This is a genomic window from Helicobacter bilis, from assembly GCF_900198365.1.
Classification (GTDB): domain Bacteria; phylum Campylobacterota; class Campylobacteria; order Campylobacterales; family Helicobacteraceae; genus Helicobacter_A; species Helicobacter_A bilis_B.
Genome location: NZ_FZMS01000052.1, coordinates 1 through 49,110 on the forward strand (window position 1 = coordinate 1; position 49,110 = coordinate 49,110).

Below are 49,110 nucleotides of genomic sequence, written 5' to 3' on the forward strand. Positions count from 1 at the left end.
TAGGATTCTTAAAAATGCGTGTAAATGAGCTATTTTCACGCTATTTGATGTTAGTAACAGATGGTAGCGTAGAGTTTGATAGTCTCTTTTGGTGCAAGGTAGATGGGGATATATAGGCGTTAAGTTATAGCTAAATCTCGCAAGATTCTATGTTTGGCAAAGTCTCTCTTTTAGCAAACTTTTAGCAAAATAGGGTGCATTAATCCTTGCATTATTAGAATCACGCCTTGCTCAAATCACTCAAAATATAAGAATCTAGCCTTTCATTTTACTTTCCAAAGTTTTCAAATCTAACCCAAAACTTATAAAAATCTATACAGATTCCTAAAATCTTAGAATCTTAGCCTACAAACACAATACCCCAAAGCCCTAGAACTTCTTCATATTTGCATCTTGTAAAATATCTTGTGCGATGTGTTCTACGCCTAGGCTAATTTCTTGCGTGTTATGTGCGGTTTGCGTGTTATGGTTTGTTATCTCCTCTAGCTCAACTATACTTTCATTAATATGCTCAATGCCCTCCATTTGCACCTTAATTGCCTCACCCATATCATTAATACTTTGCACAAGCAAATTCACACTTGCCCCTATCTCGCCAAGACTCTTTTGTGTGCGTTCAGCCAAGTTTCTCACCTCATCAGCTACGACTGCAAAGCCCCGTCCGTGCTCCCCAGCCCTTGCTGCTTCAATCGCTGCATTCAACGCCAAAAGATTGGTTTGATCAGCAATCTCTGCGATAAATCCTAGAATCTTTTTAATATCATCGCCTTGCTGCACCACTTCTTGCGCCTTACTATCAACACCCTGCATAGATTCTGCAATCTCTCTTACAGCATTTGCTGTTTCTTCTAGCGACTTGCTTTGCTTCTGTGTGCTTTCACTCATCGCCATTACAGAATCTTCTAGCTCTTTTGCCTTAAGATTAAGCGATTTAGCAAAATCAAGGCTAGTAAAAAGCATTTTGCGTATCTCTTCGCCTAAATGCCCCACGCCTTCATTCATCGCTTGAAGTTCGCCTTGCAGATTCTGTGCTGACCCACTCTCTTGCTTTTGGAAGTCATTATCTGCATATCGCTTCAAAATCACAAGCACACGCGAGACATTCTCATCAAGGGAAGTTAGCATTTCATTAAATAGCACGCCAAGTTGGGTTAGCTGCGGATTATTCGCATTTGTTTGTATCTGCAAATGCAAATACCCCTGCTTGATACTCTCAACCGCTTGAAAAAAGTCCTCCAAACTCTTTGTGTCCTTTAAGAGATTATGCTGAATTATCTCTACATTTTCATTAATCGCCTCTGCCATCTCTTGAAACTCATCGCCGCTGCGGAGTTTCAAAGGATTCACACTTTTTTGCTTGTGATTTAAAAAGTCAAAAAACTCTAGCAAACTCTTTTTAATGCGTCTAATAGGCTTTAGCAAATACGCCAAAATCACATAGAGTGCCACCACAAGAATAAGGGCAAAAATGCCTAGCATAATGAAAATAGGCTTGTTGTTTTGACTAAGCTTATCGGCAATGCGAGATTCTGGGATAATGGAGCAAAGCAGCCATTGCGTTTGAGATTCTACCTTGCAAGTTGCGATATTAGAATCTAGTTTAAAAGTCGGCGTGTCCGCATTAAAGCTACTTTTTATCGCCTTAGAAAAATCATCACTTTGCAAAATCTTACTCTCATCATTATGGCTGACATAATTGCCATTTTTATCTATGATGATAATCTCTTGTTCGCTTGCATTCTTATCTTGTGCGTGGATATAGGCATTAAGTGATTTTAGGGCAATATTACTACTTGCCACACCGATGAATTTACCATTTTCAATAAGCGGAGAGGCAAAGCCAAAAACGGGGATTTTATAAGACGCCTGAATCCAAGACTCACTTAGCACTTCATCTTTAAGTGAATTTTTGGGGATTTGATACCAACTTCTTGTGCGGGGGTCATAGCCATCTTGTGGGTATTGATGCTTACCATTGCCACGCAGCATTCTGCCGCTAGATTCTAAGCCGATATAGGCAAGATTAAAATCCCCTGATTCTTGGATAAGGCGAAGATTCTGTGTCATTTGAGATTCATTTAAGCCACTTGCAAGGGCTTCTTTTGCAAGTTTGTTAATAAGGCGTTTTTTCTCATCAATATACACATCTATGAGATTTTCTAATTGCGTTACTTGCCTTTCTTGCGTCTCATACTCAATAAGTGTAATAGTCTTTTGCGCGTTAAAATACACAAACCACGCCAAAATGCTAAAACTCACAAGCACCATTAAAGTCGTGCTAATAGATACCTTTGCGTTGATTCCTAGTTTTGTCATTGAGTAGCCTTTTATATTATGATAAACAAGCAAGCGTAAATATCATACACAAAAAAACAAAAAGTTGTCTTTTTTATAGCATAAAAGCATTGTAAATATGTATTTTGTGTATTTTATGCACTATATATTGTATATTGCAATGTAGGTTTATTATGCTATTTTATTGTTTGATAAGGAAAGTTTGCGTTGATAATCTGACAAAAATAGCAACGCAATCATAAATAAGGATAAATGCCATGACAAACATGGCGAAAAGTGAAGTTAGATAATAAATTAGAATCTATACATATAACGCGCAACAAATGAGAAAGTCTCTTTTGAATAATATTCATTTTTATCACCATCGCTATAAAGATATGTGCCAGTATGTGCTTCTATAAATGGAATCTTACCAAGCACTTCTATCACATGCTCATTTTGAGTCCAACGCACACCAATATTTAATGCCATATCAAATGCTAGTGAGTTTTGATTACTAGAGCTACCCCACCAATACCATGAGTTTAACCAATACACACCACCCACTTGCAAACCAGCTATAACACCTAGATTCCCATCAGCAACATTTGTAATGTTATATATCACATCAGCACCAACGCCAAATTGCATAACATAGAAATTAGCCCCACTAAAGAGTGCATAACCACGCACACCCAAACTATTACTAAAACTAATATTCATAACCGCCAAGCACACCATACGCTGCGTTGTATAGCTATATTTAGAGATATTTCTGTTATATGGATTGTTCCAATGATACTCATTTTTCTGTTGCAAAAGCGAAGTCCCAGCTTGCAAACCAACAAAACCGCCACTTTTTTCCTCTTTTAACCCATCAGCATAAGCCATACTAGAAATAAGTGCCAATGATAAAACACTTGTCTTTATACTCTTTTTAAATCCTATGATTTCTCCTTAAAATTTGTAATGAAGTTGGCATCCTACAAAAAACAAATCAAGGGTAAATGGAATATTGTGTAAAGATATAAAAGTGTTAGGTTTTAATTAAAGAACACAGCTATTGTTTATTTATAAAAGTCTTAGGTTAAACGCAGTTTCTAAAAATTAACATTGATTCTATATATTAAGAACATTTTGAATAAGGACATATACAAATTATGAAAATGTGTATTTTGATTAAAGATTTAAGTTTTGAGGCAATCATTGGAATCTTACCTGAAGAAAGACAAAAACCACAAAAGATAAATATATCAGCAAAGATAAAATATCGTTATAAAGATTCTAAAGATTATCTAGATTATGCGAGGGTAGCAAATACAATAATGGAGTGTGTGCAAACAAAGCAATATGACTTACTTGAAGAGGCACTAAATGATATTGCTGCTACATGTTTTAAGGCATTTAAAAAGATTAAAACGCTTACGCTATACATAGAAAAGCCAGATATTTTACAGCATTGCAAGGTAGGAATGAGGGCGAAATTTCGCCGAAAGAATAATGGATTCACTTTCATGTTTGCGATTTCAAGAGATTAAGTCATATATTAAAATCCATAGTGTATAATGTGTGATTTTAAGGACTTGAGGGAGATATGAAGTATTTAAATCTAATAAAGCAATATCGCATGTTTTGTATTGTATGGCTTGTATTGCCGCCATTTTTAGGCATACTTGCATATAGCATTTTCTTTCATAGCATACCCACAGATTTACCTATTGGCGTTGTTGATAATGATAAAAGCTCACTTAGTCGTGATTTAACATTCTATATAGAATCCGCACCGGCTACACAGATTGCAAAGCAATATAACTCCCTACATGAAGCAAAACTTGATCTCAATCAAGGAAAGATTTATGGAATCGTTGTGATTCCAAATAATTTTCAAGCACACATTAGAAAAGGTGTAGGGGTAAATATTGGCATTTATTATAACGCACAATTTGTGCTTATCGGCAAGGCAATAAATAGTGCGATGCTACAAGCCCTAACGACTTTTAATGCAATAAGCTCTGTTGGTAAGAATCTCGCAAAAGATGCAAATATGAATATCGCAAAGGCGAAGGCTATGCCTATTATCCCAAAGATTGAAGCACTCTTTAATCCACGCAATGATTACGCGCAATTTCTGCTTACGATTATGCTGCCTTGTATGTGGCAGATTCTAGTGGCGGTTGGCATGCTAAATCTTATTAATACTACGCCAAAAAGTATAAAATCTCTGCTATTAAAATTTGCGTTAAACATTGGTGTAGCGCTCTTTTGGGGCATTATTATGCTTGCTGTTTTTGGGGCTTTAGGCTATCCTAGAGAGGGGAATATGTATATCGTCCTGCTTGGATTAGGGGTATTTGCCGGGGCAATATCTAGCATTGTAATATGCTTTCAATCAATCCTTAAACACACTTCCAAGACAATCAGTGTAATAGCCGCTTATACCGCTCCATCTCTTGCATTTGCAGGTATTACCTATCCGCAAAATAGCATGGAAGTCTTTGCGTCATTTTGGAGTCAAATATTGCCTATTTCATATTTTATGAAGCTGTATTTGCAACAAGCAAATTATGGTATTGATAGCGCGTATAGTCTGGATCTTATCGCACAAATGTTGCCATTTTGGCTTTTTTTGATTATAGGTGTTGGTGTGTATTATTTAAGGATTGGTGCGATAGATACGAGTATGGTTAAAAGCTAAATGGGTTAAATGTTAGAATCTAGACAGATTCTAAGTGTTTTTAGATTTAAACCCAAATCAAAAGTCATTTTATTTTTAATGCTATAATTTGACCTTTCATGTAAGCTAAGTCAAATTAGGGGTTTTTGTGCAAAACGCATTTGATTTTATTGTGATTATTATTAGCGTGTTGTTTAGCTTTGTGCTATTTTGCGTGGTTTTATATCAAATAGAGAGTGTAAAAAAAGGGGTTAAATATAGCATTGCAATCATAGCGTTTTGTTGTGCTTGTGGTGTGATTAGCCATGCACAAAAGCAAAGCATTATACAAGCAAAAACTATAGAATTTAAACAAGCTTTTTATAACAACGAAACACTTGTTTGTATGCAGGACAACACAGAAGTGCATGTGCATAAATCAAGCTTTGTGTATTTTGAAGAGTTAGGCACATTTTCTGGCAAAGATTCCACAAAAGACCCAAATGTGAAAGGTTTAAATGTGCCTATTCTCTCATGCACCCAGCATGTAACGACTTATGATTCTGATTTTATCAATGATTAAAAGAAGCAAATATGAGTAAAAAGAAAAAACAAACAGAAATTAAGCCTAAAGCCCTCACAAAAGCCACTATACAGAGTCTCCAAAGCACAACAGATTCTAATACACTAAAACTTCTTAAGCAAACTTTAATAAAGCTTGGCTTACAAGATTTTTTACACACTTTTAGTGCTTATTTCTCAAGGCAGATAAACACAAATACAACCCTTATAAATGAAAACGAGATTCTATTAAAAGATGATAAAACGCTCTCCCATATACTCCATATCCCCTCACATGAAAAGCTAAAGGCATTGATACAAACCCTTGATACTTATAGCAATATAGAATCTTTAAAGTTACCAAAAGTTGGTTTGCTTAATAATGAGATTCTAAGTCTTGCAAAAGGCGGGGTATTGCGACTTTATGATATTTTTCAATGCTTATGTATGGTAAAGTTTTTCTATGATTTTGCAAAAAGAGATGATATAGACAATGAGTATTTAAAAGAGTATGTAAATAAGTTTGTTTTCCCAAGTGAGATTACTTCTTTGTTAGCATTTTTTGTATTTATTTCTAAGCAAAGTAACACATCACCACAAAGCTATTTAAATACAGAAGCAGATAGTGAGCTAAATACCCTTTATAAAGCCCTTGAGAATAAGCATAAAGAAAAGCAAGAAAGGCTATATAGCATTCTACATACAAGCAATTTGCAAGAATATCTTGTTGATAAGCAAATCCACTTTTTTGAAGATAATGCAACACTTTTAGTGCGTACTGGTTATGCAAATGTCTTACATGCACGAGTGATTGGTCGCTCTATGCATGGCTTTTTCTACATTGTGCCTTTAAGTTTAGAATCTATAGAATCTCACATTCACATTTTACAGGACAAGATAGAAGAGCGGCTTTTATATCTAGCAAAGGAATACAGCAAGATTCTAAGCAAACATATACATTTTTTGCGTTTCATTAATACTGAATATGACTTTATGGATAGGGCGTTAGCAAGGCTGCATTTTGCAAAGGATTTTAACTACTCATTTGTATTTGCAGACAATAAAAACACTTCAATCACCCTGCATGAATACGCACACCCAAGCCTAAAAAATCCTATCCCTTTAAATGTAGCTATGCCTACAAATCTTTTAATGATTACAGGTGTGAATGCAGGGGGTAAGACTATGCTTTTAAAAAGCATTTTAAGTGCATTATGGTGTGCAAAGCTTTATATCCCCATGCGTATAAATGCGGCTAAATCACAACTCCCCTTTATGAAAAATATCCACATTATCGCTCAAGACCCACAAGATTCTCATAATGATATTTCTACATTTTCAGGTCGCATACAAGAAATTAGTGCATTATTATCGCAAAAAGATATGATACTAGGCATTGATGAGATTGAGATAGGCACAGATTCGAGTGAGGCAGCTAGTCTTTACAAAGTGATTTTAGAAAAGTTTTTAGCAAATAATGTAAAAGTGATTGTTACAACACACCATAAGCATTTAGCAGCATTAATGGCTGATAACATCCACACAAAATTGCTTGCAGCCCTTTATGATTACAAAAGGGCATGTCCTACTTTTAGTTTTGCAGAGGGCATAGGAAAAAGCTACGCCCTAGAGTGTGCAAAGCAGTATGGAATCCCACAAGAAATAATCGATGAAGCAAAAAAAGTGCATGGCGATGAAGCAAACAAGCTAGAAAGATTAATTGAAGAATCGCATACACAAATCACCAAAAACAAGCAAGATTCACTAAAACTTCAAGCCCTAATAAAAGAGCAAGATACTAAAATACAAGAGCTAGAACACACAAAAAGTAAGCTGAAAGCAAAGTTTGAAGAACAGAGCCTAACATTAAAAAGGCATTATAACGAAGCTATAAAAGAAATAAAAATGTTAGCCAAGCAATCAAGCGGGAATCTAAAAGCATTGCAGAATCTAAAAGAGATTGATACTAACACCTTGCAAGGCACACAAGAGATTGTGAAAAATATCCATAAACTTCTCAATAAAGCACATAAAAATGAAGCAAAAAGTCCAAAAATAAACATAGAATCTACGCAAAAATATAGCCTAAATAATATGGTGCAATATCAAAATAAAATAGCAAAAATCATCGCACAACATAAAGATTCTTATAGCATAGAATTACAAAATGGAGTGCGACTAAAAGGCGTGAGGGGCATAGAGTTAAAGCCACTAAGCCCAAAGCAAATAAAACAAGATTCTAATATTTTATACAATCAGGGCTATAAACTAGAGGCAGACATCAAAGCGACAACAAGGCTTGACTTGCACGGCTATACAAAAGAAGAAGCACAAATGCTACTAGAAGATTTTCTAAATCATGCCATTATGGCAAGATTTAGCGAAGTGCTTGTGGTGCATGGCTTAGGCAATGGAATCTTAAAAAGAATGGTGGAAAACTTTTTAGATTCTTGCGATTACATAAGGGGATATACACAAGCCCCACCAAACATGGGTGGCTTAGGTGCTAAGATTGTATATTTAAATGGATAGATGGGATTATATTAAATATCCGTTATCTTACACCAACATGCCTACACAGATTTGGTGTAAGATAACGACCAAATAGCCTTGAAGCGTTTAATAAAAACAAATAAGGCAAATCTTTCCACAGAGCGACATGATACTAGAATCTAAAACATTTTATACTTATAAAAAGGTTTTATGGGTAGCATAATCTCGCAAAGATATAATGCAATAAAAAATCACGCAATATCATATTGCAACCTAATCCTTTATATTCGCCAACATATTAATCATTTCTCGCACTGCACCTTCACCGCCTTTTGCATGTGTAACAAAAGAGGCACGCATTTTATTAATATCGCTCGCATCAGCTGGGGCAAAGCTATAACGACAGAATGCATACATATTCAAATCATTCACATCATCGCCGATACACGCCACATTATCAGGCAAAATCTTATATTTTTTGCAAATCTCTTTCAAGCACGCAAGTTTATCCTCAACTCCCAAATGCACTTCATGTATGCCAAGCTCCTTTGCCCTATGCTGCGTCAAAATGCACTGCCTACCACTAATAACACTCACAAATCCACCGCCCTTAATCCACTCACTAATACCCATGCCATCTTTCACATTAAAGCTTTTTGTCTCAACAATCACGCCATTTACATGTAATAGCCCAATCTGCCCATTTGTCAAAGTGCCATCGACATCTAAAACTATCATTTTTATCATATCACTCATAAACACCCCTTTGTGCTTGGAATCTGTATGGAAGCATTTTTTGTTATCGCTCGTCTTAGGCTCACCGCAAATGCTTTAAAAGCGGCTTCTATAATGTGGTGCAAATTTTTTCCTCGCTGCAAAACTATATGTGTGCTTATCCCAGCCTGCATGACAAGCGCACGGAAAAATTCTTCTACCAACTCCACATCAAATTCCCCCACTTTACCATAGAATCCATTCTGTGCGGCTTGCATATCAAAGAGTAAAAATGCACGATTGCTAATATCAATATCGCACGACACACAAGCTTCATCCATCACAACAGCAGCATTCCCAAACCGCTCGATATTTTGCACAGGAAATATAGCCTTATGCAATGCCCATCCAAGCACAATGCCACAATCCTCCACACTATGGTGCATATCGACTTCCAAATCGCCTTTGCATGTGAGATTTAAATCAATGAGTGAATGCTTTGAAAACGCCTCAAGCATGTGATTAAAAAAGCCAATGCCTGTTTGTATATCGCTTGTGCCATTCCCATAGAGATTAAGTGTTAAATTAATCTGTGTTTCTTTTGTGTTTCTTTCTAGTGATATTTGCTCTTTTTTTTGTGTGCTTTCACTCATATCGTATCCAAAACTTTAAAAATAGCTGAAAATTGCATTGTAGCATATTTTTATTGAGATGGGATATTTATGGTATAAAAGCGGATATATAAGCATAATTTCTTGTTTTTTTGCAATGTAAATAAAATTTCACTCATGCCAACATAATAAAAAAGATGTTTTTTAGAATCAATAGCTAGATATTTCATTGCAATACAACAACCACTAGAATCTAGATTCCGTAAAATCACCTCTGTGCCAACAGATAACTCTCGCTTTAATGAAGTAAAAATCAACAACAGATTGGTTGCATTTATTAAAACCTAGGTTTCACACACTTTGTAACTCTAACTATAACGCACTTTTGTATATTCTGTTGGGATAAGGTATTTTTCAAGTTTGATTGGATTTTTATAGATTCCGTGATTATAGCCTATTTCATAGAGTCTCTCTAGTGCTTTGGTTTGCTCTGTGCTTAGCGTGTGGGAATTTTCATTTGCATAGAGTTGCAAATATATATCAAGCTCTTTAGCATTAATTCTTACAAGGTTATTTTCAAGCAGCATTTTTGTTAAAATATCTTTGTGTTTTAGCCCTATTTGTATCGCACGGGTTAAAACTTCTTCTAGCATAATCGCACGATTCAGTGGTATCGATCTACGCAGAGCCATGCCACCAAGCGGCAAGGGCAAATCATCTTTGCATAAATCCTGCCATATATCCCAAATGTAGGTTTCTACTTCAAGCTCATTAGAGAAATTAAGGATTGATTCATGGATTAACACCCCGGCATCTACCTCGCCAGATAGCACACTTTGCTCAATTTCTAAAAAGTTTTTATATACAACACGCGCATTTGGATAATAGATTCTAAAAAGCATGGCGTTTGTAGTATGCTCTCCGCTTAGGGCTACTTTAAAATTGCGTTTTAGTTTCGCATTTTTGCGTTTTACCATCTTTGGTCCATAGCCCTCACCAAAGCTCATGCCTGTGCGTAATAGGGCATATTCATTGCAAATATGCGGATAAAGTGAAAATGATATAGCACTAATATCATATAAACCTTGCAAACATGCAACATTGAGAGTTTCAATATCAAGCGCACTATTAATGAGTTTATAGGGCGTATCTACCCAGCCAAAAGCAATCGCATAATACATAAAAATATCATCAGCATCGGGGCTATGTGCGATTGTATAGGCATGGTTTGCTGTATGTGGTAAGGTCTGCATAGTATTCCTTCTAGTTTCATGCGTGTAATTATAGTCTATTTTATGCTGGTTTTAATAATGCTATAAAACTAGATTCCAAAAAAAACATAGGCAAAAATTCTACAGAAATATCTTGCGATGGTTTTCTAAAGAATCTTTGCGTTGTGAGTTATCAAAGTAAAGCCAAAGAAGTTTATTAAATATAAATGACCAAGCCGATGTCGTAAATTCCTGCAAAGTCGTGCAAGAGACAACGCGGCTAAACAAGAATCTAAGAATCTATTACAACACCCTAAACTCTTCAGGGTGATCGAGTGCATAGCGGAATTTCTCCATATCTACGCGTTTATCCCAAATGCTTACAATCATACATGCAACAGCATTACCGCATAGATTCCCAACGCTACGCATTTCGCTTAAAAATTTATCAATGCCAAGTATTGCCGCAACGGTTACTGCTGGGATTAAGTGCGAGCCATCAGAGGTGGTTAGAGCTGATAGTGTCCCTGCAAGTACGATAAAGCCACTGCCTGTAACGCCCACTGCACCTTTAGAAGATACCATTAAAATGATGATTAGCGTAATGGTTTGCTCCAGTGTCAATGGAATATCAAAGGCTTGTCCTAAGAAAATGACTGCAAGGCTTAGATAGATATTTGTCGCATCAAGGTTAAAACTATATCCAGTTGGAATCACTAAGCCTACTGAAGCCTTTTGTATCCCTGCCTTTTCAAGCTTACGCATAAGGGGTGCTAGGGCTGTTTCACTGCTTGAGGTCGCAAAGACAACAAGCACTTCGCGGTAGATAAATCGCATGAATTTAAAGATATTCACACGCGCCATTGCCGCGATAATGCCTAGCACACCAAAGATAAACACAATTACAGCGAGTGCCATAGTTACAAGTAATAATGCCATACCACTAATTGAGCTAAAGCCAAACTTTGCAATCAAAAACGCCATCGCACCAAATGTCGCCAATGGGCTATACCAAATCAAAATTGTAAGCACTTTGAAAAATGTCTCCTGCATACTTTCAAAATACTTTAGGGCTGCTTCTTTGAAATTCTTACTTGTAAAAGATAGAGCGATAGCGATTAAAACCGCCATAACAAGCACTTGCAATGTTTTACCCTCCACAAATGGCGTGATGGGGTCATGGGGTATCGCACTCATTAGGATATTATAGAGTTCTCCACCTGCACTTTGCTGCTCCTTAGCACCCGCCTCTATATAGCCTTGAACACTTGCTGCATCAAGACTTGCAATATCAAGGTGCATGCCATGTCCGGGCTTAATAATCTCACCAAAAAAGACACCGATAATAAGGGCAAATGTGCTGACGACTTCAAAATAAATAACGGTTTTAAAGCCAAGTGAGCCAAGTGTCTTAAGGTCTTCTAGTCGTATAATCCCAGTAATGATTGTAAGGAATATAATAGGACCCATGAGTAATTTTAGCCCCTTTATAAATGGGTCAATGGTGTATTCCTTAGAATGCACTGAAAAATCATAAAAAAATCGAGTGAAAACAGAAGGGGTATCTGGACTATGAAAGCTTCCTATTGTCCCAAAAAGCACACCTAAAAATAAGCCTATAAACACCCAAAATACTAAACTTTTTGCAAGTTTTTTATTTAAAGGTTGTTTCTTTTTGTAGATTTGCGTATTGTTATTTACCATTTAGACCACCCTTTACATGTTTTTTTGCATTATAAAGCTTATAAAACCACAAAATACAGATAAAGTAAATAAAAATTATCAGCTTCTAAGCATAAATGTGTAAATAAGTGTAAGATTGTAACATATTTGATCTGTTGAAATATGCGTGATGTCAATTTATGGAATCTTATTTACTTTTATCATAAAGTCATGATAAAGAGACATAACAAATACACAAAGATTCTATAAAATTTGTCTTTTGTAAAAGTGCTACAATCGGTTAAAATTAAGGGGAAGTTTATGCAAATGGATATTAAACATGATGGGGAAAGCATGGAATCTAACGAAGAGAGAGATTCTAAAGATTCTATAAAATCTAAGAATATGAAATCTAGCAAGGAAGTAAAACAAATAGAAACCAAATCAGCACCAACAAATATCAAAAAAGATTCTATAGATTCTAATATCACAATAAAATCGAGTTTGAAAATAGAATCTAATGAAGCGAGGTTAGAGAAAGATTCTAAAGATTCTGTGAAATCTAATATGAATACAGAATCTTTGGTAAATACAAATACAGAATGCGATACGAAACAAAGCAAAACTACAGAATCTAGCGCAAACAAAACGGGCTTTATAGAATCTTATTTTTTCTATCCAAGTTTTTGGCATAAGATTCTAGCTTTTGCTTTATTGCCATTTTCATGTATATATGCCCTTATTACGCTGTATAAAAAGTGCTTTACAAAGAAAAGAAACTTTAATGTAAAGATTCTAAGTATAGGGAATCTTGTGAGTGGTGGGAGCGGTAAAACGCCTTTTTGCATTGCATTAACAAACTATCTACAAACAAAAGGATACACAGATATTTATGTGGTATTGCGGGGCTATAAGCGAAAATCTAAAGGCTTAATACAAGTAAGCAGTAATGGAGCGATATTAGTCAATGTAGCACAAAGTGGCGATGAAGCCATGCTTATTGCCATGCAAACAAAAGCTAGTGTGATAGTGAGTGAAAGCCGCATAAAAGCACTAGAATACATACAAACAAAAGATTCTAAACATAGCATAGTGATACTAGATGATGCATATAGGTTTAATTTTAATAAGTTTGATATTTTATTAGAACCAAAGCTAAAGCCTTATTTTCCCTTTGTGTTGCCGAGTGGATATTATCGCTTTCCAGAATCTTTTTATACAAAATGCGATCTGCATTTAAAAGAGGATAGAGATTACAAGCGAAGTGTGAGTATATTGTATGTAAAAGATTCTAATAGAGAATCCAAGTATATCCTAGCCACTGCAATAGCAAATCCTAGTCGCCTAAAGCCCTATTTACCAGAAAATATTATATATGAATACTACTTAGCTGATCATGCGGAATTTGATTGCAATACATTAAAAACACTTTTAGAAAAATATCATGCAACACATATTTTAATGACACAAAAAGACTATGTAAAATGTCTAGATTTTAATCTACCTTTTGCCTTACTTATGCTTGATGTAAGGATAGAATCTAGTGCTTTAAAAAGTATAGAATCTTTTCTTAACACAGAATCTTTTTTGCAAAGCAAGGCTAGATTCTAAAATCATATATTTTAGTGTGGAGTTAAAGGGTAATATTATAAAAAATATTATAAAATGGGATTTTTGGTTTGTTGCACCTGATACTTATTATAGATCGATATTTTAAGGGGTTTTTATGAGAATAGTATTATTATCCAGTATCTTTGTGTTTAGTTGCTTATATGCAAAATGCGATTGTCTTTGTGTAAATGGCAATGTAGAAGCAATATGCAGTAATGCCTATGAAGTTCGTCCTGTATGCACACCCAGAGTATGCCCTATCCCTCCACCGAGTCTAGAACCTTTAGAATCTCCACAACTCCCACCTTTAGGCACAACTTCATGCCATCAAGCACAAGTATATAATGAATCTACAAGGCAATATGAGTGGCAGAGAGTTTGTGAATGATTGCTATGATGCTGCTTAATACCTATATTTATGGACGAAACGCATAGTATAGTCAATACATATTTAATATTGGGGTGAGATGGTTGAGAGAGGTTTTTTGAGCATAAATCATAAATACTTCATACTTACAAATTAAGATAGGGATACTTAATTATTATGCATACATGAGGATTAGCTAATGTAAAATAGATTCTAATCCTGCATTTTACCATGAATACATCAATAAGACCTTATGGAATCTATCACATAAAAGTTATCATCAGACAATAATAGCCTTGCAGATTTTACTAGACATAATATTGGTGCATTAAACTACAAAAAAGCATATCCAGTCTTTGGCTCAACAAATATCATCATATTGCCCACAAGAATCCTTTGTAAGCTATTTGGTGTATGTAGTCTCTGTCCGCACAACACTTTGCTAAAATCATCAAAGTAGAAACGAAAAGTATCTCTTTCTTGACAAGTAGTAGGGGATTGCAGTGTTAAAGTTTGTAATCTTGTGCTTTCATGCAGTCTAAAATCAAAAAGTGCATTATCCTTGCAAAATCCTGTGATATTTGTGTTATTATAACCGCTCAAACATTGTGTCGTGCCAATATGCAATGCGACAATATCGCCCGCAAGGGGACGCCTATCAAAGTCAGTCGTATTTGCAAAACGCGGAGTGTCTCTATAGATCGACAGACTATTTTTTGTATAAATCCCACTTGTATGAAATTGCAACTGCCAATAAAAAGGTGCATTATTTTGCAACAATCGTTTAGAATCTACACGAGCAAATGAATAAATATCGCCAAATCCTATGTAGCCTAGTTTTGAGTGATCGATTAAAGATAGCATTCTTGCATGTTTTATCGCATAAAGCGTAGTGAGAGCTGCCCTTGTATTATTTGGCAGAGAAAAAGAATAGGCAAACCAAGCACTTGAAGCAAGTATGCTTACAATAAATAGTGAATATAGAATCTCTATGAGCTTCATAATAATCCACTACTCCATTATTTTGAAATTAAGAACTTTAGAAAAATACAATAATTAATACACGAACCATTCTTTTTTCAATTTATTTAATACATCAATTTCTTTTTTTAGTGCCATAACTTGTTCATCAACTGCTGCAAACAAACTCATATTTAAATGCTCTGGCATATCCAAACTACCGCGTTTAATCATAATGTAATCTTCAAGGCTAATCTTTGCCATATTTAATGCGATCGTAATCTCATCTTGAATATTTTCAATGTTTTTTATGATTTGATTAATGCGTTCAAACATATTTTCCCCTTTAAGAAACTTTGCATTATTGTAACAAGTTTTTGTCAAATAAATATTGCATATAAGCACCATGAAAATATATCATAATTAATATTGTGTTATTCATTCGGCATGATATGGACATGGTAAAAGTTAATTGTTTTTAACTGCCGAGTTAGAGTTATAGTTTCTAAAAAATGGCATTGTTTCAAACTTATACGGAAAGATAGATTTTATGAGATATGAAAGCAGTGGACCAAATTTCTAAAATTATGTTTACATTCTCCTCTAAAGTCATTGCAGGTATCATGTATTTCGCATAGCATTACAATGGTGTTTATGGAAGACAGGTTGTTGTTTTCACAGGATGTTTTGAAATCTCACTCTAAAGATTACTCCATTGTTTAATGTGATGTTTAAATTCACAATTCTTTTTTTACATCATTATAATAACTGCTAAAATAAATAGCTTATAGCCATGGCAAGTTGTAAGGCTATCAATCTTTATAATTTTTCTAATTTTAGCGGTATTGCCTTGCCTTATTTATGGCATTATTGGTCTTGCCTATGTCAAATGGTTTTATACATGAAAGATTGCTTGTGTTTTTCCATACAATCCGCAACATTTTGTACGCTTTGACTTGGATTTCATAACGATTATTTACATTGTTCAACTAAATCAAGCCTATTTGCTACAAAAGTTAGTAACATCGTAATCTTTAAGGCTCTGAATGGATGTTAAATTCTGGTTTCTATGCCCTGTATCTATCAATGCTATATTTAGATTCTACAAATCTATGATACAGCATTTTTCCTTTAAATGAAAATCGTAAGTAAATACAAGCGGGTATTAAGCATTAACATTCCATTCAGTAGGATACTTTTAGAACCTGTGGTGTATCATTAAGAATATTTGCTATATTTTTAGCTGAATTATTTTTTAATAAATTCAAACAATCCTACATTTCCATTATTTTGATATTCTGGCATGGAATCAAGGCAGCTTTGATAAATCTCTAAATGATCTTTTTGCCATTTCATACATTCTACAACATCGAGTGTGCTAATGTAACCCATTTCAAGAATTTGCATTTCACCTAATACATCAATAATGGTTTGCGGTCGATACACTCTGTGTGCGTTAAAACACACTTTATCAATCTGCCCCACAGGCACACTAAAATATAGCTTACCACCGGGTTTTAATACCCTTTGAAAAGCCCTCAAAGCCTTTTCCCAAGCATCTGGTTCGATAGGATCACCATATCGCCCTAATCCAAAATGCTCCACACTACACAATGCAGAAATTGATTCTAAAGAGTTATCAGCAATATTTTCTAAGAGTGTAGCGTTGGCTTGAATATATGAAATGCCGCCTTTTTGATTCAAAAAGTTTGTGTCAAAGTTATTGTCCATAGGTCTAATGTCAATGAGAGTGATTTTCTGTCCTTGTGCAAGCAAATGCGCGATAAAACCAACCACAGACGAGCCAACATCATAGTGCATACTCGGCTTATTTTCTAACACTTTTCGTGCCCCCCAAATATCTTGGATAAAATATGATGAATCCCCTATATCACCATTTTTAGCATACTTGTCATGTCGGCAAATATAATCATGTTTTGGATCGAGTATAAAGCGAGAATCTTTATTTAGTTTGGTATATAGCTGTTTGTCTTGAGTGATTTCCTCATCGCTCATAAAGGGGTGGTTACCCCCCCCCCATTCTTTGTCAATCATTCTGCGGAAGGGTCGTAATATCTCGCGTTTTATCCTTTGTGGAATTGTTTTTCGTTTCATATGAGAATCTCCAAATTAAATTTGTGTTATTGTAGTAAAATTGTCTAAATGATGATAGTCTGAGTATAAAATATTTCTTGGATTACCTATTTTCCAAGCATGTTTAAATTCTCATTTTGATAAAACCATCAAAATAAAAAATATTTTAAGATTTCTTAGAATCTATGCTATAATGTGTCTCACATTTTTATTTTAGGAGTTTCATTATGAAAAAGTTTTTAGCAATGGCGGTTATTACAGGTTTAGCAACATTATTTGTTGCATGCGATGATAAAAAAGAGGAAAAAGCACCTGCACAAGCACCAGTAGCACAAGAAGAAGCAAAACCAGCGGAAGCACCAGCTGCTACTGATAATGCGACAGAAGCACAGGATAAGGCGTCTAAGTAATCTTTCCCATTTTTTAACATGATATTAGTGCGGCATAGAATGGTATGCTGCATTTCTCAATACACACTCTTTTCTTTTTTCTCTCTTAATACATTTTTATGTTTGTTCTTAGCGTGATTTACACAAGCTAGATTGTATTCTATCTTGAGTATTTCGCAATATATGCTTGTAGTTACGAAATGTATTGTATGCTTATTTCTGTTTTATTGGTAGAAGTTATGCTTGTTGTGGGTGAGATTTAGATGAAGTTTACTTTCTAACAATGGTCTAGAATTAATATGGTATCTATATTTTTAATTAAATACAAAAATTTCACTTTCAACTATTATGAAACCTTATGAAGTATTAGGAGAATTTAAAGTAAGAAAATAGGGATATTTTTTAACAAGTTACTTTAAATATTACTATCAAAGCATATAAAAATTCAAGCATAGTGTTAAAAATATAAAGTGGGATATAAAAATGTTGAGACGCAATTGTGAGTTATAAAATTAAAATCACCAACAATTTCTCAAACTAGCATACAATGGGATTTATTTTTTTTAAAAACCTTTATATGAATTATTAGCTATCTCTTGCAATGGTATATTCTTAGTTTTGCTAATATGAAAGCCCAAATTTTCCAAGTATGAAATAGCGTTTTGTTCCATAGTTAATGCACCCCTTAAAAGAGATTCACTAAGACTAAAGGCGGTGTCTTCACCAATTACTTCCGGCACAATACCAATGACATGCACTTGCGGTAAATCACCCATCATTTTTGTTAAATGAAGTGTTTGCAGCATCTCAACTTCATGGGCACTACCAGCCCAAGTAATACATGATGGAATATTGTCAAAACTAAAGCTATACACATCGCCAATTTGTGCATTTTCAACGCTCACACAATCAAGTAATAATACACGATCGTATTCTACAATAAGTGGAATAAGCATATTTGCTAATGTGCCACCATCAACAAATGTGAGAGTATGCTCTTTGCTATCAAAAGTATAATTTACTTTTAAATAGTTACATAAATGAACGCCAATACCCTCATCTCCAAAGAGAATATTGCCAATGCCAAGCACTAAAACATTCAAAACAAAAATCTCTCTATACTCTTTGTTCTTCTGAATAACGGATACCGCTTACCATTGCATCAGCACCGCCGTTTGGATAACGCACAGAATTCCAAATTACAAGATAAATATGCACTGGCACAAATACAATAAATACCCATGTAGCAATATGGTGTATCGCTCTAACATTTGCTAATCCACCACATACAGAATCTACCCAGCTAAAACATGCACCCATAATGCCACCCAAACCATCATGATAAACATTTGCATAAAGATTCACACCTGTCAAACAAATAATTAAGGTTACTAATCCTAATACAAAGTATGTAGTAAATTGCAAAGGATTGTATGTGCCTTTAATGTGCGGATGCTTTGCAATAAAAAGATATGCCCCAATAGTCTTCGCCCAAACAAGTGGATTTAGTAATTGCCAAAACGATGTGCGTTCTGGCTTACTTGATGGTGCAAAAAAGAATAGATACACTCGAAAAATAGAAGCCGCAATCAATACAAATCCAGCTATACAATGAAAAGCCCTATTATAGGCTTGTAAGAAAATAACTGGCTCACCACTTGCATCAGGTTGTAAGAAAGGATATGCAATATAAAATCCACTTGCTACCAAAAAAACAATCATAAATGCACGCACCCAATGTAAGAATCTAGTCATTGCACCAAATTCTAAATGCTGTTGGATTTCTTTTGCAATACCCGTATCAATCTCTGTTCGTGTTACCATAAAAGCTCCTTAATCCAACTATGCTTTTTAGAATCTTGCGAATGCTGGTTCTACTTTATATTCCCCAAGATCATTACCTTTTGTATCCATTACATGCACAGCACAAGCAATACATGGGTCAAATGAGTGAATATGTCGTATAATCTCTAAAGGCTGTGTTAAGTCTGCGATCTTTGTCCCAATAAGACTCATCTCATAGGGTCCTTTTTGTCCTTTAGAATCTCTTGGTCCTGCATTCCATGTCGAAGGCACAACTGCTTGATAATTTGCTACTTTGCCCTCTTCAATACGCACCCAATGGCTCAACATTCCTCTTGGCACATTACCGATATAGCAACCCTTATAAGACTTGCTATTATCAATAATATAAGGCGCACAAGTCGTAGTATCTACTTTAAGATTTCTTACCAATTCATCAAATGCTTTTAGCCCCTCATCTGCTAATACTTTTGCTTCTAGCCCTCTAGCTGCTGTGCGACCTAGCGTACTGAATAAATGACTTGTGCTTAAGCCAGTGCGTTTTAAAAATGCATCTACAGCGTTATGCAAGGCTTCATTTTTACCTTTTGCATAGCCTACAATAACCGCTGCTAATGGTCCAACTTCCATAGGCTTACCATCATATCTTGGCGATTTAATCCATGAATATTTAGAATCTGTTTGTAAAAGTTTTGTGCGTTCATTCTTGCCACTTAAACCTATGCTTTCACCATCTTTAAAGCCGGTGTAATCCGGTGTTGTTTGTCCATCATAAGGGTGAAGTGCATCTGTTGGCTTGATCGGTTCTCCATTGCTATGCTTGCCTTCATATTTATACCAAGAGTTTGTTACTTCCTCTGCGATTAAGTCAAGATTCACATCATGCACTTTGCTTAAATCGCCATCAAGCACATAACCACTATCAAGCAGGTATTCATTATGTCCCACCTGCATTTCTTGGAAACTTACGAAATTCTTTAGATTACAACCCGTTAAAACACTTGCCTCAGTTGAATATGCCATGCCTGCCATAATTAAGTCTGGGTAATAAGCACGATTAATAAAGTCTGCTACCATTTCATACTTCGCTTTATATTCAGCAAGTCTTGATGGATCTAAAATATCCATAATGGAAGTAACACCCCCAACGGTTAAGCTTTGTGGGTGCGGTTGTTTTGCACCAAAGATAGCCATCATTTTTGCCGCTTCTCTTTGAATTTCAAGTAGTTTTAGATAATGTGATAATACAATAAGGTTTTGTTCTGGACTTAGATGATAGGTTTTATGTCCCCAATATCCATTTGCAAAAGGTCCAAGGGAACCCTTAGCTGCAAAATCTTTTACCCTTTTTTGCACCATTCTTAATTCATCTTCACCTGCTGAAATTGGAGAATCTGTATATTCAAATGCAAGTTTCGCAGCCTTAGCAGGATCGGCACTTAAAGCACTGATAATATCGCACCAATCAAGCCCATGCAATGTATAAAAATGCACGATATGATCGTGGAAAAATAAGGCTAGATTCATAAGTGTGCGAACAAGCTTTGCATTATATGGAATCTCAATGCCTAAAGCATTCTCAACCGCAGTAATACCCGCTTTATAGTGAGAATAGGTGCAAACACCGCAAATTCTTCCTGCAATAAAACCCGCATCTCGCGGATCTCTACCTTTAATAATAGTCTCTAAACCACGCCATAGCGTAGAGCTAGAAAATGCGTCTGTAATCACATTATTATCATCAACAATAACTTCAATCCGCAAATGCCCTTCAATTCTAGTGATAGGATCAACAACAATTCTTTTTGACATATTCTTTCCTTTTGGTAATATTTATAGTCTATGCGTCGCACCTAAAAGCACAACTTGTGTAAAATTACTTTGGTTTTATAGCACCAGATAGCATTGCATGTGCGGCAATACCAATAGCTGTTGCACCCAAAATTACCATACCAACCCTATCTGCTGTGTGGTCAGCACCTGCACCTCTAAAAGCTGTTTGATAGCGATTCCCAAGTGGTACTTCAAATGGCGACATCGTATCCCAAAAATGTGGCTCACTGCAACCTATACAACCATGCCCCGCACCGATAGGCCAATTTGTATGTGAATTAAATCGTAATTTTGAGCAGTTATTGAAAGTATAAGGACCTTTACAACCAACCTTATACAAGCAGTAACCATTCTTTGCATTTTCATCGCCAAAGTGTTGCACAAACTCACCTGCATCAAAGCGACCCCTTCTCTCACATAAATCATGGATTCTATGTCCATACGCCCATTTTGGTCTATGGAATGCATCGAGTGCCATATCGCCAAAGAGAATGTGCTGCATAAGTGTGCCTACAATATTTTTCTCATTCGGCGGACAACCCGGAACATTAATAACTTTTTTGTCAATAATATCACTCAAAGGATGTGCGTTTGTAGGATTTGGTGCAGCCGCTTGCACTCCACCAAAGCTAGAGCATGTTCCAATGGCAAAAATTGCTGCTGCATGTTTTGCTACATGTCTGCATTCTTCAGCACCAGTCCTGCCAGATGCACCAATGGTAAGGAAATATTCAGTATCTTTTGGAATCCCACCTTCTACCATCATAACATAGCGACCATCATATTTTTTTACCGCATCTTCTAAACTTTTTTCCGCTTGATACCCAGATGCCGCCATGATAGTCTCATGGTATTCCATGCTTACATAATCAAAAATGATAGAATCAATACCCGGATCTTCACTTCTTAATAAACTTTCACTGCAACCTGTGCATTCTGCCATGTGTAACCATATAATAGGCACTCTATCAGCAAGCTCTGCGGCACGAGCTGTAAGAGGTGCAAAAGTAGCAGGTAGCCCAATTGATGCAGTAACAACTGCTGCCCATTTCATAAAATCCCTTCTTTGAATACCTTTTTCTTGTAAGACTTCTTTTAAATCTTTACCGCTTTTTTCTTCTCTTAATGAGGGGAGTTTTGCTAACTTATCTAGTCGTTTTTTAACCTTTTTAAAAAGCGATTGTTTTGTATGGAATGTGAGATTATCACCTTTTGGGTTTTGACTATAATCTAATGCGATATTTGCAGTGTCGTGTGGCATGGAATCTGAGAGTATAGTATCAGTATGCAACATTCCCTGCGTAGTTTCATGTTTGCTCATCATTGCATCCTTAATGAAAAGTTTTGGGAGTTATATTGCCGTTATTTTACAATAAAATACATATTTTCTTAGATTATGTGCGTAATTATTCCAAAATCAATACATTTATGTAACTGAATGTAACTAAAACTCTGAAAGGCTGTGTTCTGCGTGTATCAATCTGGTTGCATTATGAATAGTTTTATTGCCTTTGTTTAGAATCTAGCCTAACATACAAACCGCGTTTTTTTTGCAATAGTGGTAATGTAATGCCAGAATCTTTTAATAAACGCATATTTCTACAAGATTCCATCATGCCATAATCACATGCGATATGAAAAAAATATAGTGCATTTGCAAAATCTTTTTTATAGTTAGCATAGACTACGGCAAGATTAAAACAAGCTTGTGGATACTGCATAGAACACGCTCTAGTAAAAGATTGTAAAGCTGCATGTCCGCCCACATTAGATGATGTTCGCATAGACTGCAATACGCCCATATTATAGCAACCTATCACATCAGCATTATTACAAGCAGTGTTATATGCAATTTCTGCTTCATCTGTATTGCCACTCATTTGATAAAGTAATCCCAGTAGAGAACAACCCAGCTTTTCACTCGATTGACAAGACTTTTGTAGATAAGGTATTGCTTCTCTATCACTTCCATTTGCACTCAGCGTAGCACCTATGATATGACATATATGTATTTCACATTCATTCACGCTTGGCACACCTTGCTTAAGCAATAGCGAACATGAATCTTTTATCCCATTAGAGCATTGTTGCAATAAAGGCATAATATCTTGTTGCACCCTTTGTGTGTTGTTAGCTTTATATGGCATATATGGGTTTGCAAATGCAACAAATACATTGCAAAAAAATACCACCAAATACCGATACAGCACAGAATCTACCTTTATATGCTTAAACTTATTGCGATAGGCACTCATGGCAATAGCATTTACCATTCTTTTTTTTCATATCTACTTGTGTGATATATACGCCACATTTTACACATTGCATGAGATTTATTTCTTTATTTTTACTTGATTTTTTATTGTTCTGCTGCATGTTAAGTAGCACAAGAACAAGCACTGTAATGACAACAATAAGAAATAAATACAGCACAATCTCTCCCTTGAAATACTATTTTATCGCAGTATTATTTTTCATACATGCACGCGTTAGATCGCTAGTAGGCAATAATCTTCTTTTTGCTACATCGCAGACAAAATCTCTTACTTCATCACTTGATACAACCACATTTCGCCTTTTTTTAGGTTCATTTACACTATATAAAAATCCTACAAAATGCCCACCTGAATTAAAAAGTGGTAGTCCATGTATGGCACTATGTTTTTGGATATTCGCAATACTTGCAGATTTGTAAAATAAGGCATTATTCTCTGTTACAAATGGAAACAATACATTATCCTTACGGCTAAGCACTGTGTTTTTTAGCATTCCCTTATAAATTGGAGTGAAATGATGTAAATTAATTCTTTGATGATAAAAGCTTTCTTCGCGAGTGTTACAATAAATATCTGTGTAGTTTTCAGCTCTAAGTAGTGAAAGCTTAGAATCTGTTGCACGCAAACGAAGCATGGCAAAGCACATAAGCGATTTACTAGAATCATCTTGCATTTTTGCCATAACACTGCGTAAATACGCCCCATCTTCATTCATCAAATCAGCAGCAGCAAGGATATATCCATCTTTTAGTAAGATTCCATAACCCTGCTTTTGCACGCCATTGTCAAATAATGCAGTAAGCAATGCAATAGAGTATAAAAAGCTACCTTTTCTAGCCCCAAGTGTAGGCATAGCTCCACTTGCAAGGAAGCCGCCTTGATAGCCTTGTGTGCCTTGCTTATTCTGTGTAGCTTTATCTGAATTGCTACTTTTATTCCCACCTTTATTTTGACCGCCTGATTGTGGAATCTGTGTCGTGCCACCATCTATGCAGCCATACAAATCATTGCAATCTCCAAATCCATCAGCATAAAGCGGCGAAATAAGCACAAAGCAAAACATTACAAAACACAACATAAAGGATTTAAAATATGAAAACAGAAGCGACATATCTACTCCAAATTTACTTTTAGTCCTAAATTATAACATTAAATCTTGAAATTTACCGGCAAAGTTGCTAGAATCTCAACTTTTGAATCACTGAAATTTAAGGATTTTACAATGGGATTAAAAGAATATAAACTTTTGGCAGACGAGTTACAAACATTGCAATATGCTATCGTTGAAACAAATAAGGGTGTTATGTATATAAAGCTTTTTCCAGAACATGCACCACAAGCAGTAAGTAACTTTGCTGCACTTGCTAATAGCGGCTTTTATGATGATTTGAATTTTCATCGTGTAATAGCTGGTTTTATGGCTCAAGGTGGCTGTCCAAAGGGCGATGGCACAGGTGGTCCGGGCTATACTATAAAGTGTGAGCTTGAAAATAACCCAACAAAGCATAATCGTGGCACTTTATCTATGGCTCACGCTGGGCGAAATACGGGTGGTAGTCAGTTTTTTATCTGTTTTGCGCCACAACCGCATTTAGATGGCGAACACACCGCATTTGGTCGTATCCCAGTAAATGAAAAGGCAAGCTATGAAGTTTTAGATTCTCTAAAACAAGGAGATATTATTAAGAGTATCCGCGTAGTTGCTGAATTGCCAAAGGTTTAAACTCTCTTAAACCGCATAAAAAATTCTATCTATTTTTGCTTTTATAGAATCTTGCGAAATAGATACACTTCATTATTGACTTACAATAAGAATATCAACAAGATTCTCTATTCCGATATTCCTATCTACAAATGTAATACTCTCTTTGGGTAATGCGTCTATAGTCTCATTTGTCGCATAGAAGCAATGAAAAAGATTCTCAATTTGCCGAAATATCTCTAAATCATTTGTATCCATAACACGCAAAATAGGGATAATCCCAAGATTATATGCAAAGGCTATGAGTTTATTTATATGTGTTTGTATGCTATGTGTGAGAGAATGATTTCTTATAGAATCTTGTGTGTTTAGGGCTATTTCAGAAGCAATATCATCAATATTAGAATCTAGTAGCATAGGATTAGATTCCAAAGCATGTAAAATCTCACAATATATTTGTAAATGCTTGATATTGAGTATAATCATATCTGCCCCACTAATAGTAGATTCTAGAATCTGATATTCATCAATAAATACACTTTCATGGACAACAAAAGCAGGGGATAATCGCCTTATCATGCTTAAATAGTCCATACTATCCGCACTCTCATTATTTGCGAGTTTATCCAAATCGCTAAATATCACGCAAAGAATCTCTTTATCAAACTCTACGCTATGGTCTAAACTGCTTGTTTGTATGAGTTTAGATAGCTTTTCTGTGTTGGTATATAGGGCTTTTTTGGGTGTATTTGTCTTTAACTTTTCATAGAGATAAGTTTTGTCTGATAAACGCGGTAAAAAGCAAGTATATGCAAGTGAGCGACCAAGCATATCCTTTGGCATGATTTGTTTTTTATTTGATAAATACTGCATAATATACAGCATTTGCTGATAAGAAATCTCTTGTTTCATACTTTTCCCTTAAGGTTTTATACAAAAGTTTAGAATCTAGTTTTATGGTTTTTACATAATTTTAGAAGGTTTAAGATTCTAAAATACGGCTTCTATGTCACTTGCACTCACCCATTTGAATTGGATTCTAAAGATTTATAAAAATATTTAATGTGTTATTCTTTTGTTTTTTAAGGCTTTGCTAGATTCTAAAGCCCTTTTTTACGCCCCAGCCTTACCACCTATTCAAAGAGCGGATTCTAAAAAATCTTAGTTTTTGTTATTTAACTCTCTCTTTTGGGATAAATATAAGCGATACAGAATTAACACAATGGCGTGTGTTTTTCTCCGTAAAGCCCTCACCTCTAAAAACATGTCCTAAATGTGCGTTGCAATGATTGCATACAATCTCTGTTCGCACTCCGTCTCTATCTAGCACTTCTTTTACATTATTTTCAATACTAGAATCAAAGCTAGGCCAACCACAATGTCCGCTAAATTTTGAATCCGAAGTAAATAAAGGCATCTCACACATTTTGCATACATAGATTCCATCTTCAAAAAAGTCATTGTATTCCCCGCTAAATGGGGCTTCTGTGCCTTTCTCTAAAAGCACATATCTCTCAAACTCACTTAATGTTTTCATATTTAGCCCTTTATTTTGGGGTATTAACCTTTGAATCATCAATGGTAAAATCAATAAATTCTGATTTAAATCCATGATTTGCGATACTATTATAATGCTGTGCTGCGGCGTTGTAATTCTCTGCTTCTTGATACATCACACCTAAGGCATAGCGACTTTCATAATTCACACTAGAATCCATTTTTGATAACTGCAATAAAAGACTTGCGGCATTCTTGTGTCCAGCCCCAATAGCTGCCACAGCACCCAAATAACGCGTATAGCTATCATCTTCTTTCAAGCCATTAATTAATCTGTCATAAATTGCATAGCTCTCTTCAAAGTTTTGCTGATAGATATTTAAAAGCCCTAAGGCTTGTAGTAAGCCATTTGGATTTTTTGTCTGTGTGCTTAGCTTGTAGTTTAATAGCTTTTTTTCTCGCTCAAGATTCCCAGTTATAAAGCCCACATAGATATATAGCTCTCGTGCTAGATTTGGTCCATAGAAAACATTGTCTAGATTCATATTATCTTCTCTAAAGAGATACTGCATATTAAGCGATGAATTCTTCACATTTGTGCCATAGTTTCTTGCTAAATCAAGCAGGATATTTGACACAATGTCATTTGATTGATAGTATTTTAGCCGCTCAAAACCAGCGACAATATTTTTCGTATCTCTCATGTGTATAGCACTGATTGACTGAAAGGCTAGTGCCATTGCCCTTTTTTCATTCGCTTCAGGGATATATACGCCCATATCAGTTGGGTTATTTACCCATTCTTTGATTTTACTAAATAATACGAGTTGCTCTCTTGGCATTTTGCTATCTGCTATGCTTTGCCCTAGATTCACATTCAAAGTGCTTATATCTTTATAGACGAGTTTGCCCGTAACCATAGCAAAAGCACCTGCTTGCACATCTGTCATATCAATGTGATAAGCACGCAAAAAGTGCTTATAAGCATTTGCAAAATCGCCAACTTGTGCGTAAATTAGCCCCGCATTATAATGTAATACAGCATGATTTGGATTCTCATCGACATCATGCTTAATCATTGCTAAAGCCCCGCGTAAGTCATTCTCATTAATCTTACGCAAGGATTGGGCTATGCTTGTATTAATGTTTGAGATAGTAGCACCTTTTATTAATATCGCATGGCTTTCTTCGAGATTCCCTAAATTGATTTTAGAATCTAGCACACCATCTGAAATAATGCTTAATGCTTCATTCACATTAAACACACGATAAGGGGCATAATAGAATAGAATCTTACTTGTCAAAAGGTTTGAATGCTCAAAAGTCCTATTCCAAAACTCTTCTTGGGCTAACTGCACATTGAAAACATTTGGAGCAACTCTAGCTTGTATAGGATAGGGGTTTATAATATCATTTTCTTTTTTCTCGCCACCAAACTCATCAATGATTCTTGCTGCTTCGATAAAATCGCCTAATTTTAGATTAATAAGCTGCATAGTCATTTTTGCATGCCAATCATTTGGATATTGTATGAGATAGTTATGCACATGAGCCCTTGCTGCATTGAGACTGCCCTGCCTTGCTAATAGCTGACCTAGTGCGAGTTCATCTTGCTTTTCTGCGACAGCCTTTAAGTTATTATAGGCTTGCACATTGTCATTAAAAAGGGTATAAAGCTTTGCTGCAAGTCTTTTGCTATCTTTGTCAAAATGCGTATTTGTATCGTGATTAAGCGGTGATAGTGCCTCAAAATACTGCCCTTGATAGTATTGATTGAGAGCATAGGAATAGGCGTATGGCGGGAGATTGCTTATTTGATTTGCATAGGTATTTGCGATATTGATATAGTATTGATACTTATCCATATCCCCTAGTCTAAAGGCACTCACAGCCGCATTAATCGCACTTAATGCTACATCTTCACCTACTGAAATAGCCTTATCATAGTATTCTATACTTTTTTGATAGTCTTTTGATTTTGCATTAATCACTCCTAAGTTATAGTTTGCAATAGCCTTTGCATAAGTAGCAATTTGATTAAAAAGCATGAGAGCTTCTTGCTTATCGCCTGTTTTATAGAGCATATCTGCTTTTTGAATCATATTTTCAAGATTCTTATTATCTACAACTGGGGGCTTTGTGGTAACCTCTGGAATGCTTGGTAACACAACGCCGCCTTGACTTTCAGCATTACTTCCTTCTTGCATATTAGCCCCACCACTGCTACTACCTTGATTATTCGCACCACCTTGTTGTGTGCTTTGAGTAGCACTCTGCTCTGTTTCAGAATCTTGCTTTGGTTTAAAAGCACTTACAAGTAGCATAACAAGCAATAGCACAAAAAGCAGTAACAGCACTACAAGCAAAATGCGTCTAGTTTTTACACCAAGCTTTTCATCAATGTTGCGTATAAGCGGAATATCTTTAGCATTATCTCTAGCAAAGTTTTCTAATGGCGTAAAAAATGCCATAATGCCACTTGGCTTTTTTTTCTTTTCTTCAGGTTTAGATTCTGTATTTTCATCAGTGTTATTAGAATCTTTTATATCATCTTGTGTTGCTATATCTTCTGCTGCTATATCTTCTTGTTTTTTTTGCTCTTCTGCCATTCCCTAATCCCCAAATAAACTATAGAATCTAAAGATACTTTTCTAAGACTTTAGGTATTTGAATGCTGCCATCAGCTTGTTGAAAATTCTCCATAATAGCAACAAGAGTCCTGCCTACTGCTAAGCTTGAGCCATTTAGCGTATGTGCGAGTGTATTTTTACCTGCCCTCTTGTATCGTATCTTAGCCCTACGCGCTTGAAAATCCGCACAATTTGACACAGAGCTAATCTCACGATAGCAATTCTGTCCGGGTAGCCATACTTCTAAATCAATAGTATTTGCCGCAGAAAAGCCTATATCGCCACTGCAAAGCTGCACTAGCCTATGTGGTAACTCCAAAGATTCTAAAAGCTTTGATACATTATCTACCATTCTTTGCTGCATAGATTCACTTTGTTCTGGTGTGGTGATTGCCACAAGCTCGACTTTATCAAACTGATGCTGCCTTATAATGCCACGCGTATCTCTTCCTGCACTGCCTGCCTCTTTTCTAAAGCAAGGTGTATATGCTGTCATCATAATGGGTAGCTCGTTTTCAGCTAGAATCATATCTTGATAAAGGTTAGTGAGAGAAATCTCTGAAGTAGAAATAAGATAGAGATTATGCCCTTTATTAGAATCTTCGCTTTCATTTATATCATCATTCATAGATTCTATATGAAACATATCATCAGCAAATTTTGGCAGCTGCCCCGTCCCAAACATAGCCCTTTCATTTACAATGACTGGCACACTGCATACTTCAAAGCCACTTTTATAGTTAAAATCAAGCATATAAGATATTAAAGCATGATTTAGTCTCGCAGCCTCTCCACGCAAAACAGAAAAACGACTTTTAGCAAGTTTTACCCCCGCTTCAAAGTCAATCCACTTATTTTTCTCCGCAAGCTCCCAATGCTCTTTTGGTGTGAAGCTAAACTTCTCTGGTTCTAAAACATGTTTAATCACAACATTATCGTTTTCATCTGTGCCTATGGGCGTATTCTTATCTAAAAGGTTTGGAATCTTAAGTAAAATCTCTTGCAATGCTACTTCTGCTTGAGCTACCTTTGCAACCTCTGCTTGCACTTTTCTTTTTAGCGTATCAAGGTTTTCTTTATGGCTTTGCAAAAGATTAGAATCTGCTTTTTTTTGCATGAGTTCGCCATATTCTTTTGAGAGTTTATTTTGTTCTGCCTGCATAGATTCTGCTATGTTTTTTTGTTGCTTTAACTTATTTGCATTCTCTTTCAATACATCAAGCATGACTTTTTCTACATTCCTATTGGCAAGATTCTGTGCTACATAGTCAAAATCTTGTAATAAAAGTTTAACATCAATCATTGAGAAATACCTTTTAGCAACTATGAATATTTATGTATAAAAGAAGCAATTATAACAAAATAATGATATAAAATGTATTGATAAAAGATTTTTTTTGTTAAAATAACAGCAATAAAATAAAAGTTTAGGAGCTTTGTTTTGATAAGCAATATTGATAAAACGACTTCACTCCATTTAAATAATGAAGCACAATTTCTCTGTTTTACCCTAGAAGATACTGAAAATGAGCAAGACATTCAGCTTTATGCGATGAATGTTTTTAAGATACGCGAGATAATCTATTATGATGGGGAGCTAACAGAGACAGCGGGGGAAAATGAGGGCATAGTGCTTGGATTCCTAACTGTTAGAGGGGAGAGCATACCGCTTGTTGATATGCGTAGATGGCTTTACTTTAACGCACAAGACCCAAAGCGAGATTTAAAAGAATACTCTATCCAAAGTCAAAAAAATCTTGTGATTCTATGTAATTTTTCACAATGCACAGTTGGACTTAGAATCTTAAGTGTAAAACGCATTATCCAGCGAAGCTGGGATTCTGTAATTGTAGGTAGTGAATACGGCTTTGATGGGAATAATAAGATTACTGCTACTACAAAATTTGATGATGGTGCGGTAGTGCAAATCATGGATGTTGAACGCATGGTAGTAGATGCTTTCCCATCAGTAGAAATGTCGCATGAATTGCAACTTGAAGGATTGAGGGCTATTGAGAGTGATAAAGTTGTATTGTTAGCAGAAGATTCTAAACCTGCACAAAAATCACTTCAAATCATTATGGAGAAACTACAACTTCGCTATTTTACCTTTCCAAATGGCAAAGCATTGCTTGAGTATCTCTACACACCGGGTGTTGCTAAAACCGTTGGGGCAGTCATCACTGACCTTGAAATGCCACTCATTTCAGGCTTTGAAGTCTTAAAGCATATACGAGAACATGAAGATACAAAGACTATGCCTGTAATTGTTAATTCATCAATGAGTAATGATTCTAATATTGAAAAAGCACAAAGCCTAAAAGCAAACGCCTTTATTACAAAATCAAATCCTGCAGAGATAGAAGACGCCCTGCGTGAAGCCCTTGAAATGCAGATTGGACTATAATTTGAGATAGAAGCATTATGCGTCAAATCTAGATTCTAAAAATCTATTTGTCATTTTTAGCAAAGCAAAATTTCTCAAAGTTAGTGTTTGTAAAATGTTGCACTTTTTAAGGTTTAAAATGACAATCATAATAGAATCAGAAAGGTTTCAAGTAATGCTTAAAAAGCTTTGCATTCATATATTTATATTTTTGTGAGTGTTTTAGATCGCTTAGAGTATAAATTTATAGAATCTAGCTTTGCATTATTGTATAATATTACGCAAGATTCTGTTACATAAGGATATGGTAGTGAAAAAAGTTTTTTTAGGAAGTCTTATTGTTGGTTGTTTATGTGTAAGTGCGTTTGCCGATGACGAGACAGAAAAAAAAGCAGTCAAAACGCAATCTTTAACAACTAGTGCGAGTTTTGATCCAGAGGCAGCACAACAGCTAGCAAAACAATGTGATGCAATCTTTGAGGCAAGAAAGCAAGAGCTTGCAACAAGTCTATTGCAGCTACAACAGCAACAAAGCACTTTGCAGATTCTAACCACAGAAAACACAAAGCTATTGAAAGAAAAAGAAGAGCAGATGAAGCTAAAAGAGAGTGCGTTAAAAAAAATGTATGCTGATATGCGAGACGAAGAAGCAAAAAAATCAGCAGAAAGTGAAGCAAAACTCAATGAAGCAAAGAAGCTATTAGCACAGAATGAAGAGATTCTAAAGCAAATCACAGGCACAAAGGACACAAAACTAGCTGAAAGCTATGCGAAAATGAAAGATAGCAAAGCCGCACCGATTTTAGCAGCTATGCCAGAAGATGATGCGGTTATGATTCTATTGAGCCTAAAACCAAATCAAATGGGAAGTATTCTAGCACAAATGCAACCAGATAAAGCCGCAGAGCTTACAAAACTTATAAAATATTTCCCTAGTAAAAAGCCAGTCCCACCAAATGCACCACCACCAGCCACACCAGATGGAATCAATGTAGAAGATAATATGCCGCAAAACGCTAGAGAGGCAAACACAAATCAACAAAATAATGCAGTGCCACAAAGCTTTGATGGCAATATGAGGGTGTATTAGAATTCATTTATTACAGATACAACCCTTTCTGCTTGTTCCTTGCTCATAACCGGGCTAATCGGTAAAGACAACACTTCCCTATGAATCTTTTCAGTAATGGGTAAAGAGAGATGATTATATTCCTTATAGGCAACTTGTTTGTGCGGTGGGATAGGATAGTGGATAATTGTTTCAATCCCATTATCCTTTAAATACGCTTGGAATCTTTCCCGCTCTTCGCAACGCACGACAAATAAATGCCACGCGTGTCCTTCTTCACTCACACATTCAGGCAAAATAATCTTTGTATTTGTGATATTTTCGCGATAAAATTTTGCAATCTTGCGACGAGATTCATTATCAGAATCCAAGTGCTTGAGCTTTATCTCTAAAATTGCTGCTTGAAGCTCATCAAGGCGAGAGTTTAGCCCCTTGTAGAGATTAACATACTTTTTATGTGAGCCATAATTCCCCAATGCCCTAACTTTTTCCGCTACTTCTTTATGCTTTGTGGTTACCGCTCCGCCATCGCCTAATGCCCCTAGATTCTTCCCCGGGAAAAATGAGAATCCAGCCACATCGCCAAGTGTGCCAACCCTTTTGCCTTGATATATTGCCCCGTGTGCCTGTGCGCAATCCTCTATAATAGCAAGTTTGTGCTTTTGTGCCAGCTCCCATACCTTTTGCATCTCCACGACCTGCCCATACAAATGTACGACTAAAATCGCCTTTGTGTTGGGTGTTATGGCAGATTCTATTTTCTCCACATCAATGTTATAAGTCTGCAAACTTGGCTCAACAAAGATAGGCTTACACCCATTATCAGAGATAGCCAAAATTGAGGCGATATAGGTATTTGCCGGGACGATTATCTCATCACTTTCCCCCAAACCTAACGCCTTTATGCTTAAACGCAAGGCATCTAGCCCATTACCACAGCCTATGCAATGCTCTATCCCGCAATATTCAGCAAATGCCTTTTCAAAAGCCCTGTTTTTTTCTCCTAAAATATACCAGCCAGATTCTAGCACCTTTTTCATCGCTAATTCTAGCTCGTCTTTAAAACGCGAATTAATTGTCTTTACATCAAGAAATGGGATCATTGTATAACTCCTTTACGCAATAGTTTGCTTCTCAAGCGATTGTAGAGATAGACAAAAAGTCTGTATCGCAATGTGAGATTTTGACAATGGGGGGGGGGGGGGGATTACATTATTACACGGCTGTGTAATTTGTAGTNNATTTTTTTTTAAAAAAAAAAATGGGATATTTTTAAACCCCTTTACCAAATATTTTTTTTTTAAAGCGATTGAAGGGATAGAAAAAATGTTGTATCGAAATGTGGGGTTTGTGAGAAGGGGGGGGGGGGGGTGATTACATTATTACACGGCTGTGTAATTTGTAGTTTTGCACCCCAATTTACAAGCATTACATTTTCCATTTCAAAAAATACATTTCGAACGCGTGGGGCAATAAGCAGTGGATTATGTGGTGACAGAATCTTAGCATACGCTCCCAAGCTCCCGTGAGATGCGACAATCACCTTGCAACGACTAAGCAGGTATAAATCCAAATAGCCTTGTTCTGGTGTATTAATATCACATATTTTAAATTGCTTATCCTTTAAAAGTGGTGCAATATGCTCTCTAACCCACGCTACATCATCACTAAAGAGATAAAACACGCTTTTTGAATTCACTTGTGCGACAAGCTGAATAACTCTCTCAAAGTAAGTAAGACTAGTAGGCTCTCCATACACAATATGATTCTGCGATAAATCACCTCTTCTAATGTGAATGCCACAGGATTGCGTATTTAGAATCTCTTGTAAAAGTATGTAAAATGGTGCGTCTTTTTGCTCTATTTCTTTGGGGTTAAAGTATGTTGCAAAGCGTCTTGCAAAATATATGTCATAATGTCTGCCTAAATAACCGCCGACATATAATGGAGGCTTGTGGGTAATGACTTTCTCATCATCGATAAAATATAATTTATTGTAGCGTTTTATCTCATCTTCAGTTGCGATTTTCATCTCTAGTTGTGGAAATGCTTTTGGCATATCAAAGGTTAAATCATAGATTCTATCATAGCCATTTGTTGTATTATAAAAACCTTTGCCAGAAGTCTCAAACCAGCTTAAATCATATTTGACTTGATAGCCTTTTTCCTCAAAGGCTTTGCCTAGTGCGACAAAACCTATTTGACTTGCTATGCCGCCATCTACTCTAATAATTGTGAGATTATCTTTCATTGCATTTCCTTTACCAAATAAGCCATACAATCACGCCACATAACGCAATATTTACCCCAAGAAAAATATTAAATAGTTTTTTATATTTGCGATATTTTTTTGCTATTTTATCTTCCGTGTGGTAAAGCATACCTAAATATGCCTTAAAATCAAAGTCATACATATCTTTCAAGCGTTTTGCACTCTCTTTTGTGTTATAAGATTCCATAACTTTATGGTAACCCCACATTTGCCTTGTTTCAATAGGCGACAACAAAGCCATTCTGCCCAAAAAATACTCTATCATATCTTCTTGCGGAGTAATACCGAGTTTAGCTATTTCTTTTGCAAAGATTTTTTGAAGCAAATCTATATCTTTCATTGCTAAAAAAGTATCCATTAGCCGCTCAATCTCCATCTTTCCACGCTTTATAGCAACATCAGTCCCAGCACTCACATTGTTTGTCCTTGGATCAAAACGATACATTACTAAAATATCATCAAGGATCTTTATCTCCCCATTTAAAAGTATCTTAATGTGCATTTGCGTATCCTGCTGATTACACATCGCAATATCTAAAGGATACAAAATCTCCTTAAAATCAGTTGTTTTCATTGCCATTCCGGGCGAAGTAAGATAATTCCCTCGCATAAAGAGATCATAGAGATGTTCTGCTCTTGTTTTATTTTCAGATTCTCCAAATCTTTCTTTATCTTTCACCCCATTTTCATCAACTTTAATAAGACTTGGATATATCGCTTTTACGCTTGGATTCTCGCTAAATGCCTTATAAATCACTTCTAGTGCATTAGGTGTAAGCATATCATCGCTCGCACAAAATACAAGATATTCGCCACTAGCATTTTCAAATGCTGTGTTTAATCCTGCGTTTATGCCTTGATTATATGGGTGCTGTATAAGCTTTATTCTAGAATCTTTAAACTTTAGAATCTCATTTACATTATTATCACTAGAGCAATCATCTACAATAATAAGCTCAAAATCTTCTAAGGTTTGTTTCAAAACAGATTCTATAAAAAATCCCACAAACCTTTCGTGATTGAAACTTGGGGTGAGAATGGAAATTTTAGGATTCAAATTTTTCCTTTAATTTTTTAGTAAAACTCGTATCATACCATAAACAACGCAAAATGGATTAATAAGCATAGTATTAAACATCGGTGCAAATTCATATTAAATAAAATTTAGCTCAATATAACGAAAGATTTCATTAATCTAAAATTTTAAGCGATAAATACAACCAACAAATATTAAAACAACGCATTCACCTTGTTTATGAAATCAATAGGATCAACCTGCACTCCATTTACAAGCATACCAAAATGCAAATGCGCTCCACTCACTCTGCCTGTATTACCACTTAAAGCTACCACTTGCCCCTTTTGCACCCTCTCACCAAGCTTCACCTTAATATCACTGCAATGATAATACATGCTAAAAACCCCCTCACCATGATCGATGACGACTGACTTACCCGCTAAAAAACGATCCTTTGCGATCACTACAACGCCATCATTACTAGCCTGTATCGGTGTGCCAATTGCCGCACGAAAATCTGTGCCACCATGAAAGCTTTTAATTTCATTATTAAACACTCTCGCGGAGCCAAAAGGACTTGTAATCACGCTGTTTAAAGGCAACATAAAAGGCTTACTCCAGTAACGCTTCTTCGTATATGTGCGATAGATCGCATTTGCTTCAGCAAATTCCTTTGCAATGCGATCACTCGCAGCTTTATTTGGCTTTGTCTTTGTTGTGTCTGTGATTGTGATTTTTTCTCTCTTATATGCACCTTGCACGATTTTAATGGAAAAGTCATTATTTAATCTTAGATTCTCTAAAGCTGAGCGATAGTTAATCGCTACAAATGCAATCTTTTTATTAGAATCTTTTGGGTGCAAAACCCATGGAAAAACCTTATTATTTATGCGTATTTCTTGCGGATTTTTCTCACTACTCACTGCAATAAAAGTTGCACCATTAGCAATCTCTATTGTATGAGACTTATTTTGTTTTGCTTTTTTCGTTGGCGTATTTTCTGCGAGCTTTATTTCCTTAGATTCTGTGTTTGTTTGTAATAGACTGGTTTCAAACATACTCTTATATTCTTGTGGTAGATCCTCTTGCTGTATATCCTTTGGCGGATTTATAGAATCTTGTGTTATAGGGCTTCTATCAATCGGGGCTCTAAAACCCTTTTCATCTTTGGGGTTAAACCCTTTTTGTTGGATATCAAAAAGTCGTAAATCAGAATCTACTTCGCCATCACTAAAATCATTTTGGATAGCCCTCTTTTGAGACTTGTTTGAATCTGGCAAAAAAAGTATAGAATCTGCATACGACACACCAACACAAAACACGACACCACAAGAAAAAGTAAAAACACATTTTGACAAATTCATAAACCACTCTCTAAAAATCTAAGATGAAGCAAACGATTATAGCATTTATATTTTAAAAACTCTAAACCATTATAATGTTGTCTGCTGGAATAATATTATGTTATTTTAAATTCTATTAAGCTAGTATATTTGATATTTTTTTGCTATAATCTTAAGCATATCTGTATGTATTTTAGAGAAGAACTTAATATTATTTAATGTAAAAGTCTTTATAGAATTGCTTAAAAAATACGCTAATGCACTTTATGTAATGGTTAAATGTTTTTGCATATAGAGGTGTTGATACAAAAAAAACAGGTTATATTAAGGTTTATTAAACGAGGTGTCCTATCGATTTATATCTTGTTATACTTTGCGTTTTGGCAATGGCGGTTATTTCAGGTATTGTGCTAAGTTGGCTTAAGATTCCAACCATTATTGGCTACATTCTTACAGGTGTGCTAACGACTTATATCTTTGGCTTTCATCTTGAAGATTCTGGTGAGTTGAATGATATAGCTGAATTTGGGGTTGTGTTTTTGATGTTTATGATAGGGCTTGATTTTAGTTTTAAAAGCCTTACTTCGATGAAGCAAGAAGTGCTAGTCTTTGGCGGCTTACAGATTGGAATCTCGATTGCCTTTTTCTATGTTGTATGTTTTTATTTTTTGGGTTTTAACTTTTCTACCTCTATCATTATTTCAAGTGCAGTAAGTCTTAGCTCAACGGCAATTGTGCTGAAGTTTTTAAATGAAAGCGCTCAAACAAAAACGCCTTATGGCATGGCTTCAGTTGGAATCTTGATATTCCAAGATATTGCAGTTATCCCAATTTTACTTATGATTAAGCTTTTAAGCGATAAAGATTCTCATCTTTCTGCCCTGCTTTTAACGACACTTATTTCTGCGATTATCGTGCTTATAGTGCTATTTTTGCCCGGACGCATTATGGCAAAACTATTCCTTCGCTTTTCAGCAAATATGAAAACAGATGAAATCTTTGTGGGTGCAGTCTTTCTAATCGTTTTAGGTGCGGCATACATAAGTAAATCTTTTGGTTTTTCTCTAGCACTTGGAGCATTTTTGGCAGGTATGATTATCTCAAACACGCCGTATAAATATCAAGTGTCATCAGTCCTTACACACTTTAGAGATATACTTTTAGGTGTGTTTTTTATCACCGTGGGTATGCAGGTAGATATTATCTTCTTGCTTGAATATTTTGTTGTTATCCTTATTTTAATGGCACTTATGATGGGTGCAAAAGCCTTACTCATGTATTTATTCTTATTCTTATTTAGGGGGCAGAGGATAGGATTAAGGATTGCATTATCTCTAGCACAAATCGGAGAGTTTTCATTTGCTATTTTCCTTTTAGCAAGTCAGCATAAGATATTAGATCTACACCTTGATGGCGGGGTTTTGAAGGTGCTATTTGGGGAAGAGTTTTTTGCAAGTATTACCCCAGATAAAATCTATCAGTTTTTGACACTTATGGTGATTTTTTCAATGATTGCTACACCTTTTATCTTAGATAGACTAGATAAGGTTACGAACTTTTTCTTGCGTTATCTTACACCTGTAAGCAGTTTTTTTGCACACAGAAAAGCGGAATTCTATGATGATACAAAGGCAGATCATACAAACCACGCGACAGACCTTGAAAAACATGTTGTGGTGTGTGGTTATGGTGAGCTTGGCAAAAAAATTTTAGAGTATTTTAAGGGTTGTGATGTGCAATACATTGCTGTGGATAAAAACTATAACAAGGTAGAAGAGGCAATAAAGAAAGGTGAGCCTGTAATTTATGGCGATATTACAAGTAGGCAGATTCTAGAGCAGCTTGGTATTACTAAGTGTTCTGCGGTAATCATCGCCATAGATTCTATCGATAGTGCGCAAAGAGCCCATCAAGACATTCGTGCCTTATCGCCTTATTGCAAGATTATCCTTAAGACAAAAAGTTCTAAATTTGCTTCATCACTTCAATCTCAAGGTGTGTATGCAGTCGTGCATGAGCGTAGAGAAGTAGCAAAGATTCTAAGCGATCTAGCCCTGCAAGCAGTAGATGAGAATAAGCAGCAAGCAGATAAATAGGATTTTGGGTTCTAGTCTTATTTTCCCAAGATTATTAAATTTTGAAAATAGGAGTTTTGCAATTCATTTTAGATAATTCCGCATGAAACTCCTTTTGATCCACTTATATTTTGCCTTGATTCTGCATTCCTTACTTTTATAGGAATATTTGCACTTTTTTTACGCTTTGTTGTATCTTACTTTTATAATAAAATATGTTGCAATAAGAAATACTTATGCGAAAAACTCAAAAAAACTAGAGAGTAAGTCTAAATATATTGTTTGCAGACACGCGAAAATTAAGAAAAGCAAGAAACGAGATATTAAGTCCATTCACCCCCCCCCCCCCTCAAAAAAACCAACGCGACAATATATTAACACGCAAAAGCCTTAGTTTCTAGGGTCAATGAGAGTGAAGTTGATTATTTTATTAAATTGTTTAGAATAAGGACAATAAACAACAACATAAACATATATAAGTCGTCGCAGTTACAAAAAAAATATTAAGCATTGTTTGTTTAAAAATAAACTCAAGTATTTAACACTTAAAATGATCAATATATCTGTCATATCTCAAGCAATCAATTCCAGTTTAGTCTACATATAACCCCAAATATTTGTTATAATACTTCAATTAAAACCACCACGAAAAACGCTTTAATAAAACAAAAGAGAGATAAGCAATGGATAATATCATCTTGATAGGCTTTATGGGTAGCGGTAAAAGCACCATAGCAAAGCTACTTGCAACAGCCCTAAATATGCCCTTTATAGATAGTGATACATATATAGCGAAGAAAGAAAAAAGCAGTATTAAAGATATTTTCACATATAAGGGCGAGGCATATTTCCGCCATTTAGAATCTCTTTTTATAGAATCTTTTTCCACACAAAAAGGGTATATTATCGCAACAGGTGGTGGTATGCCAATCTTTAATAATATAAGAGGGCTTGGTGTATGTTTCTATTTGCAAAGCGATTTTGATACAATCGCACAACGCATTTTAAAAGAAAAAGAAGCCACAAAAGAAAACACACGACCTCTATTTGATGACATATCTACAGCCAAAGATCTCTATAATGAACGCATTAAAATATATGAAAACTCATGTGATTACATTATAGATTCTAGACAAGATACACAAGCAATAGTTGATAGAATCATATCTCTACTACACACAAAACCTATACACCCACAATAGAAAGGCATCATGCTCACACTAAATACAAACAACTCTTATCATTTTCTACTCGTTCATTGCAATGAGTATAAAAATGGTGCAAGTCTTATACTCTCCTTGCATTGCATAAATGCCCTTGCAAATGAGTTTCCAAATGCAAAAATTAGCTTTCTTTTGCACTCAAGTATGCAGGACTTTTTTCAAAACAATCCACATATACACAAGATTTTTTGTATTGACACAGACCCAAATCTAGCAAAATCCTTAAAAAATGCAAAGATTAATATTTCACTCTCACTTGTAGCTGATAAAAAAAGCACAATAGCATTATTTCGTGCTGGGATTAAAGCTAGAATCGGCGTATTTTCACATTTTTATTCACTTCTTTTTAACTATAAGATTAAGCAAAAACGCACATTAAATAACAAACATGAGGCTGAATATAACTTTGATTTACTGCGATTTCTGCAATGCAAACAATTCATGTATCCAAAACTATATCTAAAACTAAGCGATATAGCCACCGCTCAAGAGATTATCGCACAGAAGTTTGACACAGATCTAGACACTAGCTATATTGCAATCTGTCCAAGTTATGGATTGCAAGAGCTAGGCTGGAAGAGTAGGCATTTCTTCACCATTGCAAATGCCCTTGCTAAGTTTCATAATGTATTGATACTAGCCCCAATTGATGAAATGCAGGGTTATCAAGCTATGCTTTCACAATTCCCAAATCTCTCACAAAAAAATCTTTTTTCTAGCACAGCACAAGATAGCACGACAAAAACAAATACTATCACACAAATCCTAGCCCTAATCCACCTAAGTAGCCTTTTTATCGCTAATAATAACACGCTTTTACACGCTGCTGCCGCACTTGATACTAGCACCTTTTCAATATTCCCGTATAAAAATACGATAAATCCGCACCGATATGCCCCCATCAGTCAAAACAAAAAGCATGTGATTTGCACACCTTTTGGTCTGTTTAACCCAAAAGATTCTCATGAGTATAGCGACTATGGATTGAATATGGATAGCATTACACCTGATATTGTATTAGCCATATTGCAGGCAAAATTCTTCTTAGATGAGCGGATTTTATTGCAGAATCTAAACGCACCAATATCACAAGCAGACACAGAATCTAATACAGACATTATACAAGATTCTAACAATCTACAAAACTCAAAAATTACACAAGATTCTATAAATACAAGAGATTCTAAATATGCGAGTAATTCTGCTAACTTACAAGATTCTAAAAATTTGCAAGATTCTAAAACCACACAACCAAACCAAAGATTAGATATTACAGAATCTAGCCTTACATACACAAGACAAGCAAGTATTATTGATGAGAGAGGGTAATACCTATTAAATTAAAGTAGAGTGCAAGAACTAGAATCTACACCCCACATACCAAAGCTTTAAAGCGTTCGCCCATAGCATTTGGTGCGATTAAGCCTTGCAAACTTGCTTTTTGTTTGCTTAGCTGGATTGTGCTAAAATGCGTAGAAAAACTTTCAAAAATATCCAAAATCTCACAAGATTCAATCAAAAATTTTGACTGCGTAACATTACATAAAACTTTAGCATTATTATTTTCCAATATCTTTTTTAACAGGCTAAAATCTATGTCATAAGTAATATCGCTTTTGCCTATAAAATGAGTTAATCTATCATTTTGCAATTCTTCATAGAGATTATAAACCTTGTGCTGCATATACATTCGTATATTCATTTCACGCGGTAAAAAATCGCCATAATCAAATGTGAGAAATATCCATTTACATGGCAAATTGCAGAGATTTTGTATAAAAGATTCCCAAATGAATGGGATTTCAGCACTTTTTATATCATACTTTTCTATAAATTCACTTATCTCACTGCTTGGCTTATCCCATGTAAAATTATTATTATGAAAATATAGCATGTTATTATTATGAAAAATATCGCAAGGCATGCTATCAAACAATTCATTAGATATGAAAAATACATTGTTTGGTTGCGTATCTTTTAGCATTTGCAAGTTATTATAAATATGTAGTTGCTTAGCAAATCTTGCAGTAATCCTTGCTTGAAAGGTCGCCTTCTGTTGTGTATGTAAGCAAACTAGTGGCTCTATCACGCAAAAGCTACTTTGTATGAAAACTACATCGCTAAATGCCTTTAAAAACTCTGCAATATCAGCGATTAAATCGCCATTATTACTCCCTATTTCCACAATGTGAAGTGGTAGAGTAAGCCTTTTTTCATCAAGCATTCTCAAAATATAGCGGCTAATCGCCCCGCCAAAAAACTTTGACACACTCACAGAAGTGTAAAAATCCCCCGCTTTTCCCACATGATTTTGCGTGTAATAGCCTGTATTTGGATTATAGAGCCACTCACGCATAATCTCGCTAAATGCTAACTTATTAGAAGTCATCATAAGCCCTTAATGAAACACGCGAAAAAATGCGAGATTTGGACTTGCTAGGGCTAACATTTCTCTATCCCCCCTAGTATCGCCATAGACATAGATCCTTTCATATTGTGTAAGGTCGTAGCTCTCTTTAATGCGTCTCTCTTTCTCTGGTCCATAGCAGTTTGGCTGGGCGAAATTGCCTGTAATCTTACCATCTTTTACCTCCATTGTAGTGGCAAGTAGATGAATATCAAAAGTTTTACATAAAGGACGCAGATACTCTTCAAAGCTAGCGGACACAAGCACTACAACATGATTATTTTCCTTATGCCATTGCATTTTTTGTAAGGCAGAATCTTTACAAAAAGATTCTAAATCGCTCACAAAGTCAGTGCAATGTTTATCTAATTTATCTTTTTCCATGCCCTTAAAACAAGACTTTAGCACTCTCTCCTTTGCCCTGCTATTATCTATCAAGCCAAGCTTATAGCCTATCAAAGTAGGCAAATTTTCTAACATTTTTATATAGAATCTTTTTCCTAATACAAAACGCAAAAATAGTTGAAAAGAATCCCCACGCGTTATAGTGCCATCAAAATCAAAAAATGCTATATCCAAAAGTAATCCCTTTATTGTGAAATTAAATATAAAGATAAGAAATATTACAAAACAAGTAGTATAGCAAAATTGTTTTTAGAATTATGGGTGAAAGGCATTTTAGATTCTAAGCTATGTTTAAAAAAACTATAAGAAATTATGCAATCCATTTGCCTTTTTCATCCATGCTATGAGTTTATCCCATTCTTCTTTTGCGACATACTCTTTTGCTTCAGTAAAATGCTTTTCAAAATCTGTGAGCGAATGCAATAGATGATCTTTATTATGTTTAAAAATATCTTTCCAAGTGATAGGAGAGCTATTTGCAAGACGCGACATGCTGCGGAATCCACCGCCAATTAAAGCAAGAATATTTTCTGGTTTTTCTTGTGCTAATACCGTGTTTGCAAGGGCAAAGCTTAAGATATGCGGCAAATGTGAGATATAGGCGATATGTTCATCATGACTTGCAGAATCCATTTTAATGATTTGCATACCAAGATTTACAAAAATCTCTTTTGCAAAGGCGATTTGAAACGCACCGCTTTTGTCTATATCTGTGAGAATTAGAATCTTATTTTTAAACAAGTCTTTTTGTGCTGCCTTTGGACCGCTATGCTCTGTGCCACTCATAGGGTGTGCGCCGACATAATTTTTACGCATTTTAGATTCTATAAGCTCATGTATAGCGTGTTTTGTGCTGCCTAAATCAATGATAGTTTGCGTTGGGGTGAGATCGCTAAAAGCATTTACAATTGGTGCTACAAAATCAAGCGGCACAGCGATAAATATCACATCGCATTGAGAGATTTCCTCCATACTCGCACACTCATCAACAAGCCCTAGAGACAATGCCTGCTGTTCGTGCAATGCCGCCTTATCATATCCCAAAATGCGTTTAAACATTTTTGTTTCTCTTAAAGCTAATCCTAAAGACCCACCTATAAGCCCTAAACCGATAATGCCTGCTTGCATACTTTTCCTTATCTAAAATCTCAAAACAGAAAGGATATTTTGCCATAATTTCTAGGAAATATGCTTATTTTGATAGCAGTGCTTTACAAAAAAAAAAAAACGATGTTATAATTTCTGGTTCTTTTTAAGGAAAATATTAAAATTTGGAGGAATGTATGTTAAAACATAAAAGGGTAGTGGGCGTTATTTGTGGGTTGGCTTTGAGTATAGAATCTATGCTAGGTTCTGGCTTTCGCTTGACAGAGCAAAGCTTGAATGGCACGGCACTTAATTCAGCATTCGTTGCAGGGGCTTATGGAGCAGATTCTACCTACTATAATCCTGCAAATATGAGTTTAGGTAGGGATAGTGATAAGTGGGAGTTTGAGATAGATGGGCAGCTGCTTGTCATACCCGGATTTGGCTTTGATACAGAAAATAGAGATAAGGGTGGTTCAGCACTTGGTGGTGCTGTGCTAATTGGCTGTGCTGATCCTAAAAAGAATTGTCCCGCAAGGGTAAATGGTAGGGCAAATTGGGCTTTTCAACCTGTGCCAAAATTCTTTTTAAAATCTCGTGCATATGAGTTGCCATTGGGCATGAAAACAAATTTTGGTTTTTCATTCACTACGCCGTCTGGTTTATCCATGGATTGGGATGGTGCGGGTGGCGGATTCCTAGATGATGTGGGTATTGCTATGATGGAGTTTAATCCCGTTGTATCTCTTGCATGGAAAGATATTGTGTCTATTGGACTTGGTGTTAGAGGCATATACTCATTTGGTGAATTTAATAACTCTTTATATGTGCCTTATGATGTGCCAAACCTTAGTTCCGGCACAAGCTATGTTCAGCAAACCTCAAATGCTTCTGGTTTTGGTGTCGGTTATAACGCAGCATTAACAATAAAGCCTTTTGCAACATTCTCAAATGAGAATCTAAAAAGCTTTAGCATAGCAGCTACTTATCGCTCAAAAGTATCCATAGATGCAAAAGGCAAACTTCAAGCAGTCGCTGGTGTAGATACGGGTATTTTAGGTAAAGGCACGGTGGATATGAATGCGGACTTGGTGCTTATGACTGATTTACCGCACATTATAAACCTTGCCGTATCGCAAGATTTTGGAAGAAATAGAATTGAGTTTGTTTGGGAATATACTTTTTGGAGTAGTGCTAGAATCTTTGAGTTTGGCTATGCTAATCAAGTGTTTTCAAACATGCAGGGTGATAAAAATTTTATTGGTTTGGGATTAGACTACATTTCAAATATGCTGGGATATGCCGACTACTCCGCCGTTGCCTATGGAAATGGCTGGAAAGATTCTAATGCGTATCGCTTGGGATATACATATTTTGGGGAATCTTATAAGATTATGGGAAGTATCGCCTATGATGAGACACCAGCCCCACAAGGTAAGTTTGGCATACCTGATGCAAATGCATATATGTTTGGCTTAGGTTTTAGGAAAAGATTCTTAGATGATAGGCTAGATTTAGGTTTGGCTTATTCACTTGCACTAAAAGATAATAGAAAAAGCTTTATAGCTTCTCATGATGGATTTGGGCAGTTGCATTTACTTACCATCGGTGCTAAGTATTTGTGGTAGTCTATACACTAGGTAATACCCCATTGAATATAAAGGTATATTAAGATAGCATAGCGACTTATCTTGCCAAGTGCGATAAAAAGCCAAGTTGCTATTTGATTATATTTATACAACCCAAGAAGTAGCACTAAAATATCCCCAATAAATGGCAGGAATGCAAAAAACGCGTAAAGATAGCCATATTTTTGCACATAGGGTCGATAAGATTCTATTCTTTTATAAGATTTCGGGAAAAACTTTCGCACAGCGGAATCGCCACCAAAATATGCAATATAATAGGTGCTTAAACTCCCAAGTATATTGCCTATACTAGCGACAATTAGCACAATATAGGGATTAAAATCAAATGCAATAAAACCGATAACAAACGCTTCAGACCCAAGTGGCCAAAGAGAGCTTGATATAAAGCAAACAAGCAATAACCCAAATAAACCATAATCATAAAAATTCATACACACTCCTGCTTTAAAATCTTAGTAATCGTTATTTCTTGTTTTTTGTTGCGTGATAAATAAATCTGTAAAAATACATGCCATGTTTATTTTAATATTTTTTTTAGAATCTTTTTATAGAAGTTTGAAACTTATTTGCAATCCTTGCAATATTTTTGTATCGCGTCCTTATATCTCTTTTGATATTCCGTTGGGAAAATGGTATCATCTAGGTATATTTTATCTAAGATTCTAGCCATCTCTTGCATAAGTTCTTTGCTATCATAGAGATTAAGACATGCGTTTGTATAGTCTGGATTCTCACCTTTTATGTCTTGCTTTTTATAAGTCCTGCTAAATCTTAGATCTGTTATATCCAATGCTCCATTATTTGCGTTTAATATTATTGTTTTAGTAAAAACTACAAGTTCATCTAACAAATTAGGCGGTATTGTAGCCCATACATCAGGATGACGATGAGAGATTACATGACTATCAACAAAATCGCTTTGTGGATTAAATTCCTGCAAACACACAAATAACGCATGTCTTTTGAGTTTTACAATCAAACTATCTGCACTATCCCAAGTATTAAGTAACTCCATAGGCAGTGGCTCTGTCGCACGACAAGCACTAAATAGTAGTAGTAATACTAGAAATATCTTTTTCATTGTCTAATCCTCAAAAGTAACATTTTGTTAGCACTATATTTTTATTTAGATATAAGTTTTACACATTTTCTTAATATAACTTAATCATAAGAATGATTTTAATGCAATGCAGCATTCAATCTAAACTACCCTTAACCCTCATTCAAGATTCGAGTATTTGTGGAATCTAAAATACACTCATAGAGATTCAAAGTATCTTTAAGCGACCAGTTAATCTCATGCCAAAAAAGATTCCCAAGAGAGTTATTCTTAAAAGCTACAAGATTAATATGTGTCGCACCCTCTTCTTTTAGTCTCTCTTTCACAAATGCCACCATGCCTTTGCCGATTTGCTTATGGCGATATTCCTTTTGCACACACACATGATAGAGATATGCACACCTCCCATCATAGCCGCATAATATGCTACCTACAATCTCATTATCACAGATAGCTACCACATTTGTATTTGGATTTTTTGTAAGAAATTTTTGCATACCTTCATAAGAATCATCAATAGTGCGGATATAAAATCCCTCAATGCTTTTCCAAAGTTTCAGCACTAAATCATAATCCTGTATAGTCATAACTCGCAGTTCCATAGCACACTTTCTTCACTTAAAAATAAGCGTGAATTATAACACAAAATACTTTAAACACCACGAAAAGTGCAGCTCTCACATAATAATGGCAGATTCTTATAAGTCCTTAGTGAATCTTGCATGTCTTTCATCTTTTTTGAGTGCATAATCTCCATAAAATCCTGCGTATTAAAATCACCAAGTGGCATTTTTGCACTTGCATCAATGCAGCATGGCACAACAACACCATTTGCAAGTATTGTAAGCTGCTTTATCGCCCCAAGACAATATGGCGAGTTTGAATGCGGTTTAGTTATCGTATTTGTCATTTTAGAATCTTTTTGCAAAGCAGTCCATGTAAAAGCCTTATGGAAACGCAGGAAAAAGTTTTTAGCTAAACGCAATCGCCTTTTTTCTGTTTGTAAAATTGCATTTGAGAATCTTTGCAAAAAATATGTGTAGTCATAATCTCCAAAAAGTCGCAGATTGATATAGAGCTGCGGGGCATATATCTTTGCATATTCATAAAAAGCAAGGATTGTATCAAAATATTTTTCCATCTCTTTTCTTAAATGCTTATTATCAAACAGGGCATCAAGAGAAAAGCTAACTTGATGTATATGCCTCTGTGTCAATATAGAAAAATGCTCTTTGTTTAAAAACGCACCACTACTTACAATGTCAAATCTTACTTTATAATACGCCCCAATATCAATGTATGCAGATAGATTATCCACACAGAGCGGATCGCCTAATACATGCAGACTTACAAGCCTTGTGTGATTGGCAATCTGTGATATGATTTTTTCAAATAAAGCTAGCGGCATAACTCCCCTTAGTGCCTTTTTTGGCGTGCAAAAAGAGCAAGAAAGCTTACAAATATCAGTAATTTCAACATAAATTTTATGGAATTTCATATATTTACCTACTTCAACATATCTTTGTAATAAAGAATATTGAAATTATACTATTGTGAATGTTGGGAAAAGAGATTGTTTTAAAAGGTATAAAAGAGAAGTGGTAAAAACTAATGTGAATCTTAGAATTAACTCATGAGACATATATATAATGTTGGAGTAACTAGAGATAAATCTGTGATAAATCGTCATTCTACAATTTAAGCAAAAAAGATCTTTTACATACATTCTAAACTCCACCCCAAAATTCTAACCGACATTTTTTCATTGTCAAGTCG

46 protein-coding genes are annotated in these 49,110 nt (G+C 35.5%); 14 read left to right on the forward strand and 32 right to left on the reverse strand.

Annotated elements, in window-relative coordinates; translation table 11 throughout:
- Positions 1–369: 369 nt before the first annotated feature.
- Entirely contained in the window at positions 370–2,316 is a 1,947-nt protein-coding gene (locus C6H08_RS07255) for a methyl-accepting chemotaxis protein (RefSeq protein ID WP_034563192.1), read from the reverse strand.
- A 273-nt stretch (positions 2,317–2,589) separates the two neighbouring features.
- A complete protein-coding gene (locus tag C6H08_RS07260; protein WP_034579299.1) occupies positions 2,590–3,183 on the reverse strand; it encodes an outer membrane beta-barrel protein in 594 nt (197 codons plus the stop codon).
- A 251-nt stretch (positions 3,184–3,434) separates the two neighbouring features.
- Between C6H08_RS07260 and C6H08_RS07265 the strand changes: the two genes are divergently transcribed.
- The 4 genes from C6H08_RS07265 (at position 3,435) to C6H08_RS07280 (ending at position 8,020) form a co-directional block, all read left to right on the forward strand.
- Entirely contained in the window at positions 3,435–3,812 is a 378-nt protein-coding gene (locus tag C6H08_RS07265) for a dihydroneopterin aldolase (protein WP_034579303.1), read from the forward strand.
- A gap of 56 nt (positions 3,813–3,868) precedes the next feature.
- On the forward strand, positions 3,869–4,969 hold the full coding sequence (locus C6H08_RS07270; protein ID WP_052099971.1) for an ABC transporter permease: 1,101 nt from the start codon (positions 3,869–3,871) through the stop codon (positions 4,967–4,969).
- A 127-nt stretch (positions 4,970–5,096) separates the two neighbouring features.
- Positions 5,097–5,510, forward strand: a complete 414-nt coding sequence (locus C6H08_RS07275; protein ID WP_034563182.1) for a hypothetical protein — start codon at positions 5,097–5,099, stop codon at positions 5,508–5,510.
- Positions 5,511–5,521: 11 nt separating this feature from the next.
- Positions 5,522–8,020, forward strand: coding sequence for an endonuclease MutS2 (locus C6H08_RS07280; RefSeq protein WP_034563180.1), 2,499 nt, complete (start codon positions 5,522–5,524; stop codon positions 8,018–8,020).
- 234 nt (positions 8,021–8,254) lie between these two features.
- Here the strand turns inward: C6H08_RS07280 and C6H08_RS07285 are convergent, their stop codons facing one another.
- The 5 genes from C6H08_RS07285 to C6H08_RS07305 form a co-directional block, all read right to left on the reverse strand.
- Positions 8,255–8,737: a KdsC family phosphatase gene (locus C6H08_RS07285; protein ID WP_052092721.1), complete on the reverse strand. Its 483-nt coding sequence runs from the start codon at positions 8,735–8,737 to the stop codon at positions 8,255–8,257.
- Entirely contained in the window at positions 8,734–9,348 is a 615-nt protein-coding gene (hisB, locus tag C6H08_RS07290; protein WP_034579305.1) for an imidazoleglycerol-phosphate dehydratase HisB, read from the reverse strand. The genes C6H08_RS07285 and hisB overlap by 4 nt, the downstream gene beginning before the upstream one ends.
- A gap of 50 nt (positions 9,349–9,398) precedes the next feature.
- Positions 9,399–9,626 (reverse strand): hypothetical protein, encoded by a 228-nt coding sequence (locus C6H08_RS07295; protein WP_138154561.1) that lies wholly within the window; start codon positions 9,624–9,626, stop codon positions 9,399–9,401.
- A 48-nt stretch (positions 9,627–9,674) separates the two neighbouring features.
- The gene (locus tag C6H08_RS07300; RefSeq protein WP_052092718.1) at positions 9,675–10,559 is read right to left on the reverse strand and encodes a menaquinone biosynthesis family protein; all 885 of its coding nucleotides are present in this window, start codon (positions 10,557–10,559) and stop codon (positions 9,675–9,677) included.
- A 261-nt stretch (positions 10,560–10,820) separates the two neighbouring features.
- A complete protein-coding gene (locus tag C6H08_RS07305; RefSeq protein ID WP_104686153.1) occupies positions 10,821–12,221 on the reverse strand; it encodes a cation:dicarboxylate symporter family transporter in 1,401 nt (466 codons plus the stop codon).
- A 279-nt stretch (positions 12,222–12,500) separates the two neighbouring features.
- On the opposite strand from C6H08_RS07305, the gene C6H08_RS07310 reads away from it, so the two are divergent.
- Positions 12,501–13,790 (forward strand): tetraacyldisaccharide 4'-kinase, encoded by a 1,290-nt coding sequence (locus C6H08_RS07310; RefSeq protein ID WP_052100058.1) that lies wholly within the window; start codon positions 12,501–12,503, stop codon positions 13,788–13,790.
- 115 nt (positions 13,791–13,905) lie between these two features.
- Complete coding sequence (locus C6H08_RS07315) at positions 13,906–14,178, forward strand: hypothetical protein (RefSeq protein WP_004086770.1); 273 nt, start codon at positions 13,906–13,908, stop codon at positions 14,176–14,178.
- 312 nt (positions 14,179–14,490) lie between these two features.
- Here C6H08_RS07315 and C6H08_RS07320 read toward each other — a convergent pair whose 3' ends face one another.
- The 3 genes from C6H08_RS07320 to C6H08_RS07330 form a co-directional block, all read right to left on the reverse strand.
- Positions 14,491–15,159 carry a hypothetical protein gene (locus C6H08_RS07320; protein WP_034580499.1) on the reverse strand — a complete coding sequence of 223 codons (669 nt, stop codon included), beginning with the start codon at positions 15,157–15,159 and terminating at the stop codon, positions 14,491–14,493.
- 54 nt (positions 15,160–15,213) lie between these two features.
- Positions 15,214–15,453 carry a DUF2443 family protein gene (locus C6H08_RS07325; protein ID WP_005217906.1) on the reverse strand — a complete coding sequence of 80 codons (240 nt, stop codon included), beginning with the start codon at positions 15,451–15,453 and terminating at the stop codon, positions 15,214–15,216.
- A gap of 912 nt (positions 15,454–16,365) precedes the next feature.
- Positions 16,366–17,232 carry a DUF268 domain-containing protein gene (locus C6H08_RS07330; RefSeq protein ID WP_233708523.1) on the reverse strand — a complete coding sequence of 289 codons (867 nt, stop codon included), beginning with the start codon at positions 17,230–17,232 and terminating at the stop codon, positions 16,366–16,368.
- 206 nt (positions 17,233–17,438) lie between these two features.
- Here C6H08_RS07330 and C6H08_RS07335 point away from each other — a divergent pair, with 206 nt between their 5' ends.
- Positions 17,439–17,621: a hypothetical protein gene (locus tag C6H08_RS07335; protein WP_034580496.1), complete on the forward strand. Its 183-nt coding sequence runs from the start codon at positions 17,439–17,441 to the stop codon at positions 17,619–17,621.
- Between the two features lie 542 nt (positions 17,622–18,163).
- Here C6H08_RS07335 and C6H08_RS07340 read toward each other — a convergent pair.
- The 7 genes from C6H08_RS07340 to C6H08_RS07370 all read right to left on the reverse strand — a co-directional run bounded on the left by C6H08_RS07340 (position 18,164) and on the right by C6H08_RS07370 (position 24,623).
- A complete protein-coding gene (locus C6H08_RS07340; protein ID WP_034563903.1) occupies positions 18,164–18,703 on the reverse strand; it encodes a HyaD/HybD family hydrogenase maturation endopeptidase in 540 nt (179 codons plus the stop codon).
- 13 nt (positions 18,704–18,716) lie between these two features.
- Positions 18,717–19,424 carry a Ni/Fe-hydrogenase, b-type cytochrome subunit gene (gene cybH / locus C6H08_RS07345; protein WP_034563900.1) on the reverse strand — a complete coding sequence of 236 codons (708 nt, stop codon included), beginning with the start codon at positions 19,422–19,424 and terminating at the stop codon, positions 18,717–18,719.
- Positions 19,425–19,451: 27 nt separating this feature from the next.
- A complete protein-coding gene (locus C6H08_RS07350) occupies positions 19,452–21,215 on the reverse strand; it encodes a nickel-dependent hydrogenase large subunit (RefSeq protein WP_034580495.1) in 1,764 nt (587 codons plus the stop codon).
- A 64-nt stretch (positions 21,216–21,279) separates the two neighbouring features.
- Positions 21,280–22,557: a hydrogenase small subunit gene (locus C6H08_RS07355; protein ID WP_034580493.1), complete on the reverse strand. Its 1,278-nt coding sequence runs from the start codon at positions 22,555–22,557 to the stop codon at positions 21,280–21,282.
- Positions 22,558–22,738: 181 nt separating this feature from the next.
- The gene (locus C6H08_RS07360) at positions 22,739–23,509 is read right to left on the reverse strand and encodes a tetratricopeptide repeat protein (RefSeq protein WP_034580490.1); all 771 of its coding nucleotides are present in this window, start codon (positions 23,507–23,509) and stop codon (positions 22,739–22,741) included.
- On the reverse strand, positions 23,472–23,669 hold the full coding sequence (locus tag C6H08_RS07365; protein WP_034580489.1) for a hypothetical protein: 198 nt from the start codon (positions 23,667–23,669) through the stop codon (positions 23,472–23,474). Before C6H08_RS07365 ends, C6H08_RS07360 begins: the two co-directional genes overlap by 38 nt.
- Before the next feature lie 18 nt (positions 23,670–23,687).
- The gene (locus C6H08_RS07370) at positions 23,688–24,623 is read right to left on the reverse strand and encodes a hypothetical protein (protein WP_034563889.1); all 936 of its coding nucleotides are present in this window, start codon (positions 24,621–24,623) and stop codon (positions 23,688–23,690) included.
- Positions 24,624–24,734: 111 nt separating this feature from the next.
- Between C6H08_RS07370 and C6H08_RS07375 the strand changes: the two genes are divergently transcribed.
- Positions 24,735–25,235: a peptidylprolyl isomerase gene (locus tag C6H08_RS07375; protein ID WP_034563887.1), complete on the forward strand. Its 501-nt coding sequence runs from the start codon at positions 24,735–24,737 to the stop codon at positions 25,233–25,235.
- Between the two features lie 72 nt (positions 25,236–25,307).
- Here the strand turns inward: C6H08_RS07375 and C6H08_RS07380 are convergent, their stop codons facing one another.
- The 4 genes from C6H08_RS07380 to serS form a co-directional block, all read right to left on the reverse strand.
- On the reverse strand, positions 25,308–26,126 hold the full coding sequence (locus C6H08_RS07380) for a hypothetical protein (RefSeq protein WP_034580487.1): 819 nt from the start codon (positions 26,124–26,126) through the stop codon (positions 25,308–25,310).
- A gap of 259 nt (positions 26,127–26,385) precedes the next feature.
- Positions 26,386–26,751 carry a methionine-R-sulfoxide reductase gene (locus tag C6H08_RS07385; RefSeq protein WP_034563884.1) on the reverse strand — a complete coding sequence of 122 codons (366 nt, stop codon included), beginning with the start codon at positions 26,749–26,751 and terminating at the stop codon, positions 26,386–26,388.
- A gap of 10 nt (positions 26,752–26,761) precedes the next feature.
- The gene (locus C6H08_RS07390) at positions 26,762–29,320 is read right to left on the reverse strand and encodes a tetratricopeptide repeat protein (RefSeq protein WP_034563882.1); all 2,559 of its coding nucleotides are present in this window, start codon (positions 29,318–29,320) and stop codon (positions 26,762–26,764) included.
- 28 nt (positions 29,321–29,348) lie between these two features.
- Complete coding sequence (gene serS, locus C6H08_RS07395) at positions 29,349–30,644, reverse strand: serine--tRNA ligase (RefSeq protein WP_034580485.1); 1,296 nt, start codon at positions 30,642–30,644, stop codon at positions 29,349–29,351.
- A gap of 138 nt (positions 30,645–30,782) precedes the next feature.
- On the opposite strand from serS, the gene C6H08_RS07400 reads away from it, so the two are divergent.
- Both C6H08_RS07400 and C6H08_RS07405 read left to right on the forward strand, forming a co-directional pair.
- Positions 30,783–31,748, forward strand: coding sequence for a chemotaxis protein (locus C6H08_RS07400; RefSeq protein ID WP_034580484.1), 966 nt, complete (start codon positions 30,783–30,785; stop codon positions 31,746–31,748).
- A gap of 283 nt (positions 31,749–32,031) precedes the next feature.
- Positions 32,032–32,817 (forward strand): MotE family protein, encoded by a 786-nt coding sequence (locus tag C6H08_RS07405; protein WP_233706137.1) that lies wholly within the window; start codon positions 32,032–32,034, stop codon positions 32,815–32,817.
- Here the strand turns inward: C6H08_RS07405 and C6H08_RS07410 are convergent.
- The 4 genes from C6H08_RS07410 to pgp3 form a co-directional block, all read right to left on the reverse strand.
- Complete coding sequence (locus C6H08_RS07410) at positions 32,814–33,899, reverse strand: DegT/DnrJ/EryC1/StrS family aminotransferase (protein WP_034580482.1); 1,086 nt, start codon at positions 33,897–33,899, stop codon at positions 32,814–32,816. The two genes, C6H08_RS07405 and C6H08_RS07410, sit on opposite strands and share 4 nt — an antisense overlap.
- A gap of 197 nt (positions 33,900–34,096) precedes the next feature.
- Entirely contained in the window at positions 34,097–35,047 is a 951-nt protein-coding gene (locus tag C6H08_RS07420) for an alpha-1,2-fucosyltransferase (RefSeq protein ID WP_104686154.1), read from the reverse strand.
- 10 nt (positions 35,048–35,057) lie between these two features.
- The gene (locus tag C6H08_RS07425; protein ID WP_034578962.1) at positions 35,058–36,125 is read right to left on the reverse strand and encodes a glycosyltransferase family 2 protein; all 1,068 of its coding nucleotides are present in this window, start codon (positions 36,123–36,125) and stop codon (positions 35,058–35,060) included.
- A gap of 173 nt (positions 36,126–36,298) precedes the next feature.
- Positions 36,299–37,450 carry a peptidoglycan metallopeptidase Pgp3 gene (gene pgp3, locus C6H08_RS12005; protein WP_233708524.1) on the reverse strand — a complete coding sequence of 384 codons (1,152 nt, stop codon included), beginning with the start codon at positions 37,448–37,450 and terminating at the stop codon, positions 36,299–36,301.
- A 365-nt stretch (positions 37,451–37,815) separates the two neighbouring features.
- On the opposite strand from pgp3, the gene C6H08_RS07435 reads away from it, so the two are divergent.
- From C6H08_RS07435 to C6H08_RS07445, 3 genes are all read left to right on the forward strand, one after another.
- Positions 37,816–39,525, forward strand: coding sequence for a cation:proton antiporter (locus C6H08_RS07435; protein WP_034562279.1), 1,710 nt, complete (start codon positions 37,816–37,818; stop codon positions 39,523–39,525).
- Positions 39,526–40,187: 662 nt separating this feature from the next.
- Positions 40,188–40,706, forward strand: coding sequence for a shikimate kinase (locus C6H08_RS07440; protein WP_034565074.1), 519 nt, complete (start codon positions 40,188–40,190; stop codon positions 40,704–40,706).
- Positions 40,707–40,715: 9 nt separating this feature from the next.
- A complete protein-coding gene (locus C6H08_RS07445; RefSeq protein WP_034565076.1) occupies positions 40,716–42,056 on the forward strand; it encodes a glycosyltransferase family 9 protein in 1,341 nt (446 codons plus the stop codon).
- A 37-nt stretch (positions 42,057–42,093) separates the two neighbouring features.
- On the opposite strand, the gene C6H08_RS07450 is transcribed toward C6H08_RS07445, so the two are convergent.
- The 3 genes from C6H08_RS07450 to C6H08_RS07460 form a co-directional block, all read right to left on the reverse strand.
- Positions 42,094–43,116 (reverse strand): SAM-dependent methyltransferase, encoded by a 1,023-nt coding sequence (locus tag C6H08_RS07450; protein ID WP_034578964.1) that lies wholly within the window; start codon positions 43,114–43,116, stop codon positions 42,094–42,096.
- A gap of 9 nt (positions 43,117–43,125) precedes the next feature.
- A complete protein-coding gene (locus C6H08_RS07455) occupies positions 43,126–43,713 on the reverse strand; it encodes an HAD family hydrolase (protein WP_034565080.1) in 588 nt (195 codons plus the stop codon).
- A 126-nt stretch (positions 43,714–43,839) separates the two neighbouring features.
- Complete coding sequence (locus C6H08_RS07460; RefSeq protein WP_034565083.1) at positions 43,840–44,667, reverse strand: prephenate dehydrogenase; 828 nt, start codon at positions 44,665–44,667, stop codon at positions 43,840–43,842.
- A 155-nt stretch (positions 44,668–44,822) separates the two neighbouring features.
- On the opposite strand from C6H08_RS07460, the gene C6H08_RS07465 reads away from it, so the two are divergent.
- Positions 44,823–46,253: an OmpP1/FadL family transporter gene (locus tag C6H08_RS07465; protein ID WP_104686155.1), complete on the forward strand. Its 1,431-nt coding sequence runs from the start codon at positions 44,823–44,825 to the stop codon at positions 46,251–46,253.
- Positions 46,254–46,261: 8 nt separating this feature from the next.
- Here the strand turns inward: C6H08_RS07465 and C6H08_RS07470 are convergent, their stop codons facing one another.
- The 4 genes from C6H08_RS07470 to C6H08_RS07485 all read right to left on the reverse strand — a co-directional run bounded on the left by C6H08_RS07470 (position 46,262) and on the right by C6H08_RS07485 (position 48,832).
- Positions 46,262–46,705: a YqaA family protein gene (locus tag C6H08_RS07470; RefSeq protein ID WP_034562610.1), complete on the reverse strand. Its 444-nt coding sequence runs from the start codon at positions 46,703–46,705 to the stop codon at positions 46,262–46,264.
- A gap of 131 nt (positions 46,706–46,836) precedes the next feature.
- On the reverse strand, positions 46,837–47,355 hold the full coding sequence (locus C6H08_RS12010; protein WP_233708525.1) for a hypothetical protein: 519 nt from the start codon (positions 47,353–47,355) through the stop codon (positions 46,837–46,839).
- A gap of 131 nt (positions 47,356–47,486) precedes the next feature.
- Positions 47,487–47,936, reverse strand: a complete 450-nt coding sequence (locus tag C6H08_RS07480) for a GNAT family N-acetyltransferase (RefSeq protein ID WP_034562607.1) — start codon at positions 47,934–47,936, stop codon at positions 47,487–47,489.
- A gap of 50 nt (positions 47,937–47,986) precedes the next feature.
- A complete protein-coding gene (locus tag C6H08_RS07485; RefSeq protein WP_034579352.1) occupies positions 47,987–48,832 on the reverse strand; it encodes a radical SAM protein in 846 nt (281 codons plus the stop codon).
- Between the last annotated feature and the right edge of the window lie 278 nt (positions 48,833–49,110).

Excerpts from the sequence above, each read along its gene's own strand:
- C6H08_RS07385 (WP_034563884.1), bottom strand. The coding sequence starts at position 26,751 with ATGAAAACATTAAGTGAGTTTGAGAGATATGTGCTTTTAGAGAAAGGC.
- C6H08_RS07370 (WP_034563889.1), bottom strand. The coding sequence starts at position 24,623 with ATGTCGCTTCTGTTTTCATATTTTAAATCCTTTATGTTGTGTTTTGTA.
- C6H08_RS07465 (WP_104686155.1), top strand. The coding sequence starts at position 44,823 with ATGTTAAAACATAAAAGGGTAGTGGGCGTTATTTGTGGGTTGGCTTTG.
- C6H08_RS07445 (WP_034565076.1), top strand. The coding sequence starts at position 40,716 with ATGCTCACACTAAATACAAACAACTCTTATCATTTTCTACTCGTTCAT.
- C6H08_RS07270 (WP_052099971.1), top strand. The coding sequence starts at position 3,869 with ATGAAGTATTTAAATCTAATAAAGCAATATCGCATGTTTTGTATTGTA.
- C6H08_RS07480 (WP_034562607.1), bottom strand. The coding sequence starts at position 47,936 with ATGGAACTGCGAGTTATGACTATACAGGATTATGATTTAGTGCTGAAA.
- C6H08_RS07320 (WP_034580499.1), bottom strand. The coding sequence starts at position 15,159 with ATGAAGCTCATAGAGATTCTATATTCACTATTTATTGTAAGCATACTT.
- cybH (WP_034563900.1), bottom strand. The coding sequence starts at position 19,424 with ATGGTAACACGAACAGAGATTGATACGGGTATTGCAAAAGAAATCCAA.
- C6H08_RS07330 (WP_233708523.1), bottom strand. The coding sequence starts at position 17,232 with ATGAAACGAAAAACAATTCCACAAAGGATAAAACGCGAGATATTACGA.
- C6H08_RS07460 (WP_034565083.1), bottom strand. The coding sequence starts at position 44,667 with ATGCAAGCAGGCATTATCGGTTTAGGGCTTATAGGTGGGTCTTTAGGA.
- C6H08_RS07390 (WP_034563882.1), bottom strand. The coding sequence starts at position 29,320 with ATGGCAGAAGAGCAAAAAAAACAAGAAGATATAGCAGCAGAAGATATA.
- C6H08_RS07360 (WP_034580490.1), bottom strand. The coding sequence starts at position 23,509 with ATGGTAAATGCTATTGCCATGAGTGCCTATCGCAATAAGTTTAAGCAT.
- C6H08_RS07405 (WP_233706137.1), top strand. The coding sequence starts at position 32,032 with ATGGTAGTGAAAAAAGTTTTTTTAGGAAGTCTTATTGTTGGTTGTTTA.
- C6H08_RS07335 (WP_034580496.1), top strand. The coding sequence starts at position 17,439 with ATGAAAAAGTTTTTAGCAATGGCGGTTATTACAGGTTTAGCAACATTA.
- C6H08_RS07440 (WP_034565074.1), top strand. The coding sequence starts at position 40,188 with ATGGATAATATCATCTTGATAGGCTTTATGGGTAGCGGTAAAAGCACC.
- C6H08_RS07315 (WP_004086770.1), top strand. The coding sequence starts at position 13,906 with ATGAGAATAGTATTATTATCCAGTATCTTTGTGTTTAGTTGCTTATAT.
- C6H08_RS07470 (WP_034562610.1), bottom strand. The coding sequence starts at position 46,705 with ATGAATTTTTATGATTATGGTTTATTTGGGTTATTGCTTGTTTGCTTT.
- C6H08_RS07435 (WP_034562279.1), top strand. The coding sequence starts at position 37,816 with ATGGCGGTTATTTCAGGTATTGTGCTAAGTTGGCTTAAGATTCCAACC.
- C6H08_RS07255 (WP_034563192.1), bottom strand. The coding sequence starts at position 2,316 with ATGACAAAACTAGGAATCAACGCAAAGGTATCTATTAGCACGACTTTA.
- pgp3 (WP_233708524.1), bottom strand. The coding sequence starts at position 37,450 with ATGAATTTGTCAAAATGTGTTTTTACTTTTTCTTGTGGTGTCGTGTTT.
- C6H08_RS07410 (WP_034580482.1), bottom strand. The coding sequence starts at position 33,899 with ATGATCCCATTTCTTGATGTAAAGACAATTAATTCGCGTTTTAAAGAC.
- C6H08_RS12010 (WP_233708525.1), bottom strand. The coding sequence starts at position 47,355 with ATGAAAAAGATATTTCTAGTATTACTACTACTATTTAGTGCTTGTCGT.
- C6H08_RS07300 (WP_052092718.1), bottom strand. The coding sequence starts at position 10,559 with ATGCAGACCTTACCACATACAGCAAACCATGCCTATACAATCGCACAT.
- C6H08_RS07285 (WP_052092721.1), bottom strand. The coding sequence starts at position 8,737 with ATGAGTGATATGATAAAAATGATAGTTTTAGATGTCGATGGCACTTTG.
- C6H08_RS07420 (WP_104686154.1), bottom strand. The coding sequence starts at position 35,047 with ATGAAAGATAATCTCACAATTATTAGAGTAGATGGCGGCATAGCAAGT.
- C6H08_RS07380 (WP_034580487.1), bottom strand. The coding sequence starts at position 26,126 with ATGAAACAAGAGATTTCTTATCAGCAAATGCTGTATATTATGCAGTAT.
- C6H08_RS07375 (WP_034563887.1), top strand. The coding sequence starts at position 24,735 with ATGGGATTAAAAGAATATAAACTTTTGGCAGACGAGTTACAAACATTG.
- C6H08_RS07450 (WP_034578964.1), bottom strand. The coding sequence starts at position 43,116 with ATGACTTCTAATAAGTTAGCATTTAGCGAGATTATGCGTGAGTGGCTC.
- hisB (WP_034579305.1), bottom strand. The coding sequence starts at position 9,348 with ATGAGTGAAAGCACACAAAAAAAAGAGCAAATATCACTAGAAAGAAAC.
- C6H08_RS07350 (WP_034580495.1), bottom strand. The coding sequence starts at position 21,215 with ATGTCAAAAAGAATTGTTGTTGATCCTATCACTAGAATTGAAGGGCAT.
- C6H08_RS07280 (WP_034563180.1), top strand. The coding sequence starts at position 5,522 with ATGAGTAAAAAGAAAAAACAAACAGAAATTAAGCCTAAAGCCCTCACA.
- C6H08_RS07305 (WP_104686153.1), bottom strand. The coding sequence starts at position 12,221 with ATGGTAAATAACAATACGCAAATCTACAAAAAGAAACAACCTTTAAAT.
- C6H08_RS07325 (WP_005217906.1), bottom strand. The coding sequence starts at position 15,453 with ATGTTTGAACGCATTAATCAAATCATAAAAAACATTGAAAATATTCAA.
- C6H08_RS07355 (WP_034580493.1), bottom strand. The coding sequence starts at position 22,557 with ATGAGCAAACATGAAACTACGCAGGGAATGTTGCATACTGATACTATA.
- C6H08_RS07265 (WP_034579303.1), top strand. The coding sequence starts at position 3,435 with ATGAAAATGTGTATTTTGATTAAAGATTTAAGTTTTGAGGCAATCATT.
- serS (WP_034580485.1), bottom strand. The coding sequence starts at position 30,644 with ATGATTGATGTTAAACTTTTATTACAAGATTTTGACTATGTAGCACAG.
- C6H08_RS07310 (WP_052100058.1), top strand. The coding sequence starts at position 12,501 with ATGCAAATGGATATTAAACATGATGGGGAAAGCATGGAATCTAACGAA.
- C6H08_RS07485 (WP_034579352.1), bottom strand. The coding sequence starts at position 48,832 with ATGAAATTCCATAAAATTTATGTTGAAATTACTGATATTTGTAAGCTT.